The sequence below is a fragment of the Nocardioides ganghwensis genome, from assembly GCF_014779655.1.
In the GTDB taxonomy this organism is placed as follows: domain Bacteria; phylum Actinomycetota; class Actinomycetes; order Propionibacteriales; family Nocardioidaceae; genus Nocardioides; species Nocardioides ganghwensis.
In genome coordinates, this window is sequence record NZ_JACXYX010000025.1 from 1 (window position 1) to 45251 (window position 45251).

The 45251-nt window shown below is 72.4% G+C and carries 43 protein-coding genes, 1 pseudogene and 2 riboswitches; of the genes and pseudogenes, 21 read left to right on the plus strand and 23 right to left on the minus strand.

The genetic code is table 11. The features are described from left to right. The 3 genes and pseudogenes from IEZ24_RS22625 to IEZ24_RS20440 form a co-directional block, all read left to right on the plus strand. Nucleotides 1-119, plus strand: a pseudogene (locus IEZ24_RS22625) (IS30 family transposase); the annotation flags it as partial. Between the two features lie 36 nt (nt 120-155). Continuing rightward, the gene (locus IEZ24_RS20435) at nt 156-659 is read left to right on the plus strand and encodes a hypothetical protein (protein WP_129456975.1); all 504 of its coding nucleotides are present in this window, start codon (nt 156-158) and stop codon (nt 657-659) included. 281 nt (nt 660-940) lie between these two features. After that, on the plus strand, nt 941-1333 hold the full coding sequence (locus IEZ24_RS20440) for a DUF1622 domain-containing protein (protein WP_207206942.1): 393 nt from the start codon (nt 941-943) through the stop codon (nt 1331-1333). A 299-nt stretch (nt 1334-1632) separates the two neighbouring features. On the opposite strand, the gene IEZ24_RS20445 is transcribed toward IEZ24_RS20440, so the two are convergent. Continuing rightward, nucleotides 1633-2721, minus strand: a complete 1089-nt coding sequence (locus IEZ24_RS20445; RefSeq protein WP_129456974.1) for a hypothetical protein — start codon at nt 2719-2721, stop codon at nt 1633-1635. Further along, nucleotides 2718-3224 (minus strand): SigE family RNA polymerase sigma factor, encoded by a 507-nt coding sequence (locus IEZ24_RS20450; protein WP_129456973.1) that lies wholly within the window; start codon nt 3222-3224, stop codon nt 2718-2720. The genes IEZ24_RS20445 and IEZ24_RS20450 overlap by 4 nt, the downstream gene beginning before the upstream one ends. A gap of 135 nt (nt 3225-3359) precedes the next feature. On the opposite strand from IEZ24_RS20450, the gene IEZ24_RS20455 reads away from it, so the two are divergent. Further along, nucleotides 3360-3584 (plus strand): hypothetical protein, encoded by a 225-nt coding sequence (locus tag IEZ24_RS20455; protein WP_129456972.1) that lies wholly within the window; start codon nt 3360-3362, stop codon nt 3582-3584. 40 nt (nt 3585-3624) lie between these two features. Here IEZ24_RS20455 and IEZ24_RS20460 read toward each other — a convergent pair whose 3' ends face one another. Further along, on the minus strand, nt 3625-4185 hold the full coding sequence (locus tag IEZ24_RS20460; protein ID WP_129456971.1) for a GNAT family N-acetyltransferase: 561 nt from the start codon (nt 4183-4185) through the stop codon (nt 3625-3627). Between the two features lie 49 nt (nt 4186-4234). After that, the gene (locus IEZ24_RS20465; RefSeq protein ID WP_242498618.1) at nt 4235-4657 is read right to left on the minus strand and encodes an SRPBCC family protein; all 423 of its coding nucleotides are present in this window, start codon (nt 4655-4657) and stop codon (nt 4235-4237) included. A 345-nt stretch (nt 4658-5002) separates the two neighbouring features. Here IEZ24_RS20465 and IEZ24_RS20470 point away from each other — a divergent pair, with 345 nt between their 5' ends. Genes IEZ24_RS20470 through IEZ24_RS20480 form a run of 3 tightly spaced genes read left to right on the plus strand, consistent with a single transcriptional unit; the run spans nt 5003 to nt 8183 of the window. Continuing rightward, nucleotides 5003-6694 (plus strand): YncE family protein, encoded by a 1692-nt coding sequence (locus IEZ24_RS20470; RefSeq protein ID WP_129456969.1) that lies wholly within the window; start codon nt 5003-5005, stop codon nt 6692-6694. Then, nucleotides 6691-7743 carry a hypothetical protein gene (locus IEZ24_RS20475; protein WP_129456968.1) on the plus strand — a complete coding sequence of 351 codons (1053 nt, stop codon included), beginning with the start codon at nt 6691-6693 and terminating at the stop codon, nt 7741-7743. The genes IEZ24_RS20470 and IEZ24_RS20475 overlap by 4 nt, the downstream gene beginning before the upstream one ends. Next, the gene (locus IEZ24_RS20480; protein ID WP_129456967.1) at nt 7740-8183 is read left to right on the plus strand and encodes a protein-tyrosine phosphatase family protein; all 444 of its coding nucleotides are present in this window, start codon (nt 7740-7742) and stop codon (nt 8181-8183) included. Before IEZ24_RS20475 ends, IEZ24_RS20480 begins: the two co-directional genes overlap by 4 nt. On the opposite strand, the gene IEZ24_RS20485 is transcribed toward IEZ24_RS20480, so the two are convergent. The 6 genes from IEZ24_RS20485 to IEZ24_RS20510 all read right to left on the minus strand — a co-directional run bounded on the left by IEZ24_RS20485 (nt 8161) and on the right by IEZ24_RS20510 (nt 13886). After that, nucleotides 8161-8664, minus strand: coding sequence for a SixA phosphatase family protein (locus IEZ24_RS20485; protein ID WP_129456966.1), 504 nt, complete (start codon nt 8662-8664; stop codon nt 8161-8163). The genes IEZ24_RS20480 and IEZ24_RS20485 overlap by 23 nt on opposite strands. Before the next feature lie 13 nt (nt 8665-8677). Further along, complete coding sequence (locus tag IEZ24_RS20490; RefSeq protein WP_165356211.1) at nt 8678-9487, minus strand: hypothetical protein; 810 nt, start codon at nt 9485-9487, stop codon at nt 8678-8680. A 9-nt stretch (nt 9488-9496) separates the two neighbouring features. Then, entirely contained in the window at nt 9497-10234 is a 738-nt protein-coding gene (locus IEZ24_RS20495; RefSeq protein ID WP_129456965.1) for a cobalt-precorrin-4/precorrin-4 C(11)-methyltransferase, read from the minus strand. Further along, nucleotides 10234-11787, minus strand: a complete 1554-nt coding sequence (locus tag IEZ24_RS20500; RefSeq protein WP_129456964.1) for a precorrin-2 C(20)-methyltransferase — start codon at nt 11785-11787, stop codon at nt 10234-10236. Before IEZ24_RS20500 ends, IEZ24_RS20495 begins: the two co-directional genes overlap by 1 nt. Further along, the gene (locus IEZ24_RS20505; RefSeq protein ID WP_129456963.1) at nt 11784-12437 is read right to left on the minus strand and encodes a precorrin-8X methylmutase; all 654 of its coding nucleotides are present in this window, start codon (nt 12435-12437) and stop codon (nt 11784-11786) included. The genes IEZ24_RS20500 and IEZ24_RS20505 overlap by 4 nt, the downstream gene beginning before the upstream one ends. Before the next feature lie 31 nt (nt 12438-12468). Further along, nucleotides 12469-12618: riboswitch (cobalamin riboswitch) on the minus strand. 422 nt (nt 12619-13040) lie between these two features. Continuing rightward, nucleotides 13041-13886 carry a nitrite reductase gene (locus IEZ24_RS20510; RefSeq protein WP_207206941.1) on the minus strand — a complete coding sequence of 282 codons (846 nt, stop codon included), beginning with the start codon at nt 13884-13886 and terminating at the stop codon, nt 13041-13043. Between the two features lie 62 nt (nt 13887-13948). Then, nucleotides 13949-14087: riboswitch (cobalamin riboswitch) on the plus strand. A gap of 26 nt (nt 14088-14113) precedes the next feature. Here IEZ24_RS20510 and cobN point away from each other — a divergent pair. The 4 genes from cobN to IEZ24_RS20530 all read left to right on the plus strand — a co-directional run bounded on the left by cobN (nt 14114) and on the right by IEZ24_RS20530 (nt 22143). Beyond that, nucleotides 14114-17743 (plus strand): cobaltochelatase subunit CobN, encoded by a 3630-nt coding sequence (gene cobN / locus IEZ24_RS20515; protein ID WP_191192891.1) that lies wholly within the window; start codon nt 14114-14116, stop codon nt 17741-17743. After that, nucleotides 17740-18468: a precorrin-6A synthase (deacetylating) gene (cobF, locus tag IEZ24_RS20520; RefSeq protein WP_129456961.1), complete on the plus strand. Its 729-nt coding sequence runs from the start codon at nt 17740-17742 to the stop codon at nt 18466-18468. The genes cobN and cobF overlap by 4 nt, the downstream gene beginning before the upstream one ends. Before the next feature lie 76 nt (nt 18469-18544). Continuing rightward, complete coding sequence (gene clpB, locus IEZ24_RS20525) at nt 18545-21130, plus strand: ATP-dependent chaperone ClpB (RefSeq protein WP_129456960.1); 2586 nt, start codon at nt 18545-18547, stop codon at nt 21128-21130. Between the two features lie 179 nt (nt 21131-21309). After that, a complete protein-coding gene (locus IEZ24_RS20530) occupies nt 21310-22143 on the plus strand; it encodes a CPBP family intramembrane glutamic endopeptidase (protein ID WP_242498617.1) in 834 nt (277 codons plus the stop codon). 18 nt (nt 22144-22161) lie between these two features. Here the strand turns inward: IEZ24_RS20530 and IEZ24_RS20535 are convergent, their stop codons facing one another. The 3 genes from IEZ24_RS20535 to IEZ24_RS20545 all read right to left on the minus strand — a co-directional run bounded on the left by IEZ24_RS20535 (nt 22162) and on the right by IEZ24_RS20545 (nt 25940). After that, entirely contained in the window at nt 22162-24009 is a 1848-nt protein-coding gene (locus IEZ24_RS20535; protein WP_129456959.1) for a reprolysin-like metallopeptidase, read from the minus strand. A 70-nt stretch (nt 24010-24079) separates the two neighbouring features. Beyond that, the gene (locus tag IEZ24_RS20540) at nt 24080-24517 is read right to left on the minus strand and encodes a DoxX family protein (protein ID WP_129456958.1); all 438 of its coding nucleotides are present in this window, start codon (nt 24515-24517) and stop codon (nt 24080-24082) included. 10 nt (nt 24518-24527) lie between these two features. Further along, nucleotides 24528-25940 (minus strand): FAD-binding oxidoreductase, encoded by a 1413-nt coding sequence (locus IEZ24_RS20545; protein WP_129456957.1) that lies wholly within the window; start codon nt 25938-25940, stop codon nt 24528-24530. Nucleotides 25941-26022: 82 nt separating this feature from the next. Here IEZ24_RS20545 and IEZ24_RS20550 point away from each other — a divergent pair, with 82 nt between their 5' ends. Beyond that, complete coding sequence (locus IEZ24_RS20550) at nt 26023-26955, plus strand: 2-hydroxyacid dehydrogenase (RefSeq protein WP_207206940.1); 933 nt, start codon at nt 26023-26025, stop codon at nt 26953-26955. Between the two features lie 96 nt (nt 26956-27051). Next, the gene (locus IEZ24_RS20555; RefSeq protein WP_129456956.1) at nt 27052-28857 is read left to right on the plus strand and encodes an ATP-binding protein; all 1806 of its coding nucleotides are present in this window, start codon (nt 27052-27054) and stop codon (nt 28855-28857) included. A 9-nt stretch (nt 28858-28866) separates the two neighbouring features. Here the strand turns inward: IEZ24_RS20555 and IEZ24_RS20560 are convergent, their stop codons facing one another. Continuing rightward, complete coding sequence (locus tag IEZ24_RS20560) at nt 28867-29502, minus strand: GNAT family N-acetyltransferase (RefSeq protein ID WP_318151930.1); 636 nt, start codon at nt 29500-29502, stop codon at nt 28867-28869. Here IEZ24_RS20560 and IEZ24_RS20565 point away from each other — a divergent pair. Further along, entirely contained in the window at nt 29409-30785 is a 1377-nt protein-coding gene (locus IEZ24_RS20565; RefSeq protein WP_129456955.1) for an NAD(P)/FAD-dependent oxidoreductase, read from the plus strand. The two genes, IEZ24_RS20560 and IEZ24_RS20565, sit on opposite strands and share 94 nt — an antisense overlap. 82 nt (nt 30786-30867) lie before the next feature. Here the strand turns inward: IEZ24_RS20565 and IEZ24_RS20570 are convergent, their stop codons facing one another. After that, nucleotides 30868-31677, minus strand: coding sequence for an NAD-dependent epimerase/dehydratase family protein (locus IEZ24_RS20570; protein ID WP_207206938.1), 810 nt, complete (start codon nt 31675-31677; stop codon nt 30868-30870). A 64-nt stretch (nt 31678-31741) separates the two neighbouring features. On the opposite strand from IEZ24_RS20570, the gene IEZ24_RS20575 reads away from it, so the two are divergent. Then, entirely contained in the window at nt 31742-32833 is a 1092-nt protein-coding gene (locus IEZ24_RS20575) for a YihY/virulence factor BrkB family protein (RefSeq protein ID WP_129456953.1), read from the plus strand. A gap of 3 nt (nt 32834-32836) precedes the next feature. On the opposite strand, the gene IEZ24_RS20580 is transcribed toward IEZ24_RS20575, so the two are convergent. From IEZ24_RS20580 to IEZ24_RS20595, 4 genes are all read right to left on the minus strand, one after another. Next, nucleotides 32837-33775 carry a PfkB family carbohydrate kinase gene (locus IEZ24_RS20580; protein WP_129456952.1) on the minus strand — a complete coding sequence of 313 codons (939 nt, stop codon included), beginning with the start codon at nt 33773-33775 and terminating at the stop codon, nt 32837-32839. After that, nucleotides 33775-34326, minus strand: a complete 552-nt coding sequence (locus IEZ24_RS20585) for a cysteine hydrolase family protein (protein ID WP_129456951.1) — start codon at nt 34324-34326, stop codon at nt 33775-33777. Before IEZ24_RS20585 ends, IEZ24_RS20580 begins: the two co-directional genes overlap by 1 nt. A gap of 98 nt (nt 34327-34424) precedes the next feature. After that, nucleotides 34425-35270, minus strand: coding sequence for an ABC transporter permease subunit (locus IEZ24_RS20590; RefSeq protein ID WP_224745632.1), 846 nt, complete (start codon nt 35268-35270; stop codon nt 34425-34427). Next, on the minus strand, nt 35267-36163 hold the full coding sequence (locus tag IEZ24_RS20595) for an ABC transporter ATP-binding protein (protein ID WP_191192892.1): 897 nt from the start codon (nt 36161-36163) through the stop codon (nt 35267-35269). The genes IEZ24_RS20590 and IEZ24_RS20595 overlap by 4 nt, the downstream gene beginning before the upstream one ends. 177 nt (nt 36164-36340) lie before the next feature. Here IEZ24_RS20595 and IEZ24_RS20600 point away from each other — a divergent pair, with 177 nt between their 5' ends. Next, nucleotides 36341-37516, plus strand: a complete 1176-nt coding sequence (locus tag IEZ24_RS20600) for a hypothetical protein (protein WP_165356210.1) — start codon at nt 36341-36343, stop codon at nt 37514-37516. Nucleotides 37517-37573: 57 nt separating this feature from the next. After that, complete coding sequence (locus IEZ24_RS20605; RefSeq protein WP_129456949.1) at nt 37574-38419, plus strand: hypothetical protein; 846 nt, start codon at nt 37574-37576, stop codon at nt 38417-38419. A gap of 37 nt (nt 38420-38456) precedes the next feature. On the opposite strand, the gene IEZ24_RS20610 is transcribed toward IEZ24_RS20605, so the two are convergent. Beyond that, nucleotides 38457-39653: a pyridoxal phosphate-dependent aminotransferase gene (locus IEZ24_RS20610; protein ID WP_129456948.1), complete on the minus strand. Its 1197-nt coding sequence runs from the start codon at nt 39651-39653 to the stop codon at nt 38457-38459. A gap of 38 nt (nt 39654-39691) precedes the next feature. Between IEZ24_RS20610 and pyrE the strand changes: the two genes are divergently transcribed. From pyrE to IEZ24_RS20625, 3 genes are read left to right on the plus strand one after another with little or no spacing between them, the layout of a single operon-like run. After that, a complete protein-coding gene (gene pyrE / locus IEZ24_RS20615) occupies nt 39692-40228 on the plus strand; it encodes an orotate phosphoribosyltransferase (RefSeq protein WP_129456947.1) in 537 nt (178 codons plus the stop codon). Between the two features lie 30 nt (nt 40229-40258). Beyond that, on the plus strand, nt 40259-40924 hold the full coding sequence (locus IEZ24_RS20620) for a DedA family protein (RefSeq protein ID WP_242498615.1): 666 nt from the start codon (nt 40259-40261) through the stop codon (nt 40922-40924). 45 nt (nt 40925-40969) lie between these two features. Continuing rightward, nucleotides 40970-41626, plus strand: coding sequence for a TrmH family RNA methyltransferase (locus IEZ24_RS20625; RefSeq protein WP_129456977.1), 657 nt, complete (start codon nt 40970-40972; stop codon nt 41624-41626). Between the two features lie 74 nt (nt 41627-41700). Here IEZ24_RS20625 and IEZ24_RS20630 read toward each other — a convergent pair whose 3' ends face one another. Further along, the gene (locus IEZ24_RS20630; protein ID WP_129456946.1) at nt 41701-42435 is read right to left on the minus strand and encodes a septum formation family protein; all 735 of its coding nucleotides are present in this window, start codon (nt 42433-42435) and stop codon (nt 41701-41703) included. Between the two features lie 164 nt (nt 42436-42599). On the opposite strand from IEZ24_RS20630, the gene fbaA reads away from it, so the two are divergent. Further along, entirely contained in the window at nt 42600-43634 is a 1035-nt protein-coding gene (gene fbaA, locus IEZ24_RS20635; RefSeq protein ID WP_129456945.1) for a class II fructose-bisphosphate aldolase, read from the plus strand. Between the two features lie 132 nt (nt 43635-43766). Here the strand turns inward: fbaA and IEZ24_RS20640 are convergent, their stop codons facing one another. Both IEZ24_RS20640 and IEZ24_RS20645 read right to left on the minus strand, forming a co-directional pair. After that, complete coding sequence (locus tag IEZ24_RS20640) at nt 43767-44756, minus strand: type IV toxin-antitoxin system AbiEi family antitoxin domain-containing protein (protein WP_129456944.1); 990 nt, start codon at nt 44754-44756, stop codon at nt 43767-43769. 277 nt (nt 44757-45033) lie between these two features. Continuing rightward, nucleotides 45034-45251, minus strand: a 218-nt coding sequence (locus IEZ24_RS20645) for an integrase core domain-containing protein (RefSeq protein ID WP_191192878.1), incomplete at its 5' end; no start/stop codon positions are given.

The following is a 45251-nucleotide window of genomic DNA, read 5'->3' on the forward strand; positions in this document are numbered from 1 at the left end:
TCACCGACACCGACTGCGAGGCCGTCGCGCTAAAGCTCAACACCAGACCACGCAAGACTCTCGAGTGGCAGACTCCCGGCCAGGCCCTCAACAAGAGGCTCGTTGCAACAGCCGGTTGAACTCGCGCAGTTGCCCCCCGGCTGATGGAGGAGATCATGCGCACGAGGATTCGACGACTGGCGATGCTCGGGATGCTGATGGGCGGGCTGCTAGGGACAGGACTGATGGTCCCGGTGAGCGCGGCGGGGACGACGCAGATCGGTGGTGACGCCGGCTACGACGCGACGTGGTGCGACTCGCCGCCTGCAGGGTTCACGAGCTATCCGGGGCTGCGGTTGACCGGGTCGTTGGAGGGCTGCCTCTACACCGGGGTGGATGAGGCTAGGCAGACGCCGTCCGGGGGCTGGATCGAGACCGGCCGTGAGATGTTCGTCGGGTCGCTGAACGGTGGTGCGACGGGAACGTTCACGACCAGCTACCGGTTCCAGGGCAAGTACGAGGCGGACTTCACCGTGGAGATCCATGGGCGCTGCCAGCACCCGATCGCGGCAGGCTCCGGGACCGGCGGCTTCGAGGGAGCGACCGGACGGCTCGACTTCAAGGACATCATCGGCGAGACGGTGACCTACGTGTACCGCGGACACATCAAGCTCGGCTGACCCGTACCCGGCCCAAGTCTCGTCGATACGACGGGACGCGGCACTCGTCCGAAGCACCACGTCCACCGTTCTGCCAACGCACTCACATGCCCCGATGAGTGCGTCTTGGCGCCGCCTGGCGGGACGTCCGGATCTGCGAATGTGCTGGCGATGACGTCGCTTACCGGGTCGTCAGATCCATGTGCAAGGTGAGGCGTCGGTTGGTGAAGGTCGCAGCCTGCGGCGCGCTCGCGCACCATCGGAGGTGTTGTCGGTGAGCGGTTTGGTGTGAGGGTTGGGCAGTGATCAGTGACGAACGGTTCGACGGACTGATGGAACTGGTGGTCCACGGCTTTGAGATCGCTGGCGTGGCCGTCCTCGTGCTCGGAGCCCTCGGGGCCTTCGTTCACGCAGCGTTTGTGGCACGTCATCACAGCGCGACAACTGCCTACGAGACTGCCCGCCGAAGCGTCGGTCGTGCCATCCTGCTCGGTCTGGAGCTGCTGATCATCGCGGACATCGTCCTGACGATCACGGTCGACGCCACGCTCGAGAGCGCGCTTGCTCTCGGGCTCATCGTGGTCGTTCGGACCTTCCTCAGCTTCTCGCTGGAGGTCGAGCTCGAGGGCACGCTTCCGTGGCGCCGGCGGCCGGCCACGAGTGGAAACGAGACCGGCAACACCACCGGGGCCTAGGAAACGCCACCTGCGCGCCTGGGGGATTGGTCGCCGTGGGGATGGCGAGCTTCGCGCGCGTGGAAGGGCTGCAGTGGGACATGACCTGCTCTTCCTCGATGTCCCAGCCAGCGTCCGGACGAGGCGGAGCGCAACGCCTTCGACGAGGTCCTGCAGCTCATGTCGCCGCGCCGGAGCTTGTCCTTCACCCACACCCACAGAGGTCCGAGGCTCTCGACCGACTGGTCCAGCTGGACAGCACCGCCGGCGGCGAGCTCGAGATGCCGCAGTGCGGGGGGCCGCTCCTCCAGGAACTCCGCTCAGCCGCCAAGCGCCGTCCTCAGGTCGAACCAGGTCGCCGTGTCGTCCGAGGTGGCCACCGTGAGGTCCGCGAGCACCGGCTTGAGGTCCTCGATCTCGTCGCCCGTCAGCGGAGAGTCCTGGCGATGGACGAGGCGTTCGGTCCCGTCGACCTCCAGGACAATGGCGCTGACCTGCGACCTGTCTTCGCCCGTGCCAAGGAGACAACCCGTGTACCCGCGGTAGGTGAAGTCCTGCACGACGATCGAGGACACCGCAGACGGGTCACATGAGGAGCGCGCAGGGGAGCGGCCGCCGACGACGAGCCCGCCCTCGAACGAGACGTGCCAGAAGTCGTTGTCCCGGGGGAGGCTCACTTGCGAGACGGTCTCGGCGGCCAGCAGTGGCGCGGACGCCGTACCGAGGCGGAACGGAACGCGTACGGCCGCGCCGCCGGGACGGATCGCCTCCGCGATGGTCAGGATCTGCGCCTTCCTCGACGGCGTGTAGGCGTCGTCCGACCTCCACACCGATGCCCACGAGTCCGGCGCGTACTCCCAGACGAGGTAGGTCAGGTGCGAGTTGCCGTCGAACCGTTCGACGACGGTGCCGGGGACGCCGTTGATGCTGACCTCCTGCCGCGGCTGGTCGGTCGCCGTCAGCCCCAGGCCTTCACCCTGGTAGTAGACCTCGACGGCGAACGTCGAGCTGGCCACCGCGACCTCGATCTCCTGACGGTCAGTCTTGAGCGTCCCGCTCAACGCCGGCAGGCCCTCCACGCGGAAGCCGAGCTCCTCCACGTCGAGGATCGACTGCGGCGCGACCAGCGGACCGTCGAGGCCGGGGTTCCCCGGCACCGGCTCGAAGGTGCTGGTGGGCATCGGCGGGCCCACCGGCTGCGGGCTGCCGTCCGGACCTCCGGCGGTGAGGAGCGACACCGCGGCGACCACCGAGGCGAGGCCGAGCGCCGCTCCGCCGGCCAGCAGGCCACGGCGCCGCCGTACGCGCCGTCGACCTCGTTGGAGGTCGTCGGCGACGAGGACCGGCGGTGCGGCGATGTGGTCGTGGTAGTCCACGACCCTGCGCATGAGGTCGAGATCGTCGTTCATCGTTCGTCTCCCTGCCCGAGTGCGGCCCCGAACGTCGGCGCCAAGGTCCGCCGGAGCGCAGCGACGGCGTCGGCGCTCTGGCTCTTCACGGTCCCGGGGCTGATCTGGAGCTCGGCGGCGGTCTCCTCGATCGTGAGGTTCCAGATGTGGCGCAGCACGATCACCCGGCGCTGGCCGGGCGGGAGCGCCTGGAGCGCAGCCCTGATCGCGTCGGCGTCCTCCATCGGGAACCCCGGCTCCACCGGCACGTCGCGGGGCTCGGAGGCCCGTTCGCGACGCCACGGCCGGCGGCGGTCGCTGTAGTGCGCGTTGACGATGATCCGGCGCACGTACCCGTCGATGTTGTCCATGCGCCCGACGCGGTCCCACGCCGAGTAGAGCCGCGCGAGGGCGTCCTGCACGACGTCCTCCGCGCGATGGGGATCGCCACACAGCAAGCACGCCGTACGGAAGAGCTGTGGCCGCCGCGCCACCACGTAGTCGCTGAACGCTGATTCGTCCATGGCGGGCCTCCTCTCGGACCCCTAACGCACCAGCATGGCCGAACTGTTGGGTCGGGAGGGCAACTTCTTCCCAGGCGCAGACCGTGGTCCAGACGCATGGCGCGTTGGCGCTGCGCGCGTCTAGTGTCCGGAGGCATGGAAGGCCTTGTGCTTCGCGTCCGCCTCATCAGCGGTGACACCATGGACGTCACGTACGACGACCGCACTGCGGCGAGCGAGAGCGAGGCCGTCGACCACGTCATCACGACCCTGTCGCAGAGCTCTGGCGTTCTGCGCTGCCGGCACGGCGACCGGCTGCTGGTGCTGTACGCACGGGGGGTCGCGACCGTGGAGGTCGCGCCCCGCGGGGCGGTCCTGTAGCGAGCCGCGCCCGGTCGCGCCACCACGTGGTCGCTCGTCGTCAGCTGCCGATGATCGCCATGTAGTGCACGTCGATCCACTCGCCGTCGAAGAGCAGTGCATCCCGGCCGGTTCCCTCGTGGACGAAGCCGACCTTCTCGTACACGTGCCGCGCCCGAGGGTTGAAGTCGTAGACCTCGAGCGATATCCGGTGCATCCCCATCGTCGTCAGCCCGTGCTCGACGATCAGGCGGGTGGCCTCGGTCCCCAGCCCGCGGCCGCGTCCGGCTGCGCCGACGAGCGTGCGGAACCCGCACGACCGGTTGCCCTCGTCCCAGTCGTTCAGGACGACCTCACCGACGAGCTCACCGCTGGCGTTGTCGACGACGCCGAGCACGAGGCGGTCGTCCGCGGTGGCCCACTGGCCGTAGATCTCCCGCAGCCGCTCGATCGGCAGGTCGATCGGCTCCGCGTCGCTGCTGTGCACCGAACCGGTCAGTCGAGCGATCTCGCCGTCGCTGCGGATGATGCGGTCGATGACGTCGGCGTCCTCGGCGCGGATCGGGCGCAAGGTCACCAGCTGGCCGACGAGCGTCGGCTTGTCCAGGAATGGCGTCGTCATGGGATCGGAGTGCCTCACGTGCTCGTAGGGAGCCGCGAGTATCGCGCGATCATCGGCTGTCCACAGCCCGTTTCACGGACGCCGCCTCGGTCTCCACGTACTTCTCGGTCAACGACCGCGTCATCAACCAGCCGACCCTGGACATCGGACCGGACACGTCCACGGCGAGGGTGAGCTGACTTCCGTCAGGGTGCGGCTCGACGACGTGCGAAGCGGTCACGGAGACGCCGGGGGAGCTCGACTTCCAGGTGAACGACGTGCCGGGTGTCAGTTCGGTGACCGTCCACACCGCAGCGGGGAGCCGCGGCTGCTGCAGCCGGGTGCGGGAGCCGACGACGAGTGGTCCGTCGTCGAGACGCTCCACGGCGTCGACCGTCGGTATCCGCTCCGGCCAACGGCCGACGTCGACGACCACCGACCAGACCCTGTCGGGCGGGGCCTCGATGGTGACGGTGCGCTTCACGCCGGGCACGCCATCGAGTCTACGAGGCGGAGTCCGTCCGGACCTTGGTCTCACCATGTGCCCGCTCGCGCCCGACTGCGTAAGCGAGCACCCTCGGGCACACGGTGAGCAGGTCTAGGTCTACTCCGGGTTCCGGGTCCGCACAACCATGGTTGAACGCGCTACTTCTTCCACCCCTGTCCGACCCCTGCCGGTCCCACGTGTCTCCCGCGCGCAGGGCGGTTCTCTGCGACGCTGGCCCGCCTGCGTCTCGCCGCCAGCTGACCCGAGGTTTGCCGAGTCCCCTCCGGTGGCACCATCTCCCGTACCGGCGGCGCCGGCGAAGCAGCAGGGGGACGCAACAGGGGGAAGGCCATGGGAGTGGGGATCGGCCCGGAGCCGGTGCACGCGGAGATGACGTCGGGCAGCTCGGGCACCATCCGCTCGGTCGGCACCGACACGACCGAGGCGCTGGCCAAGGTGCGGGAGAGCATCGAGCTGATCCGCTACGCCCAGGACCGGCCGTCGTGGGACAGCGACGCGGCGCGGCGGTCGTACAACATGCGGGCGTGGGCGACGCGGGCCTCCGCCGAGATCTGCGTCAACCGCCTCAACCGCGTCACGCTGGCCCTCGAGGTCGCCGCCGACGGCTACGACCACATGGTCGGCCAGGCCGACGAGGTCATCCGGTGGTACCGCCGCGAGAAGCCCCAGGCCGTCGACGCGCTCGGGATGTACCTGCTGATGTTCACCGCGGTCAACAACCTGGGCATCGTGCGCGGCTACTACACCGACGACCTCGACACGGCGCGCGACTTCCTCGAGACCGACCCGTTCAGCACCGACGAGGAGGACTGGGCCGAGCTCGGCCTGGTGAAGTCGATGCTCCGCGACCTCGAGCACGGCACGATGCCGGGGCCGGTCATCCCCGAGACCTTCGGCACCGGTCAGGACGACCGCGCCTGGACGCCGCAGGGCCTGGGACTGACGCCCGACGGCAACCTGATCCAGACCAGCTACGAGGAGGTGACCGATCCCGCGACCGGGGACAAGACCTACCTCGCCAACCTCTCCATCATCGACCCGGACACCGGCGAGGTGCTCAACACCGTCGAGCTCGGCGGCGGCGACGGCCTGCCGCCCAACCACGCGGGCGGCGTCGTCGTGCACGACGGCACCGTGTGGGTCGCCTCCAGCGACTCCGAGAACCCCACGATGGTGCCGTACTCGCTCTCCCAGCTCAGCGCTGCGACGCCGACCGAGACCGTGCAGCCGAGCGGTCCGCCGATCAGCGTGGGCGCCGGTGCGTCCGCCACCGTCAGCGGCGACACGATGTACGTCGGCAGCTTCAACGAGCACGGCCCCGGGAAGATGTACATCTACACCTGGGACCCCGACACGAAGACCTGGGGCGACAAGCAGGGACCCGTCGAGATCCCGCCCAAGACCCAGGGCATCGCCGTGCGTGGCAACGAGATCGTCTTCAGCACCTCGTACGGCCGCGACCGCACCAGCGAGCTGCAGAGCTACAACCTGGCTGACATCACCGGCGGCGGCAGCCTGCCCGACCCGCTGCGCACGGTCGACCTCCCCACCATGTCCGAAGGGCTCGTCATGCTGCCCGGAGGGATCGCCACGACGCACGAGTCGGGCGCCTCGCCGTACGCCTCCCCGAACGGGAAGGACCCCGCCGACCTGTGGGCGGGCATGTTCCTGACCCTCACGCCGTACGACGAGCTCGGCCTCTCCGGCCAGGTGGACGTGGTGCCGGCGACCCTCCAGGCCGCGAGCGCGTGGTTCGCCGATGCCGAGCGCGGGCTCGACCAGGCGCAGAAGCGGGTGGCGCGGCTCAACCTGCCGCCCTCGAGCCTGGGCGTCGCGCCCGGCGCCGGCGCGCTGGTCACCGCCGTCGACACGTACGTCGACACGACCGCCACCTGGATCGAGAAGTCCCGCCTCTCCTCCGACACCACGGCGTCGGGGTTGATCGCGGCGGCCAACGACTACGAGGACGCCGACTCGCGCAGCGACGGGCTCTTCGGCTTCCTGCAACGATTCGTGTCGTGATGTCTCGGACCCGCCTCGCCGCCCTCGTCGGCGCGCTCGTGCTGACGACCGCGTGCACGCCCGACGACGACCCCGCCGCGTCGACGACCTCCTGGCCGACCACGTCGACCCCCGTCGCGACCGACGGCCTGATCTGGGCGAGCGGCAGCACCGTCCACCTGCCCGACGGGTCGACGATCGACACCGGCCGCCTCGCGGGCGCGTACGTCGTGGCGGGGGCGGGCGTGTGGTTCGCCTCCTCGGAGCCGGACGAGCTGGACGGCAACGAGCTCCCGGAGCTCCGGGTCGCGACGGCCGACGGGGTCGAGGACCTGGACGCACACCCGGGCATCGGCAGCCTCACCACGTCCGCGGACGGACGGTGGCTGGCGTTCATCGACCGGCTCGAGGGCGGCGCCGGCGCGGCCGAGGCGGTCGTGGTCGACCTGACGACGGGCGAGGAGGTCGTCCGCAGCAGCGAGGGACTCCTGCCCTCCGAGACCGAGGGCGCTGACTGGACCGATCTCTACGAGGACGCGCCGGTCGGCATGCTCGGAGTCCTCGACGGCGCGGCGTACGTGCAGGGGCTGAGCAGCCTGGTGACGTACGACCTCTCGACCGGCGAGGCGACGTCCAGCGACCTCGACTGGGAGGAGATCCGTTCGACCGACTGGTACGCCTCGCTCCACCGGACCGCGCCGCTGTGGAACCCCGACCGCACATGGCAGATCCCGGCGCAGGAGCTCGGCGTGACGCCCGTGCTCGAGTCGGCCGCCGGCGAGCGGGTCGCCACGTCGCTGCCGTCGGCCACCGGTCCGCTCGGGTCGCCCGACGTGACCGGCCCGGCGCTGGAGGAGTGGAGCCTCGGCGGGTGGATCGACGGGACGACCGCGATCGGCCTCACGCCGTCGCGGGACGGCGCGGACGCCGACTGGCTGCACCCGGCGTTGATCACCTGCGTCGTCCCGGGCGGCGAGTGCTCCGTCGTCGAGGGGACCGAGGAGGGCGTGAACCTGCCGGCGGACCGGCCGTTCGGGTTGCCGCGGGAGCGGTCCATCGACCCGGGATGACAGACCGACCGCACGCCTGGGACCCGGCTGGGCCGGGCGTCGTCGAGCTGCCGTCGGGCCGCCTGGTGCGTGGTCGCGGACTGAGGTCGCCTGCGCCTGACGGCGCCGTGCCCGACCTGGGCGTCTACCTGCTCGGCTCACCGCCTCCCGCTGTGGCGTGGGAGAGCCGCTGGATCCGGTGGCCGGACTTCCGGCTTCCCGCGGACCGCGAGGGCGCGCGTGAGGTGCTGCGCGAGGCGTGGGAGCGATCGACCGCCGAGCGGGTGGAGGTCGCGTGCGGCGGCGGTCGCGGGCGTACGGGGACGGCCCTCGCCTGCATCGCCGTGCTCGACGGGGTGCCCGCCGCCGACGCGGTGGCGTGGGTGCGCGAGCACTACAACCCGCGCGCGGTCGAGACGCCGTGGCAGCGGCGGTACGTCAGGCGCTTCGACCGGGACTGACGTGGTCTCCGGGCGGGCGTCCCTGCGCCGTCAGCGCACCGGTTGTGTGCCCCGCCTCGGACCAGGGTCCCGGCAGGTCGATGACGGCCAGTGCGGACGTCGGCATCGGCACCAACCGACCGGTCAGGCTCTCCGCCAGGTCCTCGAGCCCCGGGTTGTGGCCCACGAGGACGACGGTCGCCGCGTGCGGGGGCACCTCGCGAAGGACGCCGAGGAGCGTTCGGGGCGAGGCGGCGTACACGCGAGCGTCCTCCCGGACCGGCGGAGGTACGTCGAGCTCCGCGGCCGCGAGCCGCCACGTCTCACGCGCGCGCTCGGCGGGCGAGACGATGGCAAGGTCGATGACGCCGACGTTGTCGGCCAGCCAGCGGCCGGCCTCGGGGACCTGCCGCCGTCCGCGTCGCGCCAGAGGTCGCAGGTGGTCGGGCTCTCCGCCCGACCAGTCCGACTTGCCGTGCCGCACCAGGACCAGCGTGCCCATGGGTGGTGCCGACTCAGAAGCCCATGTCGAAGCCGCCGCCGTCGAAGCCGCCGCCTTCGAAGCCGCCGCCGTCGCCACCGTCCCCGTCGCCACCGTCCCCGCCGCCGTCTCCACCGTCGCCGCCACCGTCGCCGCCACCGTCGTCGTAGCCACCGCCGGCGTCGCCGAAGCCGCCGAACATCATGCCGCCCATGAACATCCAGGTCATGGGGCCGAAGGCGCCGAAGTAGCCCATGGCGTACGGCTCGTAGGCGCGGCCGCCCTGCCAGTAGGGGACCCGCTGTGCCCCGACCATCACCTTGCGGATGTCCGGCTCGGCGCCGGCGCGGACACGCTCGACGTCGAGCGCACAGGCGGGCACGTCCCGCTCGACACCGTCCGGCGGGACGAAGGGGACGTCGGCCACCGAGGGACCGTGACGAGGGTCGAAGAAGCACGGCGGCCGCCGGGTCGGCAACGGCTCTCCCGCGACGCGGGCGCGCACGCACGCGATGGCGTAGCGACCGTCCTCGACGATCTCGGTGACGTGCCGGATGTCCTCGGCGTCGTTGATCGAGTCGCCGGCCACCTTGGCCGACTCGTACGCGTCGAGCGCGCGCTGGTAGTCGGAGCGGGCACCGGCGTCGAGCTCGTGGCCGACCATCTCCAGGTCGAGCTCCTGCAGGTCCTCGCCGAACGCGGTGATGTCCTCGAAGGCCAGCTTCCTCACCGGCGCGAGCTCGTCGTCGCGCCTGGCCAGCTCGCGCTCCTTGTGGCGGCGCGATGCACCGACCGCGACGGCTCCCAGGACCGCGAGGACCAGCACCAGCACGATGAGCTCCATGACGAGAGCCTACGTCCGCGGTCGGTCCGCCTTGTAGAGCCAGGACTCGCCCCCGCCGCGGGCGAGCGCCCGGCCGACGAGGATGACGGCCGCCTGCCTGAGCCCGGCGTCCTCGACCTGGTCGGCGATGTCGGCCAGCGTCCCGCGGAGGACGAGCTCGTCGGGCTGGGAGGCGCGGTGGACGACGACGACCGGGCAGTCGGCGCCGTACTCCTCGACGAGCGAGGCGGCGAGCTCACGGGTCCTCGTGATCGCGAGGTGCAGCACCAGCGTCGCGCGGGTCGCGGCGAAGGCCGCCAGCGACTCGGAGGCCGGCATCGCGGTCGAGCGGGCCTGCGTACGGGTGAGCACGACACTCTGCGCGACGAGAGGGACGGTGAGCTCGCGACCGACGACGGCGGCTGCGGCGGCGTACGCCGGGACGCCGGGGCACACGTCCCACCCGACCCCGGCCGCGTCGAGCCGGGCGGTCTGCTCGGCGAGGGCGGAGTAGAGGGAGGGGTCGCCGGATGTCAGGCGTACGACCTCCTGCCCCTCCGCGGCGGCCGACACCATCACCTCGGTGATCTGGTCGAGGTCGAGCGCCTGGGTGTCGACCTGGCGGGCGTCGGGGCAGTGGGCGAGGACCTCGGCGTCGAGGTACGTGCCCGGGTAGAGCACGACGTCGGCCGCGGCGAGCAGCGAGGCGGCGCGCAGCGTCATCAGGTCGGCCGCGCCGGGGCCGGCGCCGACGAAGTGGACGGGCATCAGGCCTCCACGAAGCGAGGCGTCCAGACCTGGCCGGACGCGGTCACGGTGGTCGACGAGGCACCGACGATGAGCAGGCACTTCATGTCGATCGCGTCGGCCTCGAGCTCGGCCAGGGTGGTCACGGTCAGCGACTCCTCGGCCCGGCCGACGTCGCGGCCGACCACGACGACCGTGTCGGGGCTGCGGTGCTCGAGGAAGAGCTTCTGCAGGTCGGCGACCTGGGTGGTACGGCTGCGCGAGGCGGGGTTGTAGACCGCGAGCACGAGATCTGACTCGGCGATCGCGTGCAGGCGCTTCTCGATGACCGGCCACGGCTTGAGCCGGTCGCTCAGCGACACGACCGCGAAGTCCGCTCCGATCGGCGCGCCGGCCTTCGCCGCCACCGCCTGGACCGCGCTGACGCCGGGCAGGACCTCGACGCGTACGTCGGGCAGTCCCTCCTCTCTTCTGGCGGCCGCTGCCTCGAACACCGCGCTCGCCATCCCGAAGACGCCCGCGTCGCCACCGGACACGACGGCCACGCGCTCGCCCCTCTGTGCGAGGTCCAGTGCGAGGCGGGCGCGGTCGACCTCGACGGTGTTGCCGGAGGCGTGGCGGGTGAGGCCTTCGCGCTGGGGGACGCGGTTGACGTACGGCGCGTAGCCGACGACGTGGTCGACCTCGGCCAGGGCGTCGCGCGCCTCCTCGGTGAGCCAGCGGTCGGGTCCGGGGCCGAGGCCGATGACCTGGAGGGGCCCTGGTTTCGACACGCTCGTTCCTCGCTGCTCAACCAGCGGCGCGCTCGTTCCTCGCTGCTCGACCAGCGGCGAGCGGCGGCCGGTGGGGTCGGCGGCAACGGAGTCGCCCGGCACGACGATCAGGCTGAAGTACGGCACGGTCGCGGGGTCGACGTCGACGACGGGCATCCAGCGCTCGGCCGGCATGGAGGCGCGTTCGACGTACAGCGCGTGCTCGAGCCGGCCGGCCTGGCGCAGGGCCTCGACCACGCCGGGGAAGCGGCGGCCGAGCTTCATGATGATCGCGCCGTCGGTGTCGGCGAGGCGGCGGGCGAGCTCGGGCACGTCGAGGGTGCCGGGCAGCACGGTGAGCACGTCGGTCTGCCGCACGAGCGGCGAGGCGAGGACCGCGGTGGCGGCGGCGAAGGCGGGTACGCCCGGGACGACCTCGGTCTCGAAGCGCGGGGCGAGCCGGTCGTGGAGGTACATGAACGAGCCGTAGAACAGCGGGTCCCCCTCGGCCAGCACCACGACCGTACGGCCCTGCTCGAGGTGGGCGGCCAAGCGGTCGGCGCACTCCTCGTAGAACTCGGCCATCGCGCCGGCGTACCCGCCCGGGTGCGCGGTCGGGCCGGTGGTGACGGGGTAGCGGAGCTCCTCCTCGATCGCGGTGCCCGGGATGAGGTCGGCGGCGATCGTGCGGGCGTTGGAGGTCTTGCCGACGCCGGCGTGGAAGGCGATCACGTCGGCTGACTCGATGAGGCGCGCGGCCTTGCGGGTGATCAGCTCGGGGTCGCCGGGCCCCAGCCCCACGCCGTACAGCCGGCCGGTCACTCCCGCTCCTGGGCCAGCGCGTTGAGGGCGGAGGCGGCCATCGCGGAGCCGCCGCGGCGGCCACGGACGGTGAGGTAGGGGATGTCGAGGTCCACCTCTTCCAGCGCCTGCTTGGACTCGGCGGCGCCGATGAAGCCGACCGGTACCCCGACGATCGCGGCCGGTCGCGGCGCGCCGTCGAGCAGCATCTCGAGCAGGTGGAACAGCGCGGTGGGGGCGTTGCCGATCGCGACGACCGAGCCCTCGAGGCGGTCGGTGAGCAGCGACAGCGCGGCGGCCGAGCGGGTGGTGCCCATCAGCATCGCGAGGTCGGGCGTACGCCGGTCGTGCAGCGCGCAGAGCACCTCGTTGTCGCGGGGGAGCCGGGCCCGGGTGACGCCGGACGCCACCATGTGGGCGTCGGTGATGATCGGCGCGCCGTTGTCGAGGGCCGCGCGTGCCGCACGGACGAGTCGCGGGTGGATGACCAGGTCGTCGGTCAGGTCGGTCTGGCCGGTGCCGTGGACCATGCGGACGGCGACGCGCTCGGCGTCGGCCGGCAGGTGGTCGAAACGGGCCTCGCGGCGGATCGTCGCGAACGACTCGTCGTAGATCGCGGCCCCGTTGGCGATGTAGTCGTAGCGACGGGTCGGTCGGGCAAGCAGGCTCATCACGGCTCCTCGGGGTTCGCGCCCCTGGGTAGGCAGGTAACGCCGCGCGGGCAGTGTCTGGCTCGACCTCGGCTTGCTCGAGAGGTCTGACAGTGGCGGAACCGCCCCGGACTCGCACCGGGTTCCTGCGTCGCGTGACGTGGGCAGCCTAGGGCAGTCGCCCGCTCGGCGAACACAGTGAAGGCAGTTCGCGGCGCAACGGGGTCTGCTGAGCGTGGATCGCGGCGCCGTGCACACGAACTGCCTGCATGGTGCATGCCGACCGGCTCGGCGGTGCGTCGATCTCCATCGGTGCAAGGTGGTGTGGCTCCCGCGGTGATCGTCCTCGAATCTCCACGAGAGTGCTCCAGTCGCGCAACGCCTGGAGCACTACGGTCGCGACTCCCTGTCCGCGGGCCTCGGGCAGCAGAGCACCCATACCTTCCGCCTGCTGAGGCGCCTCGAGCGCTGATCGCTGGTGCCGAAGACGCGGAGGTGTGGTTGTGAGGCTCGCTCCGCTCGCACCTCAACCACCGTGGAGTGGCCGGACCTGCACAACATAGGCAGTTCAGGGCGCGACTGGGTGAGCTGACCGTGGACCTCGGCGCTTGGAGCGCGAACTGCCTACGTTGGTGGTGTTGCCTGGTGGTGCGCGATGAGCGACTTCCACGGGGTGACGACCAGGTGCTCCGACAGCGTGAGTGAAAGTCTTCGCTCAAGCACGCCGCCCTCCACCTCGACGTGGGCGACGCCCGGGGCGACCTCGCCGTACGCCGGGGGCTCGGACCGTACGAGCGCGCGGGGGTCGGCGTCGTGCGGCTCCGGCGCGACGGGAAGCTCGTCGACGTGCCAGGCGGCGTCGGCGTCGCTGCCCCGCAGCTGCTGGAAGGCGCGGGCCAGGCCGGTGAGGCGGGCGGCGGCCTCGTGGAGCGGGACGACCGGACCCCAGTGGGACGACCCGATCCGGAGCTGGACCTCGTCGGACGAGAGGGCGACGAGGCCGAGGTCGCAGGTCCGTGAGGTGAGGTCGCCGCGTCCGTCGTCGAGGAGGAACAGGAATCGGCCCGGGAGCTTCGCGAGGGAGGGCGTCGCGCAGATGCGCTCGTCGAGCTCCGCGGTGACCGGGCGGAGGTCGGCGCGGCCACCGTGGAGGCCGGTCAGCGGCGAGACGAGGACGTTGCGGACGAGCTCGTGGTCGGGGTGGGGGAGCAGGCCGGTGGCGCGGATGGCCTCGACGACCTCCGGCGGGACGCCCTCGTCGACCAGCGGGAGCGCGCGGAGCTGGAGGTTGGCTCGCTTGGTCAGGTGGACCTGCCCGTGGCCGTACGTCTCGGCGACGTCGAGCAGTGCCAGCAGGGTGGTGCGGGTGAGGTGACCGCCGGGGATGCGGAGGCGCACGACTGCGCCGTCGTCGGCGGGCCACGGTCGGAAGACGCCGGGGCAGAGGTCGCCTCGGGTCCGCTGGGTCACGGGGGCGATCTTGGCATGGCCTTGGCCTCGACACGCTCGCTGCGCTCGCTGCTCAACCAGCGAAGAGGAACTGCCGCTAGGGTCGTGCGCACCACTCCGCGTGGGACCCAGGAACCCGGTGACAGTCCGGGGCGGTTCCGCCACTGTGAGGGCCTGTGCGCAGGCCCGCAGCCAGATACTGGCCCACGCGGATCCCATCAGAGGGGCGAGAACCCCGAGGAGGATCCGTGCGCATCGCACTGCTGTCCACGTCCGACACCGACCTGCTGAGCGCGCGGGAGTCCGGCGCCGACTACGTCCTGGCCAACCCGGCGCGGCCCGGGCACCAGTCGATGGCCGAGGTGATCGAGGGCTGCGACCTCGTGGTCGGCCGGCTGCTCGGTTCGCCCCAGGACCTGTGCTCCGGCTTCACCCGCGTCGCTGCCACGGGCAAGCCTGTCGTCGTGCTCGGTGGGGAGCAGTCGCCGAGCGCCGAGCTGATGGAGCTGTCCTCGGTGCCGATGGGCGTCGCCGCGGAGGCGCACCGCTACCTCGCCGAGGGCGGCCCGGCGAACCTCCGGCAGCTGCACGCGTTCCTGTCCGACACCGTGCTGCTGACGGGGGAGGGCTTCGAGCCGCCGCAGGTGCTGCCGCAGTGGGGGTTCGCGGAGCGGGAGGGCTTGGTTTCGACACGCTCGTTCCTCGCTGCTCGACCAGCGCTGGAGGGGCTGCCGTGGGTCGGGGTGCTCTACTACCGCGCCCACGAGGCCAGCGGGAACACTGCCTTCGCCCACGCCCTCGCCGACGCGATCGACGCCACGGGGCAGGCGGTCGGCGTACCCGTCTTCGCCGGGTCGCTGCGGTCCGCGCCCGACGAGCTGTACGACGCGCTCGGCACGCTGGACGCCCTGATCGTCACCGTGCTGGCCGCCGGCGGCAGCGTGCCCGCGGGCGCGAGCGCGGGCGGGGACGACGAGTCGTGGGACGTCGCGCGGATGTCGGCGCTCGACATCCCGATCATCCAGGGGCTGTGCCTCACCAGCAGTCGTGCGGAGTGGGAGGCGTCCGACGACGGCGTGAGCCCGATGGACTCCGCCACGCAGATCGCGATCCCGGAGTTCGACGGGCGGATCATCACCGCGCCGTTCTCCTTCAAGGAGGTCGACGCCGACGGGTTGCCGCACTACGTCGCCGACCCCGAGCGCTGCGCCCGGGTCGCGGGCATCGCGGTCAAGCACGCGCGCCTGCGCGGGATCCCCAACGCCGAGAAGCGGCTCGCCCTCGTGCTGTCGGCGTACCCCACCAAGCACGCGCGCATCGGCAACGCCGTCGGGCTCGACACCCCGGTCTCGGCGATCCGGATGCTGCGGCGGTTGCGGGAGGAGGGGTACGACCTGGGTGAGGGGAACGTCGTCGCCCACCTGGTTTCGGCGAGCTCAACCGACGGCGGGATGACCGACACCGAGGCCGGGGACGCGCTCATCCACGCGCTCATCGCAGCCGGCGGGCAGGACGAGGAGTGGCTGACACACGCGCAGCTGACCGACGCGCACGTGCGGATCACGCCGGAGCAGTACGCCGCGTGGACAGCCGACCTGCCCGCGGACCTGCGCGCCGACATGGTCGAGGCGTGGGGCGAAGCACCGGGCTCGCTCTTCGTCAACGACGCCGGCGAGCTCGTTCTCGCGACCGTACGCGCGGGCAACGTCGTGCTGCTCATCCAGCCGCCGCGCGGGTTCGGCGAGAACCCGATCGCGATCTACCACGACCCCGACCTCGCGCCCACGCACCACTACCTGGGCGCCTATCGCTGGCTGGAGCACGGCTTCAAGGCAGACGCCGTCGTACACCTCGGCAAGCACGGGTCGCTCGAGTGGCTGCCCGGCAAGAACGCCGCCCTCTCCGCGAGCTGCGGCAGCGACGCTGCGCTCGGCGACCTGCCGGTGGTCTACCCGTTCCTCGTCAACGACCCCGGCGAGGGCGCGCAGGCCAAGCGCCGTGCCCACGCGACGATCGTCGACCACCTCGTGCCGCCGATGGCGCGAGCCGAGTCGTACGGCGACATCGCCCGCCTCGAGCAGCTCCTCGACGAGCACGCCAACATCGCCGCGATGGACCCGGCCAAGCTGCCGGCGATCCGCGGCGAGATCTGGCAGCTCATGCACGCCGCCGAGATGCACCGCGACCTCGGACTCGACGAGCAGCCGGACGACGAGGAGTTCGACGACTTCATCATGCACGTCGACGGGTGGCTCTGCGAGATCAAGGACGCGCAGATCCGTGACGGGCTGCACGTCCTCGGCGTGGCGCCATCGGGGGAGGCGCGGGTCAACCTGGTGCTCGCGATCCTGCGGGCCGCGCAGGTGTTCGGCGGGCAGGCGCAGGCGGTGCCGGGGCTGCGGACGGCGCTGGGGTTGGACTCCGACGCCACGGTCGAGGTCGACCGCATCGAGGCGATCGCGCGCGACCTCGTCGAGCAGATGGACAAGGCCGACTGGGACCCCGCTCGCGCGGCCGAGCTGCACGACGACCCCGAGGTGCAGCGGGTGCTGGAGTTCGCGGCCACCCAGGTCGTGCCGCGCCTGGCCAGCACCACCGACGAGCTCGACGCGGTCGTCCACGCCCTCGACGGCGGCTTCGTCGCGGCCGGTCCGTCGGGCTCGCCGCTGCGCGGGTTGGTCAACGTGCTGCCGACCGGTCGCAACTTCTACACCGTCGACCCGCGGGCCGTGCCGTCCCGCCTCGCGTGGCAGACCGGGCTGGCGATGGCGGAGTCGCTCGTCGCGAAGTACGTCGACGAGACCGGCGGCTACCCCGAGTCGGTCGGCCTCTCGGTCTGGGGCACGAGTGCCATGCGGACCAGTGGTGACGACATCGCCGAGGTGCTCGCCCTGCTCGGCGTACGCCCCGTCTGGGACGAGGCGTCGCGCCGGGTCAACGACCTCCAGGTGATCCCGCTCGAGGAGCTGGGCCGTCCGCGCATCGACGTCACCGTGCGGATCTCCGGCTTCTTCCGCGACGCCTTCCCGCACGTGGTCGCGATGCTCGACGACGCCGTACGCCTCGTGGCCGGCCTCGACGAGCCCGACGAGCACAACCACGTACGGGCGCACGCGCGCGCCGACCTGGCCGAGCACGGCGACGAGCGGCGCTCGACCACGCGGATCTTCGGGTCGAAGCCCGGCTCGTACGGCGCCGGCATCCTCCAGGTCGTCGAGTCGGGCAGCTGGCGCAGCGACGACGACCTCGCCGAGGTCTACACGGCATGGGGCGGCTTCGCCTACGGCCGCGACCTCGACGGGGCGCCGGCCGCCGACGACATGCGCACCAACTACCGCCGGATCAAGGTCGCGGCCAAGAACGTCGACACCCGTGAGCACGACATCGCCGACAGCGACGACTACTTCCAGTACCACGGCGGCATGGTCGCGACGGTGCGCGCGCTGACCGGCAGCGACCCCCAGGCGTACGTCGGCGACTCGACCACCCCCGATGCGGTCCGCACGCGGACGCTGCAGGAGGAGACGAACCGCGTCTTCCGCTCGCGCGTGGTCAACCCGCGGTGGATCGCGGCGATGCAGCGCCACGGCTACAAGGGCGCGTTCGAGCTCGCGGCGACCGTCGACTACCTCTTCGGCTTCGACGCGACTGCGGGCGTGGTGCACGACTGGATGTACGAGTCGCTGGCCAGGGAGTACGTCCTCGACGAGACGAACCAGCAGTTCCTGCGGACCTCCAACCCGTGGGCGCTGCGCGGGATCGTCGAGCGGCTGCACGAGGCCGCCGAGCGCGGGCTGTGGCAGGAGCCGGACGCCGAGGTGGTGGCCGCGCTGCAGCAGGTCTACCTCGACGTCGAGGGCGAGCTGGAGGACCGGTGACCACCGTCCGCATCGTCGGGATCGGCTGCCACCCCGGGCAGCTGACCCTGGAGGCGCGCGAGGCGATCGCGGGCTGCGACTACGTGATCGCTGCCGACAAGGGGCCGGACGACCCGCTGCTGGCCCTGCGGCGGGGGATCTGCGCCGACCTCGGGGTCGAGCTGGTCGCAGTCCAGGACCCGCCGCGCGACCGCGACCCTGGCCTGGGCGGGGCGGACTACGACGGAGCGGTCCTCGACTGGCACGACGCCCGCGCCGCGGCGTACGGCTCCCTCCTCGACCGGCGGCCGGGGAGGGTCGGCTTCCTGGTGTGGGGCGACCCGGCGTTCTACGACTCGACGATCCGGGTGGTCGACCGCCTCGGGGTGCCGTACGACGTGCTGCCGGGCGTCTCCGCGCTCTCGCTCCTCGCCGCCCGGCACCGGGTCGTGCTCCACGAGGTCGGCCGGCCGGTCTTGGTCACGACCGGGCGGCGGCTGGCCGACGAGGTCGCGGCCGGCCACGACAACCTGGTCGTGATGCTGGACGGCCGACTGCAGGCGACGTTGCTCGACGGGGACTGGGACATCTGGTGGGCCGCGAACCTCGGCAGCCCGGGTCAGGAGCTGGTCGCGGGACGGCTGGCCGACGTCGTCGACGCGATCCGTGCCGCGCGGGAGCGGGCCAGGGACGCCGACGGCTGGGTGATGGACACCTACCTGCTCCGCCGAAATTCCCAAAGTTGAGGGGAATCGACTCAACTTCTGGCGCGTTGACCCAGTACGGACCACAGTGGTCCCGACAGACAACGGAGGAGTCGAGTTGAGCGCGTTCGGTGCCGAGAAGTTCACCACCCGCAGCCGCGAGGTCGTCGAGGCTGCCCAGCTGGCCGCCACCACCGGCGGCAACATCCACACCGAGCCCATCCACCTGCTCGTCGCCCTGCTCAAGCAGGAGGACGGCGCCACGCGCAGCCTCGTGCAGAAGGCGGGCGTCGACCCGGCCACGCTCCTGGCGCAGGCCGAGCGCGTGCAGCAGCAGCAGCTGCCCCGCGCCACCGGCTCGACCGTCCAGCAGCCCAGCGCGTCGGCGGCGCTGACGCGCGTCCTCGCCTCCTCCCTCGACCTCGCCGGGTCGATGAAGGACGAGTACGTCGCCACCGACCACCTGCTCGTGGCGACCGCGACCGTCGAGTCGCCCGCCCAGAAGGTGCTCACCGACGCCGGCCTCACCGCCGACGGCCTGCGCGAGGCGATCACCGCCGTGCGCGGCAACCGGCGCGTGACCAGCGAGGCGGCGGAGGCGTCGTACGAGTCGTTGGAGAAGTACTCCGTCGACCTCACCAAGGCCGCCGAGGACGGCCGGCTCGACCCGGTCATCGGCCGTGACGCCGAGATCCGTCGCGTCATCCAGGTGCTGTCGCGGCGCACCAAGAACAACCCGGTCCTCATCGGTGAGCCCGGCGTCGGCAAGACCGCCGTCGTCGAGGGCCTCGCGCAGCGCGTCGTCGCCGGCGACGTCCCCGACTCGCTCAAGGGTCGTCGCGTCCTGTCCCTCGACCTCGCGGCGATGGTCGCGGGCGCGAAGTACCGCGGCGAGTTCGAGGAGCGGCTCAAGGCCGTCCTCGAGGAGATCAAGGACGCCGGCGGTCAGGTCATCACGTTCATCGACGAGCTGCACACGGTCGTCGGCGCGGGTGCCGGCGGTGACTCCGCGATGGACGCCGGCAACATGCTCAAGCCCATGCTGGCACGCGGCGAGCTGCACATGATCGGCGCGACCACGCTGGACGAGTACCGCGAGCGCATCGAGAAGGACCCCGCGCTCGAGCGCCGCTTCCAGCAGGTCTTCGTCGGCGAGCCCAGCGTCGAGGACACCATCCAGATCCTGCGCGGCATCCAGGAGAAGTACGAGGCGCACCACGGCGTACGCATCACCGACGCAGCGCTCGTCGCCGCGGCCACGCTGTCCGACCGCTACATCACCGGCCGCCAGCTGCCCGACAAGGCGATCGACCTCATCGACGAGGCGGCGTCGCGGCTGCGGATGGAGCACGAGTCCTCGCCCGAGGAGATCGACGTGCTCCGCCGCCAGGTCGAGCGGCTCAAGATGGAGGAGTTCGCGCTCGACAAGGAGACCGACCCCGCCTCGGCCGAGCGGCTCGAGGTGCTGCGCAAGGACCTCGCCGACAAGGAGGAAGAGCTGCGCGGGCTCGAGACGCGCTGGGAGCGTGAGAAGGACCAGCTCCAGGGCGAGGGCGAGCTGCGTCGCCAGCTCGACCAGCTCAAGATCGAGGCCGACAAGAAGCTCCGCGAGGGCGACCTCGCCGGCGCCTCGGAGATCCAGTACGGCCAGATCCCGGCGCTCGAGAAGCAGATCGCCGAGGTCGAGAAGGCCGAGGCCGCCGACATCGAGCCGCTCGTCGGCGAGGAGGTCGGCGCCGAGCAGATCGCCGACGTCGTCGAGGCGTGGACCGGCATCCCCACCGGCAAGATGCTCCAGGGCGAGACCGCCAAGCTGCTGGAGATGGAGTCCGTCATCGGGCAGCGCCTCATCGGCCAGGCGGAGGCCGTGACCGCGGTCAGCGACGCCGTACGCCGCTCCCGCGCCGGCATCTCCGACCCCAACCGGCCGACCGGGTCCTTCCTCTTCCTCGGTCCCACCGGCACCGGCAAGACCGAGCTGGCCAAGGCGCTGGCCGACTTCCTCTTCGACGACGAGCGGGCGATCGTCCGCATCGACATGAGCGAGTACAGCGAGAAGCACTCGGTCTCGCGGCTCGTCGGTGCCCCTCCCGGCTACGTCGGCTACGACGAGGGCGGGCAGCTGACCGAGGCCGTACGGCGCCGGCCCTACAGCGTGGTGCTGCTCGACGAGGTCGAGAAGGCGCACCCGGAGGTCTTCGACATCCTGCTGCAGGTGCTCGACGACGGCCGGCTCACCGACGGCCAGGGCCGTACGGTCGACTTCCGCAACACGCTGCTGATCCTGACCTCCAACCTCGGCTCGCACTTCCTCGTCGACCCGATCCTCGAGCCGGTGGCCAAGAAGGAGTCGGTGATGGGCGTGGTGCGCTCGCACTTCAAGCCCGAGTTCCTCAACCGGCTCGACGAGGTCGTGATGTTCGACGCGCTGTCCAAGGACGACCTGGCGCACATCGTCGACCTGCAGCTCGCGCTGCTGGAGAAGCGTCTCGCGGTCCGGCGGATCACCATCTCGGTGACCGACGCGGCACGCGCCTGGCTGGCCGAGACCGGCTACGACCCGGCGTACGGTGCCCGCCCGCTGCGGCGGCTGATCCAGTCGGCCATCGGCGACCCGCTCGCGCGGATGCTGATCGCCGGCGAGGTCACCGACGGTGGCGCGGTCACGGTGGACGTGGGCGAGGACGGGCTCGTTCTCGGCTGAGGTCGCGGGCTACCCCTCCCAGTGGCGGACTCCCCGCTCGAGCGGGGAGTCCACCACCTGTAGGCCGTTGCACAGGCCTACAGGTGTCGGACTCGCCCACCAGGCTGCCCGCGCCCGCCATCGAGGGTCGGCGCATGGTTCTCAGCGGCGGCTCAGCCGGCTGGGGGATGCTGTCTCCCGTGACCACCCCGACCACCGACGTACGCCCGTGGTGGCGGCTGCGGGACACCCCGGTCCCCGGCGGCGTCCCCGACCTCGCCAAGGCGCTGCTGTGGACCGAGCTCGCGCTCGTGCTGCTGGTCTCGCTCGGCCGGTCGGCGGTCTACTCGGTCGTCAGCATCATCTCGGCGCTGACCGCGCCGGGGCCGCTGTCGGCGCAGGCGGCGAACCTCAACAACTCGCTCGCCCCCGACCGGCCGTGGCTCGACCTGACCCACCAGCTGCTGCGGATCGGCTTCGCGCTCGTGCCGGTCGCGCTGGCGGCGTACCTCCTGGTCCGCTCGGGCACCCGGCTGCGCGAGGTGTGGGCGCGCGACGGCGGGTGGAGCACGCTCGGCGACTGGGGGCGCGGCGCCCTGCTCGCGGCCGGGGTCGGCTCGGTCGGGGTGGTGTTCTACCTCGCGACCTTCGCGCTCGGCACCAACCTCACCGTCGTCGCGCAGTCGCTGCCGGGGGAGTGGTGGCAGGTGCCGGTGCTCGTCCTCGCGGCCGCGGAGAACGCCGTGCTCGAGGAGGTCGTCGTCCTCGGCTTCGTGCAGGTGCGGCTGCGCCAGATCGGCTTCGGCGACACCGCGGCGATCGGCCTGGCGGCGCTGCTGCGCGGCAGCTACCACCTCTACCAGGGGCTCGGCGGGTTCGTCGGCAACCTCGCGATGGGGCTGCTCTTCGGCTGGCTCTTCCGCCGCTGGGGGCGGGTCATGCCGTTCGTGGTGGCGCACACGCTGCTCGACGTGGGCGCGTTCGTGGGGTACGCCGTGCTCGCCGGACGGGTCGACTGGCTGCCGACCCTGTGACCCGCCCGGCGGCCGGGCTCAGCGGCGGACCTTGACCTTCTTGGAGGTCCGCGACGCCTTCTCGTAGCCCTTCTTCCTGGTCGTCACCCGGACCGAGATCTTCTTGCCGCGGTCCTTGGCGCGCAGGCGGTACGTGGACTTCTTGGCGCCCTTGATCTTCTTCCCGTTCTTCAGCCACTGGTAGCGCACCTTGACGCTCTTCGTGGCCGGCTTGGGCTTCCAGCCCTTGATCCTGACCGAGAGGACGCGACCGGCGCGCGGCGTGCCGCGCAGCTTGGGCCGCGACGTCCTGAAGAGCGCCTTGCCGACCACGACCGGCGCCGAGGACGCGGCCACGGCTGCGTAGTAGGGGGCCGACCCGGTGACCTGGAGGCTCAGCGTGCGGCCGATGTCCCCGCGCGAGAGCTTGTAGTAGGGCGCGGTGGCGCCCGGGACGGGAACGCCGTCGAGGAACCACTGGTAGCCCAGCTGGACGGCCGGGGCCCACGGCGTGGTCGCCGCGGTGACCGTCCTGCCGGACCGGGCCTCGCCGCCCACGGCGACGGCGCCCGGGTAGATCTGCGACTGGCGGTAGTTGGCGACCGCGACGGCCTGCTCCTGGACCGCGAGGGCGTTGAAGGCGGCCGCGGTGCCGGTGGGTCGGCCGCTGCGGCTGACGTTGGGGCTGGAGAAGTTGCCGATGCGCACGCAGTCGGCGCAGGTGTTGGGGTAGGCCATGACCGTGAGGAAGTTGCCGGCGACGTCGACGTAGCCCCGGGCGTACGCCTTGCCTCCGCTCGGCGGCGAGGACGCCCCGGCGTCGTGGTCGGCGCTCAGGTTGTGGCCGATCTCGTGGGCGAACGTGAGGTTGCCGGTGGCGCACTTGTCGGCCCAGAGGACGGTCCAGGCGGCGCTCTCGGGGTCGTACTGCGGCTGGGTGCCGCCGAGCGAGCCGAGCCCGCAGAAGGAGCCCGAGGGATAGGTGCCGCCGAGCCAGAGGCTGACGAGGTCGGCGTGGGTCTCCTCGCGCAGCGCCTGCGCCTCGTCGAAGACGCCGTCACCGGGCTTCGCGAGGGCGTAGTAGTTGGCCGTCAGCGACGACAGCTGGGCCGCGGCGACCTGACGGGTGCCGACGAGCCGCACCTGGGTGGGGACGCCGGACGCGGTGAGGGCCTGGTTGGTCTGGGTGATGCCGAGGGCGAACTGCGCCCGCATCGCCGCATCGCCGCCGACCGTCCCCGGCAGGTTGGCCGGGTAGACGATGGCCACGTCGACGACCGACGGGGCGTCCGCGGCGACGGGCGCCCCTCCAGCAACCGGAGCCGACTGAGTCGGGGCGTCGCCCGTGGGGGCCGCGTGGTCGGCCCCGTCGGCGTGCTCGCCGTGCTCGGCGTGGACGTCGACGGCGTCGTCGCCGGGCTGCGGCATCGCCGGCAGCTCGACGACCTCGTAGTCGCCCCCGCGGGTGGTGCTCACCTCGAAGGCGCCGTCCGCGGCCGAGGCGACGCTCAGGTGCGCGACGCCGTCGACCTCGGCGGCGGTGAAGCTGCCGAGCGAGCCCACCAGCGAGCCGGCCACCGTCGTGACGCCGTCGACCGACTCACGGCGGTCGACCGCCGCGGTGACGGTCGTGTCGTCGAACAGCGCCAGGCTGACGCGGTCCCCGGCTCGTACGTCGCGCAGCGCTGCCGCGTCGAGGCGGACGGGGCGCGATCGGGCGCCGTCGGAGGCCTCGGCGCCGCGGGTGGTCGGGGCTGCGCTCAGCAGCTCGACAGTACGGGTCTTCGGGTCGGCCGTGGCGGTGGCCGTGGTCACGGGCGCCGCGGTGGCCGCGAGCGCGATCGCGCAGAGGCCGGCGACGCCGGCCATCGTGCGGGTGAAGGTCATGGGGTCCCCCTACTTTCTTCTCGGACCCCTTCGTGCCCCCGGTGCGCCCCGCCAAACCCGGATCGGGCGACTACTCGCCGGTCTCGACCTCCTCGCGCTCCTGCTCCTCGTCGACGCCCCTGCGCCGGCGACCGAGCAGGCCTCCGGCCCACAGCGCCCAGAGCACGAGCACGGGCTGGAAGAACAACCGGACGAACCGGGCCCGGTCGGTGTCGAGGCCGAACGCGTCGGTGCCCTCGAGGTACTGGGCGACGTTGCCGGGGAAGATCGCGACGAAGAAGGCCGCGAGCAGGGCGCCGACCGTACGCCGGCGCCGGGGCAGTGCGACGAACGCGCTCCCGAGCGCGATCTCGACGACGCCGGACCCGAGCACGGTGAGGTCCTCGTCCACGGGGAACCACTCGGGCACCTGCGCCCGGAACTCCTCGCGCTGCGTGGTCAGGTGCAGCACGCCCGCGGTGACCAGGAAACCGCCCAGCACCACGCGGCCGAGTGTCTGTGCCTTCATGCGCCCCAGCCTAGGCGGGCGGCACGACGGCCCCCGGGTTCATCAGCCCCGCCGGGTCCAGGGCCTGCTTGACCGCGCGCATCAGGTCGACCTCGACATCGGACTTGTACGACGCGGCGGCCGCGGCCTTCGTCCGGCCCAGGCCGTGCTCGGCGCTGATCGAGCCCTGGGCAGCCGCCACCGCGTCGTAGATCGCCGTCGTGAGGTCGCCCGCCGCGGCACGCAGGTCGTCGTCGCGACCCACGGGCGCGTTGAGGTTGTAGTGGAGGTTGCCGTCGCCGACGTGGCCGTAGGTCACCGGCCGCACGCCGGGGAGGACCTCCTGCAGCCGCGGGCCCATCGCCTCGGTCCAGTCGGCGAGGTCGGCGATCGGCAGGGTGACGTCGTGCTTGAGGGTCGCGCCCTCGACCTTCTGCACCTCGGAGATCCCCTCGCGCAGCGCCCACAGCGCGTCGCGCTGCGCCGGGCTGCCGGCGATCGCCGCATCGGTCGCCGTCCCGGCCTCGACGGCGTCGCCGAGCAGGGACTCGAGCGTCTCGTCGAGGCCCTCGTCGGACGCGGAGCCCGCGAGCTCGACCAGGACGTACCACTCACTCGGTGCCGCGAGCGGGTCGACCGCCCCCGGCAGATGGGCGAGGACGAGCTCGATGGCCTGGCGGTTGGCGATCTCGAAGGTGGACAGGTGCACGCCGCCGTGCTGCTGCGCCGTGCCGAGCAGGGAGACCGCCGCGGCGACGGACGGCACCGCGACCCAGGCGGTCGCGTGCCGCGGCGTCGCGGGGAAGAGTCGGAGGACGGCGCCGGTGATCACGCCGAGCGTGCCCTCGGAGCCGACGAACAGCTGGGTCAGGTCGTAGCCGGTGTTGTCCTTGCGGAGCCCGCGCAGCCCGTCCCAGACGCGGCCGTCGGGCAGCACGACCTCGAGGCCGAGCACCAGCTCACGGGTCATGCCGTAGCGCAGGACGGCGGTGCCGCCGGCGTTGGTGGCGAGGTTGCCGCCGATGGTGCAGCTGCCCTCCGAGCCCAGTGACATCGGGAAGAGTCGACCGGCCCGCTCGGCCGCCGCCTGCACGTCGGCCAGGACGACGCCAGCATCGACGGTGATCGTGCCGGCCACGGGGTCGACCTCGCGCACGCTCCGCATCCGGCCGAGCGACAGCACCACCGCGGTGCCGGAGGCGTCCGGCACCCCGCCACCGACCAGCCCGGTGTTGCCGCCCTGCGGGACGACCGGCGTACGCGACTCGGCGCAGGCGCGCACGACCGCGGCCACCTCGGCCGTCGAGCCGGGCCGCACCACCGCCAGCGCGCGGCCCTGGTGGGTGCCGGTCCAGTCGACGACGTACGCCGCGACGTCGGCGGGCTCGGTGAGGACGTGGGCGTCGCCGACGGCCGTGCGCAGCTGGTCGAGCAGTTCGGTCACGGGTTCTCCTGGGGTGGGGGGCTGTCAGACATCCTCCCCGACTCCGGTTGGACGCAGGCGATCGCCCGGCAAGGATGGCGTGGTGAGCCCCGACGCCCAGCACCCGGTCCGTGTCGTCCAGCTCGGAGGGTTGATGTCCTTCGTGCGCCAGTGGTTGACGGAGCGGTACGCCGCCCCCCTGCTGGCCGACCTCGAAGACCCGGCCGGGATCGAGGTCGCGGTGGTCGGCGGAGGGGCACCGGCCGGCGCGGCCGAGATGGACGCGCTGCCCGACCTGCGCGCGATCGTGAACTTCGGCGTCGGCTACGACAACGTCGACGTCGCCGAGGCGCGCCGGCGCGGCATCGTCGTGTCCAACACTCCCGACGTCCTGACCGACGCGGTGGCCGACCTCGCGGCCTTCCTGGTGGTCGACGTCCTGCGCGGGATCACCGCCGCCGACCGGTTCGTACGCCGCGGGGCTTGGGCTCGCGGCGAGCAGATGCCACTGACCCGCGACGTGCGAGGCGCCGTGGTCGGCGTGCTCGGGCTGGGCCGCATCGGCACGGCCGCGGCGCAGCGGCTGGAGGCCTTCGGGGCGGTGGTCCACTACCACTCGCGAAGCCCGAAGGACGTCGCCTGGACCTACCACCCGAGCCCCGTCGAGCTGGCCGCCGCGAGCGACGTGCTCGTGGTGCTCACCCCCGGAGGCGCGGGGACCGAGGGGCTCGTGGACGCAGCCGTGCTCGACGCGCTCGGCCCCGACGGCCACCTCGTCAACGTCTCCCGCGGATCGGTCGTCGACGAGGACGCACTCGTGGCCGCCCTCGAGGAGGGCCGCATCGCCGGGGCCGGGCTCGACGTCTTCGCCGACGAACCGCACGTCCCCGCGGCGCTGCTGGAGCGGGACGACGTCGTGCTGCTGCCGCACGTCGGCAGCGCGACGACCCAGACCCGCGAGGCGATGGGTCGGCTCGTGCTCGACAACGTCGACGCCTTCCTCGAGCGCGGCGAGCTGGTGACCCCGGTCGGGTGACCGCCCCGTGGGGTGACCGGTGTCAGGGTTCCCCTGCGCTCCACGGCACCTGAGGCTTAAGGTCGTCCTTGGTCCGCACCGACGGCAGGGAGTGCGATGGAGGACGACACACGAGGCCAGCGCCGCGTGGCCGCTGTGCCGTGGGCCGACAAGCAGACCCGTCAGCACCTTCAGGTGCTCGTGGAGGGCGTGGCCACCCTCGCCGGGTTCGAGCAGTCGTCCCTCACGTTGCGCCGCGACGACCACTTCGAGGTCGTCGCCGCGGCCGGGGTCGGGGACGGCTTCGTCGGCACCGAGGTGCCCCGCGAGTCGATCGAGGACGACCTCGCCGGCGCGGACGAGTGGGGCGTGTGGCGCTTCGTCCCGCACCACCGGGCCAGCCCCGAGGCGCTCGCCTACAGCCACATCCCCGACGTGACCCCGCTCGAGGGCGAGGACGCGTGGCACCCGCTCGACCTGCTCGCCGCTCCGCTCCACGACGACCAGGGACGACTGCGCGGACTGCTGTCGGTCGACAGCCCGCGCGACGGGCGCCTGCCGTCGGCGGAGAAGCTGGAGGTGCTCACCCAGTACGCCGGCGTGGCGCGCACCCTCGTCCTCCTCGCCCTCGAGCGCGAGGAGCTCAGCGAGAAGGTCCGGATGGCGACGCAGGCGCGCGAGATCGTCCGCCGCGCACTGGGTGAGCCGACCCTGGACGCGGTCCTGGAGGCGTGCCGGTCGACGGTCGTCTCGTGCTTCGACGCCTTCGGCATGTGGCTCACCGCCTTCGACGCCGACGGCGGCCCGGCCCGGACCACCTCGTTCGTGATGGGCGAGGACTACGTGGTGCCGCCGTTCGCCGAGATCGACGACGTCGTCATCCGGCTCGCGCACCGCTACTGGAGCGACCAGTACGTCGCGCCCTTCTCCCGCAGCAACGCCGACCAGCCGGGCCTCCCGCGGGAGGACGCCGAGCGGCTGCTGGGCTTCCTCGACCGCATCGGCATCGGCGCGGTGCTCTTCGTCCCGCTGGGCGTCGGGCCGGAGTGCCTCGGTTTCCTCGTGATGACCCGGGTCTCGGACTCCCGGAGCTGGACCGACGTCGAGATCGACGCCGCCCGCGACATCGGCCGCGACCTCGGCCGCGCCGTCGCCAACGCACGCCAGCTCGAGCTCGAGCGGGCGATCGTCGACCGCCTGCGCAAGCTCGACAGCTACCGCGTCGAGGTGGTCAACACCCTCGGCCACGAGCTGCGCAACCCGCTCTTCTCCATGAGCGCCAACCTCGAGCTGCTCAACACCGGCCCGCTCGACGAGGACGCGCGCCGGTCGGTCGCGGCCGCGAGCCGTGGCGCCGCGCGGATGCGGGCCGTGATCGACGACCTGCTGACCATGGCCCAGGTCTCCGACCCCAACCGCGAGTTCGACCCGATGGCGGTCGACCTGCGCCGGGTGGTGCACGACGTCCACGACGAGTGCCACGCAGCGGCGGCCGCCGGGGGCGTCACCTGCCACGCCGAGCTGCCCGAGGGTCCCGTACGGGTGGCGGGCGACCCCGAGGAGCTGCACCGGCTCCTCACCAACCTCGCGTCCAACGCCATCAAGTACACCGACCCGGGCGGGAGCGTCACCGTACGCCTGGCCACCGAGGGCGACACGGTCGTCGTCACGGTCGCCGACACCGGCATCGGCATCTCCGAGCCCGACCAGGCCCAGCTCTTCCGCGAGTTCTTCCGCTCGACCAACCCGGCGGCGCTCGCACGTCCCGGCACCGGCCTCGGCCTGGCCATCGTCGCCCGCATCGTCGGCCGGCACAGCGGCACCATCGAGCTCGACTCCGAGCGCGGCCGCGGCACCACGGTGACGGTCAGGTTCCCGGCCTACACCGGCGAGCTCGCCGACGACGTCGTCCGGCCGGAGTGAGGCAGGCGCTCACGCCTGTCGCGGAGGCAGGTCGAGCGTCATGAAGGTGCTGTTGGGGTCGTCGACGTACGACCCGAACGGCGGGCACGCGACGAAGCCGGCGCGGGCGTAGAACCTGCGGGCCGGCTCGAAGAACGCCATGCTCCCGGTCTCCAGCGACACCCGCTCGACCCCGCGCGAGCGAGCGTCGTCGAGGACGTGCGCCAGCATCCGCGACGCGAGGCCGCGACCGCGGAGGGCGGGGTCCGTACGCATGCTCTTGAGCTCCTCGTGCCGGTCGTCCAGCGCCGCGAGCGCCGCGGTGGCGACGAGGTCGTCGCCGTCGGTGCCCACCCAGAGGCGTACGCCGTCGCCCTGGAGCGCGGTCAGGTCGAGTGCGTGCCGGCTCTCCGGCGGGGCGGTCGGCTCCATGTCGTCGAGGTGCGCCTGCAGGAACGCCGCCAGGCGGGGGTCGGCGAAGTCGGCCCGGGAGATCTGCACGGGGAGATTGTGGCGTCCTCGTGTTTCGTACGGGTGACGCAGACGCCGGGTGGTGTGCCAGCGTGGTGTCCATGACTCGCACACTGGACGTCGACTACCTCGTGGTCGGGGCGGGCGCCATGGGCATGGGGTTCGTCGACGCGCTGGTCGACCACTCCGACGCACGCGTCGCGGTCGTCGACCGCCGGCACGGGGCCGGCGGCCACTGGCTGGAGGGCTACCCGTTCGTCCGGCTGCACCAGGCCTCGACCTTCTACGGCGTCGCCTCCACCGTCCTCGGCGGCCACGTCCAGGACCAGGGGCCGGAAGCCGGGTTGCACCAGCGCGCCTCGCAGCCGGAGATCGTCGACTACTACGCGCGGGTGGTCGACCGGCTGCGCCGCACCGGCCGGGTCGAGGTGCTCACCGGGTGCGACCACGTCGGGGACCGTACGGTCGTCTCCCGGATCTCCGGGCGGACGTGGGAGGTGCCGGAGTCGTGCCGCATCGTCGACGCCCACTACCTCTCGCCCAGCATCCCGGCGGAGACCTCGGCGCCGTTCTCGGTCGCCGACGACGCGCGCGTGGTGACGGTCAACGACGTGGTCCGGATGGTGGAGGCGCCGAGCCAGTACGTCGTCGTGGGCTCGGGCAAGACCGCCACCGACGCCTGCGTCTGGCTGCTCCAGCAGGGCGTCGACCCCGACGCGATCTGCTGGGTGCGCCCGCGGGACCCGTGGATGCTCGACCGTGCTCTGATCCAGCCCGATCCGGCGATCTACCTCGGCGTGCCGGCGACGATCTTCGAACAGGCCGCGGCGTCCCGCTCCCTCGACGAGCTCTTCCTCCGGCTCGAGGACGCGGGCGTGATGATGCGCCTCGACCGGACGGTCACGCCCACGATGGCCAAGGCGCCGACGCTCGGGACGTGGGAGCTCGAGCTGCTGCGGTCGATCGAGGACGTCGTACGCCACGGGCACGTCCGGCACGTCGGGCGCGGCCGTCTCGACATGGCGGACGGCACCTCCGTGCGCGTCGCGGACGATGCCGTCGTCGTGCACTGCGCCGCCGACGGGCTGAAGAACCCGCCGCTCGTGCCGGTGTGGCGCCCCGAGAGCATCACGATCCAGCCGGTGCGGGCCGGCTTCCCCTGCTTCGGCGCCGCCGTGACCGGCTACGTCGAGGCGACCCGGCGCGACGACGCGGAGAAGAACCGCCTGTGCCAGCCCTCGCGGTTCGGCAACTCGCTCGCGCAGTGGGCCGACATGAACGTCCGCGGCACCCGGGCGGCCATGGCCCTCGGCGGCGAGCCCGACATCGCGGAGTGGGCCAACACCGTCGCGGTCAACCCGGCCCGCATCCCGCCCGGGTACGCCGCGACGGAGCGGCTCGACCGCGTGCGGGAGCGACTGGCCGCGAGCACCGGACCGGGCCTCGAGGCGCTGGACCGGCTGATCGCCACCGGCTGATCGCGGCGGCGCCCGGTCGGCGTACGACTGTGCCGGTGATCGTGGAGGATCCGGGTCACCAGGTGGCTCGGAACTTCCACGATCAGGCCCGCGCGTAGCCCTCGCGGTACGTCGGGAGCGTCGGCGCCCACCCCGTCGAGCGGAGCCGCGCGTTGGACAGCCGCTTGCCGTGGCCCTGCTCGGGGTCGGCGGGCGGGGGAGCGGGCGCCCCGAGCCGACCGGCGAGGTACGCCGCGACGTCGCCCATCTGCGCCGGCTCGTCGTCGGTGCCCAGGTAGAGCCGCTCGGGCTCGGCGGGCATGGTCAGCAGGTGGACGACGGCGGCCGCCGCATCGGTGCGGTGGATGCGGTTGGTCCAGCGGTGCGGGTCGCTCACCCGGCCCTCGCGGACCTGGTCGAGCAGCCGCGTGCTGCTACCGCCGTACAGGCCCGACAGACGCAGCACCGTCCCGTGCGGGACCCGCTCGTGGAAGGCCTCCTCGGCCGCGACGAGCATCCGCCCTGGGCCGTCGCTCGGGGCGGCGGGCGTCGTCTCGTCCTCGAGGTCCGGTCGCTCGCGGCTGCCGTGCACCGCGGTCGACGAGACCAGCACCGCCCGCTCGGGCGGCTCGGCCAGGGCGTCCAGCGCGCGCGCCATCCCGTCGACGTACGTCGCCCGGTAGGCCTCCTCGGTCCGCGGCCGCGCGGTCAGCGCGACGACGACGAGGCGCGGGCGTACGTCCGACAGGTCCGGCGGCTCGCGGGTGAGGTCGACCGACCGTCCGACGAGCGGTGCCGGCACCTTGGCCGCGTCGCGGCGCAGGGCGAGCACGTCGTGGCCGAGGTCGGCGAGACGCAGCCCGACCGCCGCGCCGAGGTCGCCGGCGCCGACGAGGAGGACGTCAGGGGTCACGCGGTCACGGTAGCGAGGTGATCCACCGCGCATGCGCCGGTCCGAACGCGGGCACTGGACGAGCATGACGCACCGAGCCGACTCGACAACCGACCCCGCCGTCGAGGAGTCCGCCAGCGCGGAGCGCGAGCGGACCTCCCCGTCGCCCGACGCCGCGCGCAAGCCCGACTCGCCCGGCGACCTCGCGAAGCCCACGTGGGGCTATGCGCTGCGCAAGACCGTGCGCGAGTTCAGCGACGACCAGTGCACCGACCTCGCCGCGGCACTGACCTACTACTCCGTGCTCGCGCTGTTCCCCGGTGCGATCGCCCTGCTCTCGCTCGTCGGGTTGGTCGGCCAGCGGCAGCAGACGGTCGAGACGCTGCTCGACATCCTGCGTGACGTCGGCGCCTCGTCCGCGGCCGACACCCTCGAGCCGACCCTGATGGCGCTCGCCACCAACGAGAGCGCCGGACTCGCCCTGGTCATCGGTCTCGCCGCCGCCCTGTGGTCGGCCTCGGGCTACGTCAACGCCTTCGGCCGCGGGATGAACCGCATCTACGAGATCGACGAGGGCCGGCCGATCTGGAAGCTCCGCCCGGTCATGCTGCTCGTCACCCTGGTCACGGTCCTGCTCGCGGCGCTCGTCGCGATCGGGCTCGTCCTCACCGGCCCCGCCGCCGAGGCGGTCGGCCGGGCCATCGGGCTCGAGTCGGCGGCCGTGACGGCGTGGAGCATCGCGAAGTGGCCGGTGCTGCTCGGCGTCGTGGTCATGATCGTCGCGCTGCTCTACTACGCGACGCCCAACGTCAAGCAGCCGAAGTTCCGCTGGATCAGCGTCGGCGCCCTCGTCGCGATCGTGGTGTGGGTGCTGGCATCGGCGGCGTTCGGCTTCTACGTCGCCAACTTCTCCAGCTACGACAAGACGTACGGCTCGCTGGCCGGCGTCATCGCTTTTCTGCTGTGGCTCTGGATCACCAACCTCGCGCTGCTCTTCGGCGCCGAGCTCGACGCCGAGCTCGAGCGCGGTCGCCAGCTCCAGGCCGGCATCGCGGCGGAGGAGGAGCTCCAGCTGCCCCCGCGCGACACCCGCAAGTCCGACAAGGCCGCGAAGAAGGAGCAGCAGGACATCGAGCGCGGGCGGCGGCTGCGCGAGTCGCACGGTCGCGACACGTAGTAGTCAGCGCCCGGCCAGGAAGTCGTCGACCTCGGCGGCGGTCGGCGCCGATTCCGGCCCGCGCCGGGTCACCTTGATCGCGGCCGCCGCGTTGGCGCGCCGGCACCCCTCGACCCACGGCGTACCGGCTGCCACCTCGGCCAGCAGCGCACCGGTGTGGGTGTCGCCGGCGCCGTTGGTGTCGACCGGTTTCTGCGGGAACCCGGCGACGTACGTCGTCTCCTCGGCCACCCGCACGGCACAGCCCTCCGGGCCGTCGCGCACGATGGCGACGGCATCGCCGCGGAGCAGCGGCGCGACCGCGGTGGTCAGCTCCGTCAGATCGTCTGGGAGCTCGTGGCCGACCGCGCGCAGGAGGCCCTCGGCCTCCTCGGCGTTGCTCGACCAGACGTCGGTGACCGCGAGCATCGCGGTGCGTACGTCCGCGGGCAGGTCGGCGAACGCGGCCCCGGGATCGAGCACGACGACCACCTCCGGGTGCAGGTCCGGAAGCCACACGAGCAGCGGGTCGCGGGTGCTGTCGAGGGCCAGCGAGAAGCCGGTGACGCACACGAGGTCGCCGGGGCCGGGCCGCGAGGTCGCGAGGGACTCCACGCTGATGTGCCGCTCGGCGCCGAGCGTGGTGACGAAGGTGCGCTCCGCGCTCGGCTCGACCATCACCACGCAGATGCCCGTGTCGAGGCCGGGGACCGGGGGAGCGGAGACCGCGATGCCGTCCCGGTCGAGCGCCTCGCGGACCAGGTCACCGTGCGGTCCGGTGCCGTGCGCGCCGGCGTGCACGCAGTCGGCGCCGAACCGCGCGGCAGCGACGAGCACCGTGACCGCACCGCCGGCGTAGTCGGTCGCGGAGGAGGCCATCACGTTCTGCCCGCGCGGCGGCAGGCCGGGCACCTCGACGACGACGTCGACCAGCGCCTGGCCGGTGTGGATCACCCGGCCCATCAGGTGACCTCCCCGAGGACCTCGGCGGTCGTGGCCAGGGTGATCTGGGGCGGGTAGAGCGCCATCACGTCCATGGCGGAGCGGTGGTTCTCGGGCGTCGAGCCGGCGCAGGCGTCGGTGACGACGGTGATCGTCGCGCCCGCGTCCGCCGCCGCCAGCGCGGTCGAGATGACGCAGCAGTCGGTGCTCACCCCGGCGAGCACCAGGTGCGGGGTCGCCCCGGTGACCGACGCGAGCTCCGGTCCCCACTTGCCGAAGGTCGGCAGCGAGACGGTCGTGTCCGACAGGCCTCTCGCCTCCGGCACGAGCTCGAGCAGCGGGTCGTCGGCCGGCACGTCGGCGAACGGCCAGGCCGCGAGGTACGCCGCCCAGCTGCCCTGCGGGTCGGGTGCGGGGACCCAGCGCGTGACCACGGTGCGCTCTCCCGCGGCGGCGGCGAGGCGGCGTACGGGCTCGACGATCCCGGCGAACATCGGCGAGCCCCAGTCGCTCGTCGGGTCGGCGAAGATCCGCTGCGGGTCGATGACGACGAGCCAGGCGTCGGGGTGCATGCGGCCCAGCCTCTCAGAGGGCAGGGTCCGGGACAGGCATCAGCGGCCGCCGGTCCCCCGACCGGCAGCCGCTGATGGGCACGAGGTGGAGAAGGGGACTACTTCACCTCGGCACGCAGGACCGCGCGCAGGCCGAGGGCCAGCGGGATCCAGAGCCAGACCAGGGTCGAGACACCGAGCTGCTGCCAGTACTCGGCGGTCATCGTCTGGTCGTAGAGCCGGGTGACCGCGAAGTTCACGTCGACCCACGGCTGCAGGTCGCGGAACCACTCCTGGAACGCCGCGAGCGTCCCGAACGCGACCGGCAGCACGAGGGAGTAGACGAAGTAGCCCACGATCGCACCGGCCGAGCTGCGGAACAGCACGCCGAGCATGGAGCCCATCAGCATCCCGAGCACGTTGGCCAGCACGATGTTGCCGAACTGGGTGAGCGTGATGTCCCAGGTCGCGTCGAGGCCGGTGATCGCCGAGCCGACGACGTTGCCGAGGGCGCCGACCGCGAGCGCGACGAACATCGCCGCGACACCCACGAGCAGCGTGGCGACCACCTTGGCGGTCATCACCCGCCCCCGCCAGGGGACGAGGGTGTAGGTCGTCAGCCCGGTGCGCTGGCTGTACTCGCTGGTGACCGACAGGATCGCGATGATCGGCAGCACGATCGACAGCGGCATGCCGATCGCGGTGGAGAACGTGTTCTGGGTGATCGCCTCGTCGGGCGCCCAGATGATGACGGCGGCGGTCGCGAGCACGGCCACGATGCCGACGCTGGCCATCAGCCAGAAGCCCGCGCGGGTGTCGAACATCTTGCGCAGCTCGACGCCCACGAGGCGGGTCGTCGGGATCGGGCGTACGGCTCGGGCCGCGGCGGGCGCGGACGGCGTACGCGCCGGGGCGGGCGTCGCCGGGGTCGGGGTCTGGGTGGGGGCCTGGATCTGGGTGGTCATGCTGCTGCTCCTTCGCGGGCGGTCTCGGCGGTGAGCTCGAGGAACATCTCCTCCAGGCCGGCGCCGTCGGCGGCGCGCAGCTCGCGCAGGGCGATGCCCGCGCGGTGGGCGGTCTCGCCCACGAGCTCGGGATCGGCGTCGGCGCGGAGGCCGCCGTCGATCGGGGTGGTGACGACGGCGGCCTCGTGCAGGGCACGGGCGAGCCGGTCGACGTCGGTGGTGCGTACGAGGGTGCCCGCCGCGGCGAGCAGCTCGGCCTTGCTGCCCTGCGCCACGATCCGGCCCTGGCCGATGACGACGAGGTCGTCGGCGATGACCTCGATCTCGTGGAGCAGGTGCGACGACAGCAGCACCGTGCCGCCGTCGTCGGCGAAGCCGCGCAGCAGGTCGCGCATCCAGCGGATGCCGGCGGGGTCGAGGCCGTTGGCCGGCTCGTCGAGGACCAGCACCTGCGGGTCGCCGATGAGGGCGGTCGCGATGCCGAGGCGCTGGCGCATGCCGAGGGAGTAGTTGCGCACCCGGCGCTCCGCCTCCTCCTCGGTCAGGCCGACGCGGGCCAGGGTCTCCGCGACGCGGACCCTGGGCAGTCCCATCGTCTGCGCGGCGATCGCGAGGATCTCGCGCCCGGTGCGACCGGCGTGCTGGGCGGAGGCGTCCAGGAGGACACCGACCTCGAGGCCGGGGTTGACCAGCTCGCGGTAGTCGCGACCGGTGATGGTGACCTGGCCGGAGCTCGGGCGGGTCAGGCCGACCATGATGCGCATGGTCGTGGACTTGCCGGCCCCGTTGGGACCGAGGAAGCCGGTGACGCGACCGGTGGCGGCCGTGAAGGAGACATTGTCGACGGCGGTGAACCGGCCGTACTGCTTGGTGAGGTGCTCGACGCTGATCATGGGCCCCAGCCTCGCGGCGGCGAGCGGCCCGGCGCATCGGGGACAGGGCCCCGCCGGCCCCTGAGGACGACCCTGAGATGACCCCCAGCGCGGCCCCGGGGTGCGGGTGGGGTGTGGGTGGGGCGCGGGTGGGGTGGGGGTGGGCGCACGTTGGGAGCGGCTTGGGACACTGGTGGGGTGAGCCAGCCCACCGCGCAGCGTCCGCCCCAGGTCAGCCTGGCGTCGGGCATCGTCATGTTCTCGTCGGTGGTGGTGCTGCTCACCGTGTGGGAGCGCGTGACCTCGCTGGGCTCGCTCGAGACCCAGCAGGCGATCAGCGAGGTGCTGGCCGAGTCGCCCTTCACCTCCCTCGACCTGACCGTCTCCGGCACCACGGAGCTGCTGCGGATCTCCTGCATGGTCGCGGCGGTCTGCGCGTGCGCCACCGCGATCCTCGGCTGGTACGTCCGCAAGCCCGACCGCTCCGCGCGGCTCGGCCTGACGCTCTTCGCCGTGCCGGTCTTCGTCACGGGCCTCCCGGCCGGTGGGCTCGCCGGCTCGTTCGTCGCCGCGGGCGCCGCGATGCTGTGGATGCAGCCCGCGCGCGAGTGGTTCGCCACCGGCAGGTGGACCCCGCCGCCTCCGGCCAGGCCCAAGGAGTCGACCAAGGACGCCGGGTCGTCCGACCGGCCCGACCCGTGGAGCCGGGCACCGCAGGCGCCCGGCGCCCAGGATCCCCACGCGCCCAGCACCCCGCCTCCGGCCAGCCGACCCTTCGGCGAGCCCCCGGCCGGGCAGCACCCGGGCGGGCGGCCCCCGGAGTCGCCGTACGGGCAGCCCTATCCCCAGCCCGGCGCCCAGCCCGGCCCCCCGTCGTACCCCTCTCCGCAGCCGTACGCGCAGCAGCCCGGCGCCTGGCCCCAGCACCAGCCCGCACCCGCGCGGCCCGGCGCGATGGTGGCGGCCTTCGTCATCACCGTCGTCACGGCCGGTGGGCTGCTGGGCCTGTCGGTGCTCTGGCTGGCGATCGCCGGGCTCTCGCCGGACTTCCTGATGAGCCTGCTCGAGCAGCAGCAGCCCGAGCTCGTGGAGGACGGCCTGACGCTCGACCAGCTGCGCACCACGGTGTTCGCGGTGGCAGGAGCGTTCGTCGTGTGGTGCGTCGTGGCGCTCGTGCTGGCCGGCTTCGCGATGGCCCGGCGTGCGTGGGCCCGTCGCGGCCTGATGGTCAGCGCGGCCTTCAGCGCCGGCGCGTGCTTCGCACTGGTGCTCAACGCCCCGCTGGTGCTGATCCCGGCGGCCGCCGCGGTCGCCACCGTCGTGTGCCTGCGCCGGGTCGAGGTACGGCGCTGGTTCTCCCTCGACGTCCGCTGATCGCGGCCCGCTCCGACGAGGCGGGGCGGCGTTGTGCGGGCATGGTGAGATAGCCCCATGAGCGAGCCCAGCGACCCCGGCCCGACGCACACGCCGTACGGCCAGGACCCCTACGGTCCCCCTCCGCAGGGGAGCCCCTACGGACAGCAGCCGTACGGCCAGCAGCCCTACGGACAGCAGCCGTACGGACAGCAGCCCTACGGCCAGCAGGCGTACGGGCAGCCCGCCGGCGGCCGGCGTCCCGGCACCGTGACGGCCGCGGCCTGGATCGCCATCGTCTTCTCCGGCATCACTGCGGTGTTCCTCGGCCTGGGCGCCCTCGGGCTCGTCGTCGCGCGCGACGACCTGGTCGACGAGATCGAGCGGGAGATGCAGTCCGGCGCGGCCGGCGACGTCCAGCTCGACCTCGACCCGGAGTCGGTCGTCGGCGTCCTCGTGGCGGTGATCCTCGTGCTCCTCGCGTGGGCGCTGGTCTCGATCGTGCTCGCGGTCTTCGTGCTGCGCCGCTCCAACGTGGCCCGCATCCTGCTCGTCATCTCCAGCGGCGTCGTCGCCCTCCTGTCGCTCATCGGCATCGCCAGCGGGGTCTCCCTGGTGTGGCTGATCGCGTCGATCGCCACGATCGTGCTGCTGTTCGTCGGTGGCGCGGGCGACTGGTTCAAGGGCACGCCCGCGTACGCCGCGACGCCGGCGCAGTACGGCCAGCCCGGCGCGTACGGCAGCACGGACAACCCCTACGGCAGCCAGCCGAACCCCTACGGCCAGGACAACCCGTACGGCCAGCAGAACCCGTACGGCCAGCGGGACCCCTACGGCCAGGACGACCCGTACGGCCAGCAGCAGCCGCCTGCCGACGGCTCGGGCGGCTCGGACCACCCGCCGAAGGACTACCCCGGACGCTGACCCGGCGCTGCGGGACCGACGGCGGGTCCTGCGTGGTTCAGCGGTGCAGGTCGGCCGCGGCGAGGCGGCGCACGCCCTCGCTGATCACGTCGGGCTGCTTGCAGAACGCCCACCGCACCAGCTGCCGACCGGCCTCCTTGTCGTCGTAGAACCCCTGAGTCGGGATCGCCACGACGCCGGCGCGCTCGGGCAGGGCGAGGCACAGCTCGCGACCGTCGGCCCACCCGAGGGGGGAGACGTCGGTGGTCGCGAAGTAGGTGCCCTCCGGCACCCGCGGCGACAGCCCGGCCGCGGTGAGGCCGTCGCACAGCAGGTCTCGTCGCGCCTGCAGGTCGCGGGCGAGCTGCCGGGGCCAGGCGGGCTCGTGGTCGAGGGCGTGCGCGACGGCCGGCTGGAGCGGCGACCCGGAGGTGAAGGTCAGCCACTGCTTGGCCGCGAGCACGGCCTGCACGAGCGGCGCCGGGCCCGTGGCCCAGCCGACCTTCCAGCCGGTGAACGAGTAGGACTTCCCGGCGCTCGACAGGGTGAGCGTGCGCTCCCACATCCCCGGCAGCGTCGCGATCGGCACGTGGCCCTCGGTCGAGCGGGCGTCGTCGAAGACGAGGTGCTCGTAGACCTCGTCGGTCACCACGATGACGTCGTGCCGGATGGCGAGGTCGGCGACCACCTGGAGCTCCTCGCGGGTGAGGACCGTGCCGGTGGGGTTGTGGGGGGTGTTGAGCAGGATCACCCTGGTGTCGTCGGTGACCGCCGCCCGCAGCTCGTCGAGGTCGGGGCGGAAGTCCGGCGCCCGCAGGGTCACCGGTCGGCGCCGGGCCCCGCACATGTCGAGCATCGCGACGTAGGAGTCGTAGTAGGGCTCGAGGACCACGACCTCCTCGCCCGGGTCGACGAGGCCGAGCAGCGCTGCGGCGACGGCCTCGGTGCACCCGGTCGTCACCACGACCTCCTGGTCGGGGTCGACCTCGAGGCCGTAGTGGCGCTGCTGGTGGCGCGCGATCGCCGCGCGCAGGGCGGGGACGCCGATGCCGGGGGCGTACTGGTTGGCACCGGCCTCGAGCGCTGCCTCCGCCGCCGCGATCACCGACGGCGGACCGTCGACGTCGGGGAAGCCCTGGCCCAGGTTGAGCGCGCCGGTCCGCAGCGCGAGCGCCGACATCTCGCTGAAGACGGTCGGCGGGATGTGGGCCAGTCGGTCGGCGAGGGGCTGGGTGAGCGGCTTCGCGGTGGGCACGGACCCACGCTACCCAGCCGCGTGGCTAGGGTCGGGTCGTGACCACCGACGCCTCCCTCGCCGCCGACATCGACGCGGCCTGCCGCCTGACCGGGGAGTTCACCCTGCGGTCCGGGCAGGTCGCCGACACCTACTTCGACAAGTACCTCTTCGAGGCCCAGCCCGCCCTGCTCGACCGGGTCGCGACCCGGATGCTCGACCTGCTGCCCGAGGACACCGAGCTGCTCGGCGGTCTGGAGCTCGGCGGCATCCCGATCGCCACCATGGTCTCGTCGAAGACCGGCCTCCCCGCGCTCTTCGTGCGCAAGAAGGCCAAGGAGTACGGCACCTGCAAGCTGGCCGAGGGTCCCGACGCCGCCGGCCGGCGGGTCACGCTCATCGAGGACGTGATCACCACGGGCGGCGCCGTGCGCGACGCGACGCGCGAGCTGCGGGCGGCCGGAGCCACGGTCGAGGTCGTGGTGTGCGCCATCGACCGGTCGCCCGCGGGGGAGAACCCGCTGGCCGACGTGGGCCTCGAGGTGCGGTCGGTGCTGACCCGCGCGGACCTGGACGCCGTACGCGCCGCTGGCTGACCTTTTCGACCCGTGATCTAGGGTCTCTGCGTGCTCTCCCGCGTCCTGGCTGCCCAACCCGGTGACGAGCTCGACGGCGTCGCCGGCTGGGCCGTCGACCTCATGGAGCGTCTCGGCCCGATAGGCGCGGCCCTGGTCATCGCGGCGGAGAACCTCTTTCCGCCGCTGCCCAGCGAGGTGATCCTGCCCCTGGCCGGGTTCACCGCGAGCCAGGGCTCGTTCAGCCTGGCGGAGGCACTCGTGTGGACCACCGTGGGCTCCGTGGTGGGCGCCACCGTGCTCTACGGGCTGGGCGTGCTCTTCGGCCGCGACCGCATGTACTGGATCTGGGAGCGGCTGCCGCTGACCAAGACCTCCGACCTCGAGCGCACCGAGGAGTGGTTCGCCCGGCACGGACGCAAGGCAGTCTTCTTCGGGCGGATGGTGCCCATCTTCCGCAGCCTGATCTCGGTGCCGGCGGGGATCGAACGGATGCCGCTCCTGCAGTTCCTCGGCCTGACGCTCGCCGGCAGCGCCATCTGGAACACCATCTTCGTCCTCGCCGGCTACCACCTCGGGGAGCAGTGGCACGTGGTCGAGGCCTACGCCGGCACCTTCCAGAAGCTCGTCATCTTCACGGTCGCGTCGGCCGTCGCCTGGTGGGTCCTGCTGCGGATCCGCTCGTTGCGCCGCCGCCCGGCACCACCGACGGACTGAGCCGTCGTGGGCGAGGAGCCGCAGGAGCGGGCGCCGTACGACCCCATGCCGCACGGGCCGCCGGAGGTCGGGGTGGGCCCGTGGCAGGGGGCGTGGCCCGACGGCGAGCACTGGGACCCCGACCTGCTCCGCGACGGCGACCGTCGCAACGTGGTCGACCGCTACCGCTACTGGACGATGGAGGCGATCGTCGCCGACCTCGACACCCGGCGGCACGACTTCCACGTCGCGATCGAGAACTGGCAGCACGACTTCAACATCGGCACGATCGTGCGCACCGCCAACGCCTTCCTGGCCGCCGAGGTGCACATCGTCGGCAACCGCCGCTGGAACCGTCGCGGCGCGATGGTCACCGACCGCTACCAGCACGTCCGGCACCACCCCGACGCGGCGAGCCTGGCGGCGTACCTCCACTCGCTCGGTCCGGAGGAGGGAGGGCCGGTGCGCCTGCTGGGGATCGACAACCTGCCGGGGTCGCTCCACCTCGAGACGATGGAGCTGCCGCGGCGGGTCTGCTTCCTCTTCGGCCAGGAGGGGCCCGGGCTGTCGGAGGCGGCGCGCGAGGTGTGCGACGGCACGTTCTCGATCGCGCAGTTCGGCTCGACGCGCTCGATCAACGCCAGCTCGGCCGCCGCGATCGCGATGCACAGCTGGGTGCGGACGTACGCCGACCTGACCGGCGACGACGCCTGGCGCGGGTAGCGCTCACCCGTCAGGGGCGGGGCCTCCGGGCCCGGGATGTCCCCTGTGCACCCCGGACCCGTCCCTCCCGAGGTCTAGCGCCGAGTCTTCGAGTAGCAGATCAGCGCGCGGTCGCCGGACTTCCAGGCGGCCTTCGACGGCCAGCCGAACCGGTAGGACCGCGACGTCACCGCGCTGCGGCAGCGCTGGGTCCCGATGCGCTTCCACGCCTTCTCGCTGGGGTAGCGCGACGCCTTCACCTTGATCGCGGCGGTGGCGCGGAACGTGTGCTTGTCGGAGCAGACCGTCAGCCGGAAGTCGCGACCGGTCAGGCAGCGCGACACCGACTTCTTGTAGGGAGGCTTCCCGAGTGCCAGCTTGGCCGGGAGCGGCTCCAGCGAGGCGCCACCGAGGACGAGGTCGCACCGCAGCCAGCGCGCGCCGGCGGCCTGCTGCTCGGGCGTCGGGATGAAGTAGCCGATGTTGTAGGCGCTCAGCCGCATGCCGAGCATCGACGTGCGGAGCACCTTGCGCTGCTCGGGGAAGCACGTCTTCAGCGCGAATCGGGTCAGCGGCGCGAACCTGTCGTAGGTCAGGTCCGCGGGCAGCTGGGCGACGACGATGGTCCGGGCGGTGTGGGTGCCGGCGCAGTCGACCGGCGCCTCGACGTAGGAGTTGGCCGCGAGCTCCTCGACGTCCATGTCGAAGCACTGCCCGACGACGGGCGCGCCGTACGTCGGGTCCGCGGCGTTGGCCGGCCCGGTGCCGGTGGCGAGGGTGGCCGCGACGAGGGCGGCGACTGCGGCGCTGAGTCCGAGACGGCGGGTCATGGATGTCAACCTAGGCCTGACGGGGGGTGGACGCCAGCCCCATGTGGGTGGATCGCGGCGCCTCTGGTCCTCACGGAGTGAGACGCTCGGTCGCCGGATTCGCGACTCGCGGGTAGCCACTAGGGTTGGGAGCGCCTGCCTGACCGCTTCAGAGGAGATCCCCGATGCCCATCGCCACCCCCGAGGTCTACGCGCAGATGCTGGACGCGGCGAAGTCGAAGTCCTTCGCCTACCCGGCCATCAACGTGTCGTCCTCCCAGACGCTCAACGCCGCGCTGAAGGGCTTCGCCGACGCCGGCTCCGACGGCATCATCCAGGTGTCCACCGGCGGTGCGGAGTACCTCTCCGGCCCGTCCGTGAAGGACATGGTGACCGGCTCCGTGGCGTTCGCCGCCTACGCCGCCGAGGTCGCGAAGAACTACCCCGTCAACATCGCGCTGCACACCGACCACTGCCCCAAGGACAAGCTCGACGGCTTCGTCCGCCCGCTGCTCGACATCTCCGCCGAGCGCGTGGCCCGCGGCGAGGCGCCGCTGTTCCAGTCGCACATGTGGGACGGCTCGGCCGTGCCCCTGGAGGAGAACCTCCAGATCGCCCAGGAGCTGCTCGCCAAGTGCGCCGCGGCCCACATCGTCCTCGAGATCGAGGTCGGCGTCGTCGGTGGCGAGGAGGACGGCGTCGCCAACGAGATCAACGACCAGCTCTACACCACCCCCGAGGACGCGATCGCCACGATCAAGGCCCTCGGCTCCGGCGAGAACGGCCGCTACATGACGGCCCTGACCTTCGGCAACGTGCACGGCGTCTACAAGCCCGGCAACGTCAAGCTGCGCCCCGAGATCCTCAAGACCGCGCAGGAGGCAGCCGCCTCCGAGCTCGGCCTCGGCGCCGACGCGCGCCCGTTCGACCTCGTCTTCCACGGCGGCTCCGGCTCGACCGCGCAGGAGATCAGCGACGCCGTCGACTTCGGCGTGGTGAAGATGAACGTCGACACCGACACCCAGTACGCCTTCACCCGTCCCGTCGCGGCGCACATGTTCGCCCACTACGACGGCGTGCTCAAGGTCGACGGCGAGGTCGGCAACAAGAAGCAGTACGACCCCCGCGCCTGGGGCAAGGCGGCCGAGGCCGGCATGGCGGCCCGCATCGTCGAGGCCTGCGAGAACCTGCGCTCCGCCGGCACGTCGCTGGGCGGCTGAGCCAGCCCGCCAGTCCCGAGAACCCGGCTGGACGCTCCCGGTAACGGGTCGCAACAAGCACTCCCGCCCCCACTGATGGGGGCGGGAGTGCTGTTCTGGACCCGTTACCGGTCCCGCTGGGCGCGGATCGCCTCAGCCGGCACGGACCCGCGCCGAGCGCGGCAGGATGTACGGCGCGAGGTCGTCGATCGAGGTGCCGAAGCGTCGGCAGGTGTCGTCGAACTCCCGGCCGAGTCGCTGCAGCGCGGCCCGCCGCCCGGCGAAGCAGTCGTGGTGCGTGATCCGCGAGGCACCCAGCTTGAAGCCCGAGACGAAGTCCTGCCGCAGCTTCTCGTCGAGCAGTGAGCCTTCCGGGTCGTCGTCGTACTTGATCAGGCCGTCGACCTCGAACACGTGGCGACCGACGCGCATGTCGCACCAGGCCCGCCGATTGCCGTCGGTGATGCCGAACTGGGTCTGCGGCGTCCCGACGCCGAGCTCGATCACCAGGCCCCGCGCCAGCGACTCCAGGTAGCTCTCGGCGCCGGGGTCGGCGAGCTCGACGGCGCGGTCGATCCGCCGCTTGTGCGGCCAGCCCCGCATCGGCTCGGCGGCCCGCTCGAGTTCCGCGCGGGTGATGCCCTGCCGCAGCGCGGCGTCGCACGCGGCCATCCCGGGCCAGAGGCCGTGCAGACGAGTCATGTCCAGAGCCGTCCGCGCTGCATCCAGGACGAGGAACCCGTCGGTCCGGATGACCTGCCGGTCCGCGAAGGGCGCGCCGTGCGTGATGATGCCACCCGTCGTCCGCGTCGCCCGATGGCTGGTCCTCGCGACGTGCGGCGCGCTGGTGCGGGCATCAGGCACGCCGAGGCGGTGGACGATCGCGGCCGAGTCGTGCGTGAAGACGGGTTCGGCGGCGACGGCCAGGACCACAGCCCTCATCCGCAGCATCGGTGCCTCACGGAACGGCTCCGCGGCGGCGTACGCCTCGCCGTCGGCGTACACGCCCTTGCGGAGTCGCACCCACTCGCCGCACGCCACCAGGCGGGCCACGTCGCGAGGCTGTAGGCCGGCGTCAAGTGCCTGGCCATGGGTGATGAGCCCGTGCTGGGCGCGTGCTGGCAGGTAGCCCTGGAGGTCCATGGCTGGAGCCTCGGACGTTCAACCCCGCTCGTACGAGGGCGCTGAGCGCCGCCTGTGGAGGAGCGGGGCTTGATCCAGCCTGTGGATGATCCTGGGCCCGTGTCCTGCCGCCCTACCGTCCTCGCGGCAACTGCCCGAAATGAGCACTCCCGCCCCCGTCAGTGGGGGCGGGAGTGCTGTTTCGGACCCGTTACCGGCCCAGCGGCCGGTGAGCACCGGCCCAGCGGCGGGTGAGCGGCGGGTGAGCGGAGGCGTACGCCCTAGCTGTACCCGGCCATCAGGTTGGTAGCAGTCGGCTGATCGGCGGCTTGCCCTTGAGTGAGCTGTGGCGGCGTTCAGTGTTGTAGTACTCGAGCCAAGGGGCAAGAGCAGCGGTGCGGTCGTCGTTGCTGGTGAAGACTTGGCGGTAGGCCCACTCGGTCGCCAGGGTTCGGTTCAGCCTCTCCACCTTCCCGTTCTGCCATGGGCAGTGAGGGCGGATGAACTTCTGCCTGA

Bases quoted from the DNA above. Each gene is read 5' to 3' on its own strand.
- IEZ24_RS20455 (WP_129456972.1), top strand. From the start codon at position 3,360: ATGGAAGGCCTTGTGCTTCGCGTCCGCCTCATCAGCGGTGACACCATG.
- IEZ24_RS20580 (WP_129456952.1), bottom strand. From the start codon at position 33,775: ATGGGCCGGGTGATCCACACCGGCCAGGCGCTGGTCGACGTCGTCGTC.
- IEZ24_RS20565 (WP_129456955.1), top strand. From the start codon at position 29,409: ATGACTCGCACACTGGACGTCGACTACCTCGTGGTCGGGGCGGGCGCC.
- IEZ24_RS20640 (WP_129456944.1), bottom strand. From the start codon at position 44,756: ATGGACCTCCAGGGCTACCTGCCAGCACGCGCCCAGCACGGGCTCATC.
- IEZ24_RS20480 (WP_129456967.1), top strand. From the start codon at position 7,740: ATGACAGACCGACCGCACGCCTGGGACCCGGCTGGGCCGGGCGTCGTC.
- IEZ24_RS20470 (WP_129456969.1), top strand. From the start codon at position 5,003: ATGGGAGTGGGGATCGGCCCGGAGCCGGTGCACGCGGAGATGACGTCG.
- IEZ24_RS20450 (WP_129456973.1), bottom strand. From the start codon at position 3,224: ATGGACGAATCAGCGTTCAGCGACTACGTGGTGGCGCGGCGGCCACAG.
- IEZ24_RS20505 (WP_129456963.1), bottom strand. From the start codon at position 12,437: ATGAGCCTGCTTGCCCGACCGACCCGTCGCTACGACTACATCGCCAAC.
- IEZ24_RS20555 (WP_129456956.1), top strand. From the start codon at position 27,052: ATGGAGGACGACACACGAGGCCAGCGCCGCGTGGCCGCTGTGCCGTGG.
- IEZ24_RS20605 (WP_129456949.1), top strand. From the start codon at position 37,574: ATGAGCGAGCCCAGCGACCCCGGCCCGACGCACACGCCGTACGGCCAG.
- IEZ24_RS20485 (WP_129456966.1), bottom strand. From the start codon at position 8,664: ATGGGCACGCTGGTCCTGGTGCGGCACGGCAAGTCGGACTGGTCGGGC.
- IEZ24_RS20460 (WP_129456971.1), bottom strand. From the start codon at position 4,185: ATGACGACGCCATTCCTGGACAAGCCGACGCTCGTCGGCCAGCTGGTG.
- IEZ24_RS20535 (WP_129456959.1), bottom strand. From the start codon at position 24,009: ATGACCTTCACCCGCACGATGGCCGGCGTCGCCGGCCTCTGCGCGATC.
- IEZ24_RS20595 (WP_191192892.1), bottom strand. From the start codon at position 36,163: ATGATCAGCGTCGAGCACCTCACCAAGCAGTACGGCCGGTTCACCGCC.
- IEZ24_RS20590 (WP_224745632.1), bottom strand. From the start codon at position 35,270: ATGACCACCCAGATCCAGGCCCCCACCCAGACCCCGACCCCGGCGACG.
- IEZ24_RS20625 (WP_129456977.1), top strand. From the start codon at position 40,970: ATGCCGCACGGGCCGCCGGAGGTCGGGGTGGGCCCGTGGCAGGGGGCG.
- IEZ24_RS20445 (WP_129456974.1), bottom strand. From the start codon at position 2,721: ATGAACGACGATCTCGACCTCATGCGCAGGGTCGTGGACTACCACGAC.
- IEZ24_RS20585 (WP_129456951.1), bottom strand. From the start codon at position 34,326: ATGCACCCCGACGCCTGGCTCGTCGTCATCGACCCGCAGCGGATCTTC.
- IEZ24_RS20575 (WP_129456953.1), top strand. From the start codon at position 31,742: ATGACGCACCGAGCCGACTCGACAACCGACCCCGCCGTCGAGGAGTCC.
- IEZ24_RS20435 (WP_129456975.1), top strand. From the start codon at position 156: ATGCGCACGAGGATTCGACGACTGGCGATGCTCGGGATGCTGATGGGC.
- IEZ24_RS20630 (WP_129456946.1), bottom strand. From the start codon at position 42,435: ATGACCCGCCGTCTCGGACTCAGCGCCGCAGTCGCCGCCCTCGTCGCG.
- IEZ24_RS20490 (WP_165356211.1), bottom strand. From the start codon at position 9,487: ATGGAGCTCATCGTGCTGGTGCTGGTCCTCGCGGTCCTGGGAGCCGTC.
- IEZ24_RS20540 (WP_129456958.1), bottom strand. From the start codon at position 24,517: ATGAAGGCACAGACACTCGGCCGCGTGGTGCTGGGCGGTTTCCTGGTC.
- IEZ24_RS20495 (WP_129456965.1), bottom strand. From the start codon at position 10,234: ATGCCCGTCCACTTCGTCGGCGCCGGCCCCGGCGCGGCCGACCTGATG.
- fbaA (WP_129456945.1), top strand. From the start codon at position 42,600: ATGCCCATCGCCACCCCCGAGGTCTACGCGCAGATGCTGGACGCGGCG.